Source organism: Pseudomonas sp. NPDC086251 (assembly GCF_044746405.1).
Lineage (GTDB): Bacteria > Pseudomonadota > Gammaproteobacteria > Pseudomonadales > Pseudomonadaceae > Aquipseudomonas.
The window spans coordinates 55,660-112,695 of record NZ_JBIVBY010000002.1 but is presented as its reverse complement, the minus strand read 5'-3'; the positions used below and the strand labels follow the sequence as shown (position 1 = coordinate 112,695).

The window sequence follows — 57,036 nt, the reverse complement described above, 5'->3', positions numbered from 1 at the left end:
CAGCAAGTCGACATACATGGCTTCGATTTTTGCCGCTTCACTCAAGGGCAGCGTGATGTACAGACGTCGGATGTCATGCGCCTTGATCAGTTCAAGCAGTTCCTCCTGCGGACCTACGACCGGTGGCGCACCCTTCTCCAGCAAGGGCGTCGTGTCGGAACTTACCAGGCCGACCAAGGGGAAGTGCTCGAGGGTCCGAAGCTTCCTGGCCAATCCCATCGCCAGTTCGCCAGTGCCTACGATTAGCGTTTTGCGCTCACTTTGAAGTGACCGTTGGTAGTACTTCGAAAAGCCATGCAGCGGGACGTACAGCAGCGCCTGGCCAATGTAGCCACAAGCAGCCCATACCAGGATGATTTGACGAGAAAACAGTTCATTGGCCTTACAGATAAAGGCGACTATTGCTAGCGCTGCCAATGTCATTAACCAGCCCATCAACAATCTTCCCAGCCCTACCAGGAAATTATCCTTCTTTGCATAGACGCCACACCATGAGTAGGCGGGAACCGATGCCAGTACCGTTAGAATTGCACACACTCGATAATAGAACTCTACCGTGCCTGTCTGGTAATAAACCAGCAGATATAACAGGGCGACGACAAAGCCCATTCCAAGTGCCCATTGTCCCCAGAAAGTCAGTCCTTTGAGGGGGGTATTTCGATTGATACGAAGATTGTTAACCATGCGATATCCCCAAAATACGTCCATTCGCGTGTTGGCAGACAACAGCCAAATTTGATCAAGCAAGTATTATTATTTTTATAAGATGGCGATGCGTGGATGAGCGAAACGCCAACGAGCGGCGCTCTCATCAGTGAATAGATTAATTTATTGGGGCGCGTGTTATCTGACGACTTTTAACGATCGATTAGTGTATCTGGCTGTTATGCAAGGGGTATGGGCGGCGTTATAAATGGTCGATAATTCTGTGGGTTTGTGAAGATCTGAAGGAGGGGAGGTAGCGATGAGGGAGAGGCAGAAGGATAAGAGGGTTGAGTGCATTTTTATTTTTGTTGTGCACTACTGGAGCGATTAACCCATTAAGTCAGGTAAGGCTTTTTGCTCGGACGATTTTTTGTATCAGGCAATAACCACGATTTCTGACCGCTCGGAAAAGACGCTCACCGTTGCTGGCACTCTTGAACTTTTCCTGCAAACGACTCAGGCACATTTCCAGACCCCGATAGTGCTCGGGTTCTCTGCCGATACTCCGGATAAGATCGTCTTTACTCACCACGCGATCATCATGGTGTAGCATTTTTTCAACCAGTGTGGCTTCCAGTCCCGTCAAGACAACCTCAATATCATCCTTGACCAAAGCGCCACTACCATTACTCAGCCGCCAGGCTTCGGTATAGGGGTAATGCGGTTTGGCGACCTTGTGAACGGAATCCCGGGTGTCATCTCTGGACTCATCTGCAAGTGTGCTGGAGTTAGCGGCTTGCCACTCTGATTCAAACGTCGAAAGTATGCGCTGTGTATCATGCTTGATAACAGGGGGGAGCATTCTGTCTACGTGCGGTGAAAAAAACTCCAACAGCTTAGGTGCGGAAGCGTGGGGGGCAACACCCTCGACAAACATTTTTGCTTGTGAGGTGCCAAACGAGTTGTAACGCTTGCTGGACAGTAACTCCTCGAGCTCGAGTTGTAATGCCGGACTGTGAGTAACAACAACAAAATATTTTCTGGGGAGGGTTGTGCTGCTTTCCATGTCTCTCTCCTTCAGTGCACGCCTGGTTAAAGTTTAAAGGTTGTCGGCAGGGGAGTAATGGCTCCCTTGGAAATAATCAAAAGGTAACGCGCGTGCCAGTATATGGCTAGCAGCATGCTCGACTCTGTCCGCTATAAAGGAGACTTTTGTGTTGTGAGTGAGCATGGTCATGCGTTCGTGAAGACGATTGAATAATTCTGGGTTGCCACTGAGCTTGAGGCTCAAGTCTAGAGAAGAAATGGAAATCTTTATATAGTCGAATAAATTCAGGGTTGTAAAGATTTCGATACTTTCATCGTCGATATTGTAATCGTCGAATGCGATTTCTATACCGTGATCTTTCAATAGATACACGTTGTGAAGGATTTTCTTTTTGTCAGCGAAACTGACTGCCGACAGCGGAAGTTCATTAAGCGCGACAACCAGTGTCTGGCCAAACTCACGCAGCGCAGCGCCGGCCTGTATCAGCTCTTCTGTGAGTGCAGAGTTGGCGAGATCAGACTGTCCTACACAAACAAATCGACGGCTTAAGTATTTGTTTGCATTAGGGGTGTTGCGTTCTTTTAGCGAGAAGGCAATCAGCCTGGTTTGCATCAGTACTTCACTGTAGATCTCACTCATCTGATACTCCGCCGGCGCGCAGGACGCGGAAGCAGAGTCGTCAAAATGTATTCTGATCTCGCTGCCAAACGGGCAGTCATCCCGAGTGAGAATCAATTGTCGAGACAGGTAATGCTCTGCGTGATCGTAGATTGGCACGCTCCCTGTTGCGTTCATAATACAGAAACTCCCTTCTACATTAAGAATCAGGTGGTCGAGATCAGACCCCTGATTAAACGATATCCATGCCCACGAATACTTTGAATGGCGTTGGTGCCATACATGCCTTTTATTTTGCCGCGAAGGCGACTAATCGATTTTTCCAAGGCTCTTGGGTCATAAAAATTAATGTTCAGCCCCATGATCCTGGCGATTTCATCATGGCTCAATATTTGGTTTTTCGTTTGCGAAAAAGCTTCAAGGATGTTCATTTCTGCAAACGATACATCCAGCTTTTTATAGTCGCCAATAAGGCACATGCGAGTAGGGTCCAAGAGCAAGTTGTGCTTCTTTTGCCATTCTGGACTATTAAAAAACTCGGACAGTGCGTCAGTATTGTCGTCAGCAAAAGTGTCGCAGTTAACACAGTAGTCGGCCCCGGCAAGATAGTATTTCATCTTGTTGTAGGTGCCTCTACCCGTGATGGCTACAAAAATTATTGACGCCAGATTATCGGCGCGAATGTTTTCTACCAGGGCAAGGCTTTCAGCAAACGCTTGTGGACTGTCAATAACGATAAAGATTGCACGGTATGAATTATGGCTCTTGCTTTTTTTGAATGAGTTGCTATAGCACATTGCATCAACGGCAATATCCTTGCCTACGTGGCTTGCGACTAATTCCCTGAAGCCCTCAGCTAGCGTATGGGTCCGACCGATGGTGAGAATACCTGTCTCCTCCTTGGCGTCGCTGTGGCCTGTAGTCGTTAATTTCCCTGTAAGCATCATGCTTTGACTCGGATGGGTGCTGGCATTTGAATGTTAAAGCACCAATTCTCATTTGTGACTGACAATTGGTAACATTTCACTGATTTTTCAAGCTGTCGTTACGTTTTTTTTAACATTGCTAGTGTTTCTGACGTGATCGTTTGCGCTCCTGTGGTTCGGGGTGCCGAATGATCTACGGCACTCTCCTGGGCTGACATGGCATAGCATTGTGCCATCTATTGCCCCGATGTCCCGCTTTTTCGGATCAATATGACCGTGCATGTCGCTAAAGTTTCCGCTGCTTGATTTTTTTGATTGGGGTGCATGAGGTTGTAGGACAATGCGGTATTAAGCGCGAGTTCTTGCTCTTGTTTGCCTCGGAACTTTCCAATGTTAACTGTTATATAACGTTCGTCTGGGTAGTTTCGGTCATGGACATTTCATAACAGGGAGTTTTATTAAGCGGCCTAATGCGCTTTACTTTCGTGTTGGCGTTTAGCTAGAGCGAAGCTGGCGTATTTGTATTTATCGATGAGGGGGATTAATGGATCTTTGGACGACCATAACAGTGTTGATTTTGGGGATGGTCGAGGGTCTGACTGAGTTTTTGCCGATATCAAGTACAGGGCACCAGATTATTGTCGCGGACTTGCTCAGTTTCGGCGGTGAGCGAGCCATGGCCTTTAACATCATCATTCAATTGGGCGCAATCCTGGCGGTGGTCTGGGAGTTCCGTCGCAAAATCCACGAGATCGTTACCGGCTTACCGACCCAGCGCAATGCACAACGTTTCACCTTGAATCTATTAATCGGTTTTCTTCCGGCAGTGGTCCTGGGGGTGTTGTTCGCCGATAAGATCCATGAGTATCTGTTTAATCCGATCACTGTAGCGGTGGCATTAGTGGTGGGTGGCATCATCATGTTGTGGGCAGAGCAGCGGGAGCATGTGGTGTACGTCGACCATGTTGACGACATGCGCTGGACCGACGCCCTTAAGGTCGGTTTCGCACAATGCCTGGCGATGATTCCGGGTACTTCGCGCTCTGGATCGACGATTATCGGCGGGTTGCTGTTTGGACTGTCGCGTAAGGCTGCCACGGAGTTTTCGTTCTTTCTGGCAATGCCGACCATGGTCGGTGCCGCCGTGTATTCAGGCTATAAGTATCGGGATCTGTTCCAGGCCGGCGACCTGCCAGTGTTCGCACTGGGTTTCGTAACGGCGTTCTTTTTCGCCATGATTGCCGTGCGCGGTTTGCTCAAGTTTATCGCCAGCCACAGTTACGCCGTGTTCGCCTGGTACCGGATCGGCTTCGGCTTGTTGATTCTGGCAACGTGGGTGTTTGGTTGGGTTAACTGGACCGAGGCTGCAGCGCTCTGACACGTGCACCAGGCTGCGGGACAAGCAGCCTGGTCGCAGAGGAGCGGTTAAACATTAACGCCCTTCAAGCAACTCGGCCGCTTGATCGAGCAATGCCAAAGGCTCTTTAGCCTTGTGAATGTCCACCGACAGCAACTGCCGAAACTTGCGTGCCCCCGGAAACCCGGTGCCCAATCCAAGCACATGACGGGTGATGTGGTGCATCGAGCCGCCCGCAGCGATATGCGCCGCTATATAAGGACGCAACTGCGCCAACGCCTCGGCTCGGCTGATCACCGGCGCCGAGCTGCCGAATAGTTGCTGATCCACCTCGGCCATTACATAAGGGTTGTGATACGCCTCACGGCCGAGCATCACGCCATCAAACGTTTGCAGATGCTCGTGACAAGCCTCAAGCGTCTTGATCCCGCCGTTGAGAATAATCTCCAGCTCCGGAAAGTCCGTCTTCAGCTGTGCGGCAACGTCATAACGCAGAGGTGGAATGTCCCGGTTCTCCTTCGGCGACAACCCCTCCAGAATCGCGATCCGCGCATGCACCGTAAAACTGGTGCACCCGGCATCCCGTACCGTGCCGACGAAATCGCACAACGCCTCGTAACTGTCCCGCCCATTGATCCCGATCCGATGTTTCACCGTCACCGGAATCGACACCGCATCGCGCATCGCCTTCACACAATCGGCCACCAGTTGCGGATGCCCCATCAGGCACGCGCCGATCATATTGTTCTGCACCCGATCACTCGGGCAGCCGACATTCAGATTCACCTCATCGTAGCCGTGCTCCTGAGCCATGCGCGCACAGGCGGCCAGGTCCAGCGGCACACTGCCGCCGAGTTGAAGGGCGAGCGGGTGTTCGGCTTCGTTGTGACGCAGGAAACGCTCATGGTCGCCGTTGAGAAGCGCGCCAGTGGTGACCATTTCGGTGTAGAGCAGGGCGTTTTTCGACAGCAGGCGTAGGAAAAAACGGCAATGTCTGTCAGTCCAATCCATCATCGGGGCCACACTAAAGCGGCGAGACAGTTCAGGACGGGAGTAGTTAGTGTTTACGGGTGGTTCAGCTTTCTCGAAGTTCATTGATACTGATCTTTTATACAGCGGTTTTTCCCATTTTTCCTTGTTTTCCGAAGGCGTTTGCTTATCTAGCAAGCAAATTCGGCAATGAAGCAGCTGGAAATGGGTACGATCACATCACGCAAGCGTATGGCCAACTCGAAAGCCGATACGGCGTAGATACGGTTCACTTTGGACGGCAAGACAGTTTATCAGGAAAGCCAGACCTTCAACCGCAAGCAGTTCGCCCAAGCCTGGGGCAAACGCTGCGATTCGGATCTGGTAGCTGGAAGCCGGGCGATATTGATTGCGCGAGCCGCAAGGGTGTGAGGATCTGAGAGATAGTTGGGAAATTTCTGGACGAGTACGAAAAGTTCCGTCCACCGGACGAGGCCAGGAGCACGCCCAAGGAGACCTGCCCGGGTGAGGTGGCCGAGTCGGAGTTGACCAGCAGAAGCTGTAGGAATTTACGAAGTTCCAATGTGCCAGTAGCTAGCGACATACCGGTCAAAGGCGCTGCCTGCTGGCAGCGCTGATAGCTAGCAAATCTATCAATTGCCGCTGATCCTGGCGATGCAAGTTGTGGATTTTTAAAAAGGGGCAGGTGCTATTCCTTGTCAGGCACACTCAAAACTTCGGGAGGTCTTGAGTGTGGATGATTACGAGGTTTTATCGGTATTTCCCAAGAAAAACAAATGACTTCGGGGCTTGGTACAAAATTTCGTCCAAAGGCGAAACGTTCGACTTGGTAACGTATCGGTGTGATTACTTTCTGGGTGGGGAAACCCACTTATCCAAGCTTACGAATATCTAGAAAAGCTTCTCGAGGCCTTGGTTGTACTGATTGTTAATTCTGTAGACCGCTAAGAGGCCGTCTTCTATACGGTCTATCGTATGACTTAAAACTTAGTGGTTGACGACCGGCCGTGCCGGATGAACGCGGACGAATTCTAACGGATGTGCATAATTTTCTCACTGTGTTTATAAAATCGTAACTCGAGCGATGAGCACTGAATAGTAATCCTTGTGGATCAGTGATTTTTAGTCAGTGATCTTTTAGTTGTCGGTCGGCTTATACTTCGCCCGGGATGATGAAATTGTGCCATCATGCCTTTCGGGTACAACTTTGGTAGGGATGGACAGAGCCCGCGGGTAAAGCAATCATAAGTTTTGCTCTCTCGGATAGGGTATTGGCAGGCTAACAGCCGTTATCCAATCTGAATTTCTCAACGCGCTGATGAGGACTGCATAACGCTTACTTCACCAGTTCCGGAATACTCATCTATCTCCTGACAATCCGAATAATCAAAGGTTTTCTGGATCGGCTTGTAATTATCATGTATTGGGGTTTAAATGGGAAATCTTGATGTCTCAATTATCAGCCAAAATCGCTCTTCGTTTGGCTATCCGGTCGAAATACCTGAGGGATTGAATTGGAATAAAACAAGTTTTCCGCTATCTATCTCTTTAACGCAATCGTTCGGGATGACACCACAATACGGATCCGTGGGATACACTCCAGAACAGCTCTTCGCATTGAAATCGACTGCACTTTCCGCGCCTTTCGCAACATTTTATGTCAATAATAGCACTGGAAATGACACTAACGCCGGGACAGAGGGGGCGCCAGTACGGTCTATCGGCAAGGCCCAAGCACTAGCGAATGCCACTGGGCAACCGTGCAAGGTAATTGTTGCAACGGGAACTTACGCGCGTACTAACAACCCACGATTTAATTCGGGGGTTGCAGTGATACCCTCTGTCGATACCGCATTCGTCGCCTCAGGCGGACGAGTGACAACCGGTACGTTCGATAACTATGCTGCGCCGTCCCGTGACGTGATATACACCAACTGCTTTAAATTGACCTCGCATGGCGCGTGCGATCGGGTAGTCAATCGACTGGCTTTCGATGAGTGGGGCGATTATGTGGCTTTGCGCAACGTTGCGACTCCAGATCTGTGTAATTCGACGCCAGATAGCTGGGCACTTGTGGGGACCGACGTTTTTGTTAACCGATCTGATCGGATTAACGTGACCAACGCCAACACTCGCGCCTATCGCAGCGCAAGTGCCACTTACGTCGTAACCACCCACGTAAACATTTTCTTCGGTGGTATTGATGGCGAGTCTGGATGGGATTTGGAGGGGGCTAACACCAATGCCGTTGTAGATTTCTTGGTTTCCAGCCCCTCTACGATTCCGGGATGCAGTGTTTTTAGTAATGTCCGATTGGTACAAGGCGGAGGTGTGGTCAACACCAGCGCTCGATCCATTTCGTGCAATGGATTTAATGGGTTGATTGCTTTGTTCAATTGTCACGGTAGCGCAGCTCAGACAGACTGCTACAACGTACATAATAACTACGGTGCAGAAAAAGTTATGTTTTTAACCGTCAACTGCTCAAGCTATAACACCGGTCGTTCAGGTGGGCAATCATGTAATGCTTATACGTTGCATGAAGACTGTATCGGTATTGACGTGTGCGGTAAGTACCAGGAATCCCATGGGGGGACAATTCGAAATATTGGTACTTCACGATGCCTTTTGGCCGGCACGTTTGTCAAGAACGATAGAGGTGACGCAGTTTTGGGTGGTGGTGGAACTTATCAGCCCGCCGCGGTGGTAGTAAACGACACAGCCCAGATATGGGGTGATGTGGTTAACATCGACATGCCTGCCGGCACGCGAGCATGGACGACTAGCCTCGCTGCTGGTGCAACTATCCGACGTCGTAATTGCTTTCCAGTAGGTCAGCCTGACGCTGGGGGCGGATCGTTTGAATCATATTGATTCTTGAGTCAGATTAATACCCGCGCAGGTTCCAGATAGGAACACATGTGAGGGAGGGCCCGCCTAGTCGCGGGCTTTTTTTGTATGGAGAAAACAATGCCCGTCACCCGGAACCGTGTCGGGAGAGCTTGGCGGGTGTGGCGGTGATTGGGGGCATTGGCGTTTCAAAAGAGGGTGTGAGGCTGGGAAGTTGGGGGTTTATCAGGATTGAGCCGGTGGGGTTGGGCGAGTCCTGCAGCGCGGCGGTTGGGATTCCATGGGCAGGATTGCGTGGCGATTGATTTTGATGGCTCTTGAAGAAACCGCCATACCTGAACCAATGCTGTCGATCAGCAAGGTTTCATATTGTTTGGCGACCCCACGGCATACGATCACAGAACTTAAGGTCGTCTCACCACGCTCCCGCCCCCAGGAATCTGAAAAATGATCTCGAACCTCATCAAAGTCGCGCTGATCACCGGTGCTGTACTGTTGAGCGCCTGTTCGGGCGTGAGCACCAGCACTTGCTATTCAGAAGACTGCCAATCGTTTGATGGCCGCACTTCTAACAACGCTAATAAGCTGAACGTTGGCGGGAGTGCGATCGGGAACAGTTTTAGTGAGTACAGCTCGGGATTGCTGCACGACTAAGGTGTGAGGCAACGGCGGAGGTATGTCCGCCGTTGTGCAGTGAGTACTGCTTTGCAGCCGAACGCAGGTTTCGCCAGCGGCTACATGGGGGTGTTATTTGGACGCAGGCGTTGCTACCCACTGACCCAGAACTTTTTGGTAATTGCCCGTCACTTTGGCCAAGTGCAACCACTGATCCACGTACAACTTCCAGGTGATGTCGTCTCGGGGCAGCAGGTATGCCTTTTCGCCGTACTGCATGTACTGAGTCGGATTGACCGCGCACAAACCCGGTTTGAGTTTCTGTTGGTAGAGCGCTTCCGACGCATCGGTAATCATCACGTCAGCCTTCTTGTCCAGCAGCTCCTGAAAGATGGTCACGTTGTCATGCAGCTGCAATTGCGCCTTGGGTAGAAAGGCGTGAACAAACGCTTCGTTAGTTCCACCGGCCGGTTCAACCAGCCGAACCGAAGGCTGGTTGATCTGTTCGACGGTCTGGTACAGCGCTTGATCTTCACAGCGCACCAGCGGGATCTTGCCGTCGACATCCAGCGTGGTGCTGAAGAAGGCTTTTTTCTGACGCTCCAGCGTGACCGAGATCCCGCCCATACCGATGTCGCATTTGCCCGCCAGCATATCGGGCATCAGGGTTTTCCAGGTCGTCTGCACCCACTCAACCTTGACGCCCAGGCTGTCGGCCAGTGATCGGGCCATGGCGATGTCGATCCCCGAATATTCGCCGTCCTCGGCTTTGGAGGTATAGGGTTTGTAGTCGCCGGTCGTACAAACGCGCAGTTGGCCTTGTTGCATGACGGTGTCGAGATGCGAAGGTCCGTCCTGGGCCTGAACGCCAAACGATAGTGCGAGCAAGCCACCGAGCAGCATCGTGCTGTTTATGTTTTTCATTATTGTGGTCGGGCTTTTGTAATGGATGTGTAGCGGGGGATGTTAGACGCAGGTGCGGGCACTGGGAAGTAAGAGGAGGGCGACCACGGATGGGTCGCCTTTTTCAGTATCAGCTTTTGTTCGATCCAGCGTCAGCCACGGTGGCCCCGCCACAATTAACAAACGAAGAAGATTTCAACCAGCGTTGATCCGGATAGTACGAAAACAGCAACTGCCCATCTTTCATCGAATCGATCAACTTATGGGCGATCGCAGGGCGTACAGCCGGGCAACCCAGGCTTCTGCCGATCCGGCCGTTCGCCCGCGCCAGCACTGGGCTGACATACGGCGCGCCGTGAATAACGATGGCGCGCTCGAAGGCGTTGTCATTGAAACCCGGCTCCAATCCTTCCATGCGCAAGGAGTAGCCGTTCTGCCCGACATAGCTCGACTGGGTACGGTACAAACCGAGGCTGGTGGCAAAACTTTCGTTCTGATTGGAGAACTTGACCGCCATGTTCTCGCCACTGTTGCGACCGTGGGCGACCAGTTCGTGGAACAACAATTTGCGCTTTTTAAGGTCGAATACCCAGAGGCGTTGTTCGGTCGAAGGCAGCGAATAATCGATCACTGCTAGTCTTTGAGCAGGGGTTGCGCCTTGAGTCCTTGTGCATTGGAAGGCGCGGACGGCCAGGGCGATGACCTTGGCGTTGGCATCGGGAGCCGCTTTGACCAGCGCGGCTTCGAGCGAATCAGCGTAGGCTGCCGGTACTGAAACACAGGTCAGTAGCAGGGCCGTGATCAAAAAGCGAAAGCGGACTGGCGCCATACGTAAGTCTCACATTAATGTTTCGAGTCTAGCAGTGGGGCAGGATGCTAGCCGTTGAATGCGGGGATTAAGGATTATTCATGGGGCAATTCACAAGGTTATTCGTCATAAGCCGCGCGTTTTTTATGGGCTTTCTGATCAGCGGTGCGGCGATAGCGGAAACTTCGCCGATTGAGCCGGTATCTCCGGTTATTCGCCTGGCGGGTGCTACAGCCGACGATATCGTCGGCCAAGAGATTCAGGCAACGCTTGCGCCATTGAGTACGGCGTTTCCACCGCTGCTCACTTCCCCGCGCCACCAACGGGTCGATCCGAACCGTGTGGTCATGGATTTCTATATGCATCGCGGTTATCGCGCGGCGTGGGAGAACGACAGCGATGTCATTCAGTTATTGAAAAGCCTGAGTGACACCCAAGCCGATGGCCTGGACCCTGCGGATTTTCATATAGATCAGTTGGCGGCGACCAGGGCTTCGATGCAGGCCACGACACCCACCGCGGCGCAACGGGCAAACTTCGATATAGCGGCAACCCGGACTTTCATCACGGCGCTGCTTCAATTACGGCGTGGCAAGGTCGACCCTTCGCGGCTGGACATCCATTGGAACTTCGACCCCGTCGGCATGGATCCGCGTGCAGACATGAACACCTTCTTCGCCGCCCTCGATGCCCACGACGTCGCGCGGGCCTTCGCTCAAGCGCCGCCACAAGAGGCGGTCTATGGCAGCCTGCGACAAGGCCTGGCGCAACTGCGCAGGGTTCGGGACATGGGCGGCTGGCCGAAAATTGCCGAAGGCGAGTCGCTCAAGCCAGGCATGGACAGCGCCGCGGTGGCGCAGTTGCGGGCCCGCTTGACGGTGGGCGGTTACCTGGCCCCGCAGGCGAAGCGACGCACGGACTACGATGCCACCGTCACCGCCGCGGTGAAGAAATATCAAGCCGAGCAATACCTGGGCGCCGATGGCGTGGCGGGGGCGACGACGCTGGCTGCCTTGAATGTGCCGGTCGAGGCGCGCATCGATCAGGTCCGGGTGAACATGGAGCGCGCCCGTTGGTTGTTGTACAAACTTCAGGGCACGTTCGTCATTGTCGACATCGCCGGCTACAAAGTGGCGCTGTATCGCGACGGTAAAGCGATCTGGCGGTCTCGGGTGCAGGTCGGTAAACCGTTTCGCAGTACCCCGGTGTTTCAATCCGAGATTACTTACGTGACGTTCAACCCGACCTGGACCGTCCCCCCGACGATTCTCGTCAAGGATATGTTGCCGAAGATCCAAAGCAATCCTGGCTACCTGGCTGCCAACCGTATTCGAGTGATCGACCGAGAAGGCAACGTGCTCGACCCGTCGACCGTTGATTGGAGCAACGCGCGCGGCCTCACCTTGCGACAGGATGCCGGGCCAGACAACTCGCTGGGCCAAGTGGTGATTCGGTTTCCCAATGAGTACGCGATTTATCTGCATGACACACCGCATCGCGAGTTGTTCGCCAAGTCAGTCCGCGCCACGAGTTCCGGCTGCATCCGGGTGGAGAATCCGCTGCAGTTGGTCGAGTTGTTGTTCAACGACCCGGTGCGCTGGAACAGTGCAGGAATTCAGGCGCAGTTGGCCAACGGCAAGACTGAAAACATCCGGCTCCCGGTCAAAGTGCCGGTGCTGTTGGCTTACTGGACGGTGGACTTGAGCAACGATGGTCGAGTGGTGTTCAAGCCCGATGTGTATGGGTACGACTCGGCTGTACTGCGAGGTTTGAACCTGCCTTCGGAGTTGCCTGTTCTGGATGTGCGGCGGTCAGAATTCCCCGCTGTGGCCGCCGGAAAAAACCAGTAGAAGCCAAGGGCAAGTAACGGTACGAAACGTGCAGCGTATCCTGGGCTCGAGGGTGCAAACGCTCTGTATCAACCTTTGCGCTTCGTCGCAGATTTCGCGGCTGAGGAAGTTAAGCGGTTGGCTCACCCGTTGAAAACTATCACAATGTGAAAAGTTTGTTGGATCTGCACAATGGGATAGGGAATTCAAAAGATGGATGTTGCGCAAATACACTCGCCGCTCTCCAAAGGTCCGCTTCATGCGCGGAGCCTCGATGAGTGCCGCAACATTCGAAAGGGGCCGGTATTTATCATTGCCTCGGGGGCGTCCGCTAAAGATTTTCCGCTGGAGAAATTTGCAGACATTCCGATGATCACCATGAACGGGGCGATCTCGATGTTTATCGGGACAGGTGTCAAACCGTTCTTTTATGCCTGTACTGATCAAGGTTTTTCTCGAGAGCAACCTGAGCTGTTTTCAGACGCCATGCGCATCAGTGAGCGGGTTGCGCTATCGGCTGGCCATATCTGGCATACGCCCGTTGCGCCTCAGGGCGAGTTGTTTTTTCTGAACCGGGCGCCCAGGTTCTCCTGGAGTGAGATGGTGTTCAGGAGCGATAAAGAACTCGTCAGTAGTCGCAAACTTGGAAATGGCCGCAACAGAACCCTCGGTTTCAGCAAGAACCTCAAACGCGGTTTTTTCGATTCCCGCACCGTGGCCTACCTGGCTCTGCAGATCGCCTATCACGTGGGGTTCACTAAAGTGTTCCTGGTCGGGGTCGACTTGAATCAGTCAGTGAGCCGCTTCTACGAAGAACCCGGTCAATATGTTTCACCCTGCCTGCTCGATGAGCATTTCTATACGAGAATCCTGCCGTCGTTCGAGATCTTGTCGAAGTACGTCGTGAATGAAGATTTTCAGGTTTACAACTTGTCCGGTTCCTCAAGGATTCCCGGTGAGCTCATTCCCCGGGCAACGTTTGCCGATGTCGACAACTTGATCTGAAGGCCGCCCTGGCAATCATCTCGATCTGTAGGAGCGAGTTTGCTCGCGATGGTCGTTAACGATAACTCGGACAAGCTGAATTAACGCACCGTTCTCAGGTTCTTCGCGAGCAAGCTCGCTCCTACAAAGGGCGGCGATAAGCAAGCAATCGTCAACCGTTCGGCACTTGCCTCGGGCCCTGCATCAGCGTCGCCTACGCTTTGATTTAACCGGACATTCTTCCGGCGCTAACAAGGAAGGTGTGGCATGACTTCATTAAAGTTCGGCGCGTCGCTCCTGATGATCTGTTTGGCAGGCTGTGTCTCCAACAGCAACACCTATGAACCGCCACCGGTGCCGGCATCCGCGGTGACGCTTGATGATGGGCAAATCAACGGCACGTTGGTGGGCAAGAAGTTCTATGGCACTACCCGAGAAGGCAGTCATCCGTACTCGATCAGTTTTTTACCCAATGGAATCGATGTGTTCGAGATGACGCCCAACGCGCCCGAGAAAGAACGATGGACCCTGGAAAATGGTGTCGTTTGCGTCATACCCAACAGGTACCCCGCCGAATGCAGCCAGGTGAAGGTCGCCAATAACGAGTATTGGTTCGTCGATCCTAAAAACGGGAGAGTTAACGCACATTTAAAACTCACACCTTAAGCGTGATCTTCGAGCAGGAATGGGCGTACGTAGTGCGCCCATTCTTTTTGTTCAAGCTTCGCTCAACTCCTCGCGCAAAAACTCCACTAGCGCCCGTTGCAATCCGGTCAGCGCGCCCTCCCGGCTGATCAGCGCCAATTCCGTCGGCGGCAATTCGGGCAGATCGGTACACACATTGTGCTCGGGCAGCACCGCCGAAGCGGGCAGTACCGACACGCCCAAACCGGACGCCACCGCTGCCTGAATGCCTGTCAGGCTATGGCTGCCGAACGCAACCCGCCATGGCCGCTGTGCCACGTCCAGCAGGCGAATCGCCCGCTGGCGGTAAATGCATCCCTGCGGAAACAGCGCCAATGGCAACACTCCGTTGGCGGAGTCGACACCGGCCCCTTTGACCCACACCAGCGCTTCCGGCCAGGCTGCCCAGCACGGGCCGCTGTCCGGCTCGCGCTTGACCAAGGCAATGTCGATGGCGCCCGTTGCGAGTTTCTGCTTGAGGTCGGTGCTCATGCCGCTGATGGTTTCCAGGCGAGCTTCTGGCCTGGCCCGATTGAACCCGGCGAGGATCACCGCCATGCGCCGGGCGTCGAAATCTTCCGGCACGCCGATGCGCAAAATTTCCAGGTCGAGGTCGCTGGCGAGGGCTTCGACCGCCTCCGAGGACAGCGCGAGCAAGCGCCGCGCATAGTGAATCAACAGTTCGCCATGCTCGGTGACGCTGATGTTTTGCCCGGTTCGATCACGCAACAGCAAAGGATTGCCGACCAGTTCTTCGAGCTTGCGCACCTGTTGGCTGACGGTCGATTGGGTTCGGTGCACGCGCTCGGCCGCGCGGGTGAAGCTGCCTTCATCGACCACGCAGACGAAGGTCTTGAGCAATTCGAGGTCGAGCATGGGGCGCTCCTTGATATTTGTTTTGCAACTGACGAGTCGATATTAATATAATTTCACACTATCACTAACGGCTCGTAATCTGAAGACCACCCTTCAGAGGATACGAACATGACACTCAAAAACACCCCGCGCCCCGAATGGCTGACCTTCGATTGCTACGGCACGCTGATTCAGTGGGATGAAGGTTTGAAGGCGGTGACTGGCGAGATTTTGCGCGACAAGGGCGATCATTCCGTCGATGTCGAGCGCCTGATCGAGGTGTACGACCGCCATGAACATCGCCTGGAGCAGATCCCGCCGCATCGCTCGTTTCGCCAATTGAGCACACTCGGCCTCCATCTCGCCCTGGAGGAATTGGGGCTGGCCAGCGCGCCCGAAGACAGTCAGCGCCTGGCGGCGGCAATCCCGCGGATGCCGCCGTTTCCCGAGGTCATCGAAACACTCGCGCGCCTCAAGGACATGGGATTCAAATTGTGCATCGTGTCCAACACCGATGACGACATCATCGCCGGCAATGTCGCGCAACTGGGCGGGCATATCGATCGGGTTATCACGGCTCAGCAGGCCGGTGCCTACAAACCGAATCCGCGGTTGTTTGACTACGCTCATGAACAGCTCGGTGTCAGTCGCGAGCAGGTGGTGCATATCTGCGCCAGCCCGACGCTGGACCATACCGCCGCCCGGGACATGCACTTTCGCTGTGTCTGGATCGACCGCGGCACCGGTCGGAAATTGCTGCCGGATTATCAACCCGACGCGATATTGAACACGCTGGATCAAGTCGTGCCCTTGTTCACATCCCTTGGCTGGTAACACACGGAGGCATCGCCATGGCACACACCCTTGTTGGTAGTACCCGGCCCACGCGTTACGCCGATCTCAATCTGGACTCGGCCGCCGCCGTCACCGCCCGCACGGAGTTGGCGGCCTGCTTCCAACTGGCGGCGCTGCACGGTTTGGAGGAGGGCATCTGCAACCACTTCTCCGCGATGGTGCCGGGCCGGGATGATCTGTTTTTTGTGAATCCTTACGGGTATGCGTTCTCGGAAGTGACGGCGCAGAACCTGCTGGTGTGCGATTTCCACGGCAATGTCGTGGACGGCGAAGGGCTGCCGGAAGCGACCGCGTTCTATATTCACGTGCGGCTGCACAAACAATTGCCGAGGGTGAAAGTCGCGTTTCACACGCATATGCCTCACGCCACGGCGTTGTGCCTGCTGCAAGGGCCGCCGCTGTTATGGCTGGGGCAAACGGCCTTGAAGTTTTATGGCCGAACGGCGGTGGACGAGGATTACAACGGCCTGGCCCTTGATGCGTCTGAAGGCGACCGGATTGCCAGTGTCATGGGCAATGCCGACATTTTGTTTTTGAAGAACCACGGAGTGATTGTCGCCGGGCCGACCATCGCCGAAGCCTGGGATGATCTGTATTATCTGGAGCGTGCGGCGCAGGTGCAGTTGTTGGCGATGGCGACGCAACGTGAGCTCAAGCCGATTCCCCATGAGATCGCCCAGCGGGCGTACGAGCAGATGCGGCTGGGAGATGCTGAAAGTGCGCGGGCGCATTTGCAGAGTGCGATGCGGCGGTTGCCACAATAGTTTGAGATTTCTGGTGACTGGCAGGGCCTAATCGCGAGCAGGCTCGCTCCCACAGGTGACCGAGTTCTTTCTGAGAAATGCGGTCGAATGTGGGAGCGAGCCTGCTCGCGAAGCGGTATCCCTCGATCTTACCTATTTGCCCCTGATCACCCCGTAGACTAAGCTCACAAAAAATAAGGGTTTAGGGCCTTTGCCCTTGCCTTACCCTTACAGGACGAGCTTTTGCCAATCCTCCTTCACGATCCGCATAACGCTTCCGGCGTCGCTTTGAAACGGTTACCCCTGCGCAAGGCAGCGGTGTTGTTTATCGCGCTCGTGTGCCTGTGCCTGTGCGGTTTGCTTTACCTGCAACTGGAGCAATCGCGCCGGCATGATCTGGCGGAAGCGCAAGTGGCGTCGTCTAACCTGACACGGGCCATGGCGCAGCAGGCCGAAGACACTTTCACCAACGCCGACCTGGTGCTGACCAGTCTGGCGGACTGGGTCCAGGCTGACGGTTTTGGGGCGGACCAGAAGCCACGCTTGCAGAAAACCTTCGCTCGGCGGGTGCAGGCACTGAATCAATTGCACGGGATCTTTCTGTTCGATCAGAAAGGGCAGTGGGTCGTGACTTCTTTCGACGAACTGCCACGTGGCCCGGGCGTGTCTGATCGGGAGTATTTCAAGTTCCACCAGCAGAACGTTTCCTCTGTCGCGCACATCGGACCGGCGATTCGCAGCCGTAAGAATGGCGAGTGGATCATTCCGATTTCCAAACGGGTGAACGATAAAAACGGCCATTTCCAGGGCGTCTTGCTGGCCGGGATCAAGATGTCGTACTTCGATCAATTCTTCAAAAGCTTCAGCATCGATGACAACGGTTCGATGTTTGTGGCGTTGACCGACGGAACCTTGCTGGCACGCCGGCCCTTTGTGGAAGCGCAGATTGGCACATCAATGGCCAAGGGCGAGATTTTTCAGAAGCACCTGCCTCGCGCGCCCTCTGGCAACGCAATGATCAGCTCTATCGTCGATGGCGTCGTCCGGTTGCATGGCTACCGTCAGCTCGACGCCTATCCATTGGTGGTGTCGGCGGCTTCTTCCAAGGAGGCCATTCTCAAGGATTGGTACGCCACAGCGTTTCAATCCAGCGTCATCGTTGCGCTGGTCGTGCTCGGTGTCGGGTTGTTCGGTTGGGTGTTCATCCATCAGGTGCGCGTCGGCGAGCGGGTCGAGGCGGATCTGCGCCAGGCAAAAGAAGCGCTGAAGCTGATCGCGACCCATGACAGCTTGACCGGCCTGGCCAATCGCCGATTGTTCGAGCAGGCGCTGGACATCGAATTTGGCCGTGGCGCCCGACAGGCGAGTTCGCTGAGCCTGATCATGCTCGATATCGATTACTTCAAGCGCTACAACGACGCTTACGGCCACGTTGCAGGGGATCATTGCCTGGCTGAAGTGGCGCGGGCGGTGAAAGGGTGTTGTCATCGAAAAGCCGATCTGGCGGTGCGTTATGGCGGTGAGGAGTTTGCCGTGTTGTTGCCCGACACCGACCTTCACGGCGCACTGGTGATTGCCGAGCAGATCCGCCGTAGCGTCATGGACAAGAACATCACCCACAGCGGTTCGCCCACCGGTTACGTGACGGTCAGCCTCGGTTGTTATTCGTTTGTGCCGACGGGGCAGGACAGCATCGAAGTGTTCATCGAGCGTGCGGATGCCGCGTTGTACCAGGCCAAGCATTCCGGGCGAAATCGTTCGGCGGTGTTATCGATGGAGGGGGGCGTCGAGGCACTGATGCGTTCGGATCGTTGAGGTGTCTGCGCACTGGACCTGGAAAGCAGCCGACGATTTGACATCATCGGCCGCCTTTACGCGTTCAGCTGCCCGTCCCGCCACCGGCACCGCCTGTGCCACCGCCAGCGGCCCCGGTGCCGCCACCCGCGCCAGAACCGCTGCTACCGGCATTCCCGCCATTACCGCTGCTGGAAGAACCCGATCCACTACTGCCACCGCTGGAGCTGTTCCCACCGGAGGGTTCGGCCGGGGTGTTGTGATCGGGGGCCGTGGTCGAGCCGCTTTTCGCGCCCGATTGAGTGCCGGTTGCATCAGGGCTCTCACTGGATGCCGCAAAAGTGGCCAGCGACGCGGCGGACAGCAACCCTGCCAACAACAGCGAGGTGATTTTGATGTTCATCATGGTGTGTCTCCAAAGATGAGTCGTTACCTGATGTTGGTGTGAAGGACCGGGCGGTTGGTGCCGGTTGGATGACGAGTGGTTGGGGTCGACTGTCCTGGTTTATCCACAAGCTCCGGTTGCCGCCTTCGCGAGCAAATCGAATCGTCGCACCGCCGCTCCCACAGGTGACTGAGTTCCTTCAGTAAAATGCGGTCGATGTGGGAGCGGGCTTGCTCGCGAAGAGGGCCGCCCAGGCACCCCATTCATCCCGGCGAAACAATAAACGTTCGCTTACACGCTGCACATGAGGGCGCCAACGCAACCACCGAAACGCGCAGCTGTCACACCTGAATACCTCGCCATCAGGAGCGCCGGCCCATGAAGAATTTGCGAATCGCGACGTTCAACATCAACGGCATGCGCGCCCGGTTACCCAACCTGCTGGCGTGGCTGGAGCGAGAAAAACCGGACATCGCCTGTTTGCAGGAACTCAAATCAATCGACAGCGCATTCCCGGTCGCTGAGCTTGAAGCGGCGGGCTACGGCGCGATCTGGCAAGGGCAGACCTCGTGGAACGGCGTAGCCATTTTGGCCCGGGATGCGCAACCGCTGGAGAGTCGGCGCGGGCTGCCGGGGGATGACAGCGACACCCATAGCCGTTACCTCGAAGCGGCCGTGCATGGCATCGTGGTCGGCTGCCTGTACCTGCCCAATGGCAATCCACAGCCGGGGCCGAAATTCGATTACAAACTGGCCTGGTTCGAACGGTTGATCACCTATGCACAGACGCTTCAGGGCAGCGAGCATCCAGTCGTGCTGGCCGGGGACTACAACGTGGTGCCCACCGACCTGGACATCTACAACCCGCGCTCCTGGCTCAAGGATGCGTTGCTGCAACCCGAGAGCCGCGAGTGTTATCAACGGCTGCTGAACCAGGGCTGGACCGACTCCTTGCGCCATCTGTATCCGGAAGATCGGCTCTACACTTTCTGGGATTATTTTCGCCAGCACTGGCAGAAAAACTCCGGGCTGCGCATTGATCATCTGTTGCTCAACCCTGTGTTGAGTCCTTATCTGCATGAGGCCGGCGTCGATGCCTGGGTCCGTAACGAGCCGCATGCCAGCGATCACGCGCCGACCTGGATTCGGCTTGGCTCGCGAAAGCGGCGTTGATGTATCCGAAGCGTCCGATTGGCTAAATCAATTATCAGTCAGGCCGCTTTTTCCCTTATACATGGCGCCCATTGGCGGAGCGATCCGCGGCCCCATGCACAAGGACCCAGCAATGAGTGAGCCACGCCTGACAAACCGTGCGTTGTACCTGCAGCGCCTGGGCTTCGATGCGCCCCCGGCGCCGACCCTGGAAAATCTGTGCGCACTTCAGTTGCGCCACACCGGTGCGTTCCCGTTCGAAAACCTCACCACGTTGTCGGGCGAGCCGGTACACATCGACCTGCCGTCCATCGAGCAAAAAGTACTGCACGAGGGGCGCGGCGGTTACTGCTACGAACTGAACAACCTGTTCCTCGCATTGCTCCAGGAACTGGGCTACGACGCTCGCGGCATCAGTGGCCGGGTGGTCATGGGCCAACCCGAAGGTGCATGGACCGCTCGTACGCATCGCTTGAGCCTGGTCATCCTGGACGGCGTGCGCTACATCACCGACGTCGGCTTCGGCGGCATGGTGCCGACCGCGCCGCTGTTGCTCGACACCGCGGCGGAACAGCTCACACCGCATGAACCCTACCGCATCGAACAGCACGAGGATGGCTACACCCTGCGCGCCAAAGTCGCCGACGAATGGAAGGCGATGTACATCTTCGATCTGCAACGCCAGGAAGACATCGATTATGCCGTCGGCAACTGGTACGTCTCGACCTGGCCCGAGTCGTCCTTCACCCGGCAGTTAATGGTCGCGCGCACCGGCGAGGGCTGGCGGCGCACGCTGAACAACGGCAGTTTCGCGATTCATCACATCGGCAGCGAAAGCGAGCGACGGCAGGTGGCGAATGTGGATGAGTTGATTGGATTGCTGCAAAGCGAATTCGGCATTCGGGTGCCGGAGCATGCGCAGTTGAAGTGGGTGCTTGAGCGGCTGATCGAGCCCGCGTAGGAAGCCATGAGGCGCCACGAAAAAGGGGCTCGATGCGCAACGATGCGGCCTCGCTCAAACTGCCTGGATTGTTGCCTAGGGCCGGGCATCGGGTTCCATCACGCGATGGATTTCATTGAGCGCCTCTGACAATTTCTTCTCCAGGCTTTTCAGCTCGGACGTCGACAGTCCTTTTTTGAGATGCCCGGTAGTGGCGGCAGGCTCCCCGGTTTTGCCCTTGCTGCTGAGCAAGACCTGACGCAACGTGTTGTTGATCACCGTCTGGTAGCCAAACCCTTCGCTCTCGGCCCGAGCCCGGGCCGCCTCAATGACGGCATCATCGAGCATGATGGTGATGCGGGTTTTGCCTTTGGTTGGGGCAACCGCTCCACGCTTGGCATTGCTGAAGTCGTATTCGTCTTTCATCGGTCAACCCTCCATGTAGTGGCGACGCTCGTTTCGGGTAGCGATGCGCGCGGAAATGATTCGAACGAAATTCGGATCGCGATAGGTGTACGCAACGACCAATAAACGACCTTTGGCATCCAGCCCCATGATGAGCCATCGCTGCTCGTCATGATGATCGTCCTGCAATGTCAGGGCTCGTTCGTCATAAAACACCGACTCAGTCTCTGCGAGGCTCACACCCTGATGCTTTAATTTGTTGGCTGCGTTTTTTGCCTTGTGATACTGAATTTCGAATGGCTTCATTATGCATACTTTATATGTATAAAAAAGAGGGCGTCCGTACCGGTGGTCGCCAGGAACTCAAAGGCTAGTCGCTGCAGGGCAAAGACTGACGGGGGATGTATTGCGAGAATTTTTCTTGAGGGGAAGGCGCGTGGACAGCGGGGCGCGTGGCCATGTGTCCATAATGTGACCGACAAGTTGTATACAACTCTATAGACATTTGTCCTGAGTCTTGCATACAGTGTGCGCATAACAAAAACCAGGGAACCCCCTAACATGAAAACGCCCCATGTTTCACACCAACGGCCTGAGGATGAAAATCTCGGGGTCGGCGCGAATATGGCTTACGGCCTGCAACATGTTCTGACCATGTACGGCGGCATCGTCGCGGTGCCTTTGATCATTGGTCAGGCTGCCGGGCTGTCGCCGGCGGACATCGGTTTGTTGATTGCTGCTTCATTGTTTGCAGGGGGATTGGCCACGTTGCTGCAAACCCTGGGTTTACCGTTTTTCGGTTGTCAGTTGCCGCTGGTGCAGGGGGTGTCGTTCTCCGGCGTCGCGACCATGGTGGCGATTGTCAGCAGTGGCGGTGAGGGTGGGTTCCAGTCGATTCTGGGGGCGGTGATTGCCGCGTCCCTGATTGGTTTGCTGATCACGCCGGTGTTCTCGCGAATCACCAAGTTCTTCCCGCCGCTGGTCACGGGCATCGTGATCACCACCATCGGCCTGACGCTGATGCCGGTGGCCGCGCGCTGGGCCATGGGCGGCAACAGTCACGCGCCGGACTTCGGCAGCATGGCCAACATTGGTCTGGCAGCGGTGACGCTGGTGCTGGTGTTGCTGCTGAGCAAAATCGGCAGCGCGACCATCTCGCGTTTGTCGATCCTGCTGGCAATGGTCATCGGTACGGTGATCGCGGTGTTCCTCGGCATGGCGGACTTTTCGTCTGTCACCCAAGGCCCGATGTTCGGCTTCCCGACACCGTTCCACTTCGGCATGCCGACCTTCCACTTCGCCGCGATCCTGTCGATGTGCATCGTGGTCATGGTGACCCTGGTGGAAACCTCGGCAGACATCCTGGCGGTCGGTGAAATCATCGGCACCAAGGTGGACTCCAAGCGCCTGGGCAACGGCCTGCGTGCCGACATGCTGTCGAGCATGATCGCGCCGATCTTCGGCTCCTTCACCCAAAGCGCCTTCGCCCAGAACGTCGGGCTGGTGGCGGTGACGGGTATCAAGAGTCGTTTCGTGGTGGCGACTGGCGGTTTGTTTCTGGTGATCCTCGGCCTGCTGCCGTTCATGGGCCGGGTCATCGCTGCTGTGCCAACGTCGGTACTCGGCGGCGCCGGGATCGTGCTGTTCGGCACCGTGGCGGCCAGCGGTATTCGTACGCTGTCCAAGGTCGACTATCGCAACAACGTCAACCTGATCATTGTCGCCACCTCCATTGGTTTCGGCATGATCCCGATCGCCGCGCCGAACTTCTACGACCACTTCCCAAGCTGGTTCGCGACGATCTTCCACTCGGGCATCAGTTCGTCGGCGATCATGGCCATCGTGCTCAACCTGACCTTCAACCACCTCACCGCCGGTAACTCCGATCAGCAGTCGGTGTTCGCAGCGGGTACTGAGCGGGTCCTGCGTTACCAGGACCTGGCCGCGTTGCGCGAAGGCGATTACTTCAGCGACGGCAAACTGCATGACTGCGACGGCAAGGAGATTCCGGTGGTGGAAGTAGCTCATGCATCGGACGAGCACCACCCCAGCCATGCAAAAAGCAGTGAGCATGTCTGACGGCGGTGCCCGTCAAGTAAGCCAATAACAGAACCGCCGTCTTTTCAGACGGCGGTTTTTTCTTGGCCCTGACGCAAGCGAGTGCTGACCAGTGCGGCAAAGATCAGCAATCCGGCGATCACCAGCAAGCCATTGCGCGTGCTGCCGGTGGCCTGTTCGATCAAACCCATCACCGACGGGCCGACGAAACCACCCAATAAACCGCAGGTGGTGACGAACGCCAGGCCACCCGCCAAGGCAGTTCCGCTCAAGCGGCTGGAGGGGAAGACAAAGATGATCGACTGCACGACGAACAGCATCAGCGCCGTCAGCGAAAAGCCGATCAGGCCGATGTATGAATTGGAAAACGAGGCCAGCAGCAAACCGGCAGACATGGTCAGCAGGCCGAAGAATAGAATCCGTCGGCAGCGCTGCGGTGAGGTGGCCAGGCGCGGAAAAGTCGCGGCACCGATCGCGGCGGCAATCCACGGCACGGACGTCAACAGGCCGATTTGCAGCGGTGACAACGCACCGTAAGTGCCGATGATGCCGGGCAGGAAGAAGATCACGGTGTAGATGGTGATCTGATGCACGAAGTAGACGACGATCGCCAGCCAGATTTGTTTATCGCGCAGCATCTGGCTGAGGCGGGTTTGTTGTGGGGCGTCTTCGCTCTCGGCGTTCAAGCGTTCTTCGATGTTCCGGGCGTCGGATGCGGAAAGCCAGGTCGCGGAGGAGGGGCCATCGGGCAGTTTCTTCCACACCACATAGGCCAGCGCCACGGCGGGCAGACCTTCCAGTACGAACAACCACTGCCAGCCATGCCAGCCGAGCCAGCCATCGAGCTGCAACAGTGCGCCGCCGAGCGGGCCGCTGAGAATATTGGCCACGCAGACACCGAGCAGAAAATACCCGGTGGCGCGGGCGCGTTGTTCGCGGTTGAACCAGTAGGTCAGGTACAGCATGACGCCCGGAAACAGGCCCGCTTCGGCGATGCCCAGCAACAGGCGCATGACATAGAACGAGGTTTCACCCTGGACGAACACCATGCCCGCCGAGAGCAGGCCCCAGGTGATCATGATGCGAGTGATCCAGAATCGCGCGCCGACCTTTTGCATGATCAGGTTGCTGGGCACTTCGAACAGCGCGTAGGTCAGGAAAAACAACCCGGCGCCCAGGCCATACGCCGCAGCGGACAGCCCGAGGTCAATGCCCATGCTGGCCTTGGCCAGGGCAATGTTGGTGCGGTCGAGAAAGCTCATGACATAGACCACGACCAGCAGCGGCATCAATTTGCGCAACAGCAGGTTGGTCAGGCGTTGTTCGTTGCAGGCAGCCGGGGCCTGGGCAGCCGCGAGGGTGCTTAGGATTGTCATTTTTATAGTCCTGATGTGGGCAGGTGCGCATGTCGTGGCGCCCGGTACAAAGGGGCGCCACTGTGCCGTTGCGCGAACGGAAGGTGCTGCTTAGCGGTCAGGATTGGGCAAGATCAATCCACACCGGGCCGTTGGGATACTGGTAGCGTTCCAGGGTTTCGGCGGTCATTTCGATGCTGTAGCCGGGGCGTTGCGGCGGCATGTAGCGGCCGTTGCGAATCACCACCGGTTCGAGGAAGTGTTCGTGCAGGTGATCGACGTATTCCAGCACGCGGTTCTGCAGCGAGCCGGACACGGCGATGTAATCGAACAGCGAGATGTTCTGCACGTATTCGCACAAACCGACACCGCCGCCATGCGGGCACACCGGCACGTCAAATTTAGCGGCCATCAGCAACACGATCAGCACTTCGTTGAGACCGCCCAGGCGTGCGGCGTCCAGTTGGCAGAAGTCGAGCGCCTGGGCCTGGAACATCTGCTTGAACATCACCCGGTTATGGCAATGCTCGCCGGTGGCGACGCCAATCGGTGCGATGCGCTGGCGGATGGTCGCGTGGCCGAGGATGTCGTCCGGGCTGGTCGGCTCTTCGATCCACCAGGGATCGAACGCGGCCAGTCGACGCATGTTTGCTACCGATTCATCGACGCTCCAGACCTGGTTGGCGTCCATCATCAGGGTGCGTTCCCAGCCGATTTCTTCGCGCAGGATCGCGGCGCGACGCATGTCTTCTTCCAGGTTGGCGCCGATTTTCTGTTTGAAGTGGGTCCAGCCATCGGCCACTGCCTCGCGGGCCAGTCGGCGCATTTTCTCTTCCGAGTAACCCAGCCAGCCCGGCGCAGTGGTGTAGCCGGGATAGCCTTCGCGCAGCATCTGCGCTTCACGCTTGGCTTTGCCGGGGGCCTGACGACGGAGCAGGGCGATGGCTTCCTCGGGGGTGATGGCGTCGGTCACATAGCTGAAGTCGAGGCAGGCGACCAGTTGTTCGGGTGTCATGTCCGCTAGCAGTTTCCACACCGGTTTTGCTTCGGTCTTGGCCCACAGGTCCCACACGGCGTTGACGATGGCGGCGGTGGCCAGGTGAATCACGCCCTTTTCCGGACCCAGCCAGCGCAGTTGGCTGTCACCCACGGTGATGGTGTGCCAGAAGCGGCCCATGTCGGCGGTGATCTCTTCCAGGGTCAAGCCGACGATCAATGGCGCCAGCGATTGCACGGCGGCGACGCAGATTTCATTGCCGCGGCCGATGGTGAAGGTCAGACCGTGACCCTCCAAACCCTCTGCCGAATCGGTGTGCAAGACCACGTAGGACGCCGAATAGTCGGGCGCGCTGTTCATCGCGTCAGAGCCGTCGAGTGACCGGGAAGTAGGGAAACGAATGTCGCGAACGCTCAGGTGGGTGATTCGAATACTCATGGTGAACTCTTTTTATAGGTGACCACTTGGGAGCTCGACTGTAGGGTGGTCGGCGATATAGGCATAATCGTTGATTCGTATAGATGGATACTGAAATTGATATGTCAGAGCAGTCGAAAGTCCCCATGCTCGCCAGCCCGGCGCCGGCGAAAACCTTCAGCCCGCTGAAGATTTCCAGTCGCCAGATTGCCCTGCTCAATGCCTTGGGCGAGTTCCGCAATCTGCGCCGCGCAGCGGCGGCGATGCACACCACGCAGCCGGCCGCGAGCCTGTTACTGCAGCAGTTGGAAGAACGCCTCGGCGCCAAGCTGTTCGAGCGCCTGCCGCGAGGCATGGAGCCGACGCTGTATGGCGAAGTGATGATTCATTACGCCCACGGCGCGATTCATGAGTTCGAGCACGCCGAAGCGCAGTTGGCGGAACTGGCGCGCGGTGCTTCGGGGTTGGTGCGCATCGGCACGGTGATGGGCCCGGTGCCGACCTTGTTGACCCGGGGCGTGCTGGCATTCAAGGCGGATAACCCCAAGGTGCGCATCTGCATCGAAGTCGGGACCAGCGACACGCTGCTGCCGGCGCTGATTCGCGGCGATTTTGATGTGGTGCTGGGGCGGCTCCCGGACCAGATCGACGGTCAGGGACTGGATATTCAACTGTTCGAAAAGGGCGAGCAGATGCGCGTCATTGCGCGGCCCGGACACGCACTGGCCACGGCCGCAAAACTGAGCCTGGCCGACCTGGTGACACAGACCTGGATTCTGCACCCGATCGGCAGCCCGATGCGTCGTCACGTCGAAAGCGCACTGAAAGCCGGGGGCATGGTGCAGACCCTGGACATCGTCGAAACGGCGTCGATTCTGGCCACCACTTCGATGATTGAAGCGTCGGACATGATCGCCGTGGTACCCAATGACGTCGCCGAGCACTACCTGCGGTACGGCATGGTGGCGATCCTGGCGGTCGAGTTGCCCATCTCTATGGTCAACATCGGCTTGCTGACGCGCCAGTCGCGGCCACTGTCGCCGGCCGTCAGCAAACTGCTGGGTTATCTCAATGAGTATGGGAAGGGCTAACCCGGAACGCCAAAACGAAAAAACCCGCCAGAAGGCGGGTTTTTCGAGTGGTTCAGAGAGATTTCTCTGGACCCTTGTATGGCTCCACGACCTGGACTCGAACCAGGGACCCAGTGATTAACAGTCACTTGCTCTACCAACTGAGCTATCGCGGAATGGCGTGTATGTTACTGATTCAAAAAGAGAAGTCAAGCATCTGTTAGCAAACTGGCGGATTCATCGGGACAGACGGTGGTTTATCGGCGATTGGCGGTTACCAGAATCGCCCCAGAGGTCTACCATAGCCGCCCGGAAGTGGTTACACGCGCTGCCGGCCATTCGCCGAAAAGGTACGCGTCATGAATCATCCAACTCTCTCACCTCGTCACGAGGTGTTCGCATGAGCATCGCTCAGATCAGTCTGCCCAAAGGTGTCGGCCCGCATGCCGAGAAGCTGTTCGATGCCATCACTCAAGCCAGCACCGCTGACGACTTGAACCGCGCCGGTGGCAAGGCCGAAGGTTTTGTCCTGGGCCTGGAAAGCGCCAAGGCGATCAAAAGCCAGGTCGCCGAATCGCTTTACGTCGCCTATGACGACGCGGCCAGCCAGCGCGCAACCGAACTGGCTTAACCGCCGAAAGTAAACGTGCCGAGCATCAGTTTGGCGTACAGCATCGTCGCGGCCAGCTGCACCAGCCACAGGGCCAGGCCGCCGAGAAAGACGCCAGCCGCCACTTGCATCACCAGGTTATTACCGCGTTTGGCCGGGGTGCGTGGCACGAAGTCATTCAGGTCGTCCAGGTCATCGCGCTCAGCGCGCAGGTCATCGTTTTTCATGTCAGCTCTCGTAAGAAATCTCGGGTGTACACAAAACCTGTGGGAGCGGGCTTGCTCGCGAAGACGGCGGCACATCCAGCATTAAACGTGACCGACAGACCGCATTCGCGAGCAAGCCCGCTCCCACATTTGTTATGTGTGCAGTCTAGAGCCCTCGGTCGTTGCTTTGAGAATTATCTGTGACAAATAAGAAACGGGAAGCCCAAGGGCTTCCCGTTTTTCGTATCAAGCGACGACTCAGATCACCGCAACGATGGCCTTGGTCACGACGTCGATGTTGCTCTGGTTCAGCGCGGCCACGCAGATGCGGCCGGTGTCCAGGGCGTAGATGCCGAACTCGCTGCGCAGACGGGTCACTTGCTCAACCGTCAGGCCGGAGTAGGAGAACATGCCGCGCTGGCGACCGACGAAGCTGAAGTCGCGCTGTGGCGCTTGCTTCGCCAGTTGCTCAACCATCTGGATACGCATGCCACGAATCCGCAGGCGCATTTCTGCCAGTTCTTCTTCCCACTGAGCGCGCAGTTCCGGGCTGTTCAGCACGGCAGCGACGATGCTTGCACCGTGGGTCGGCGGGTTGGAGTAGTTGGTGCGGATCACGCGTTTGACTTGCGACAGCACTCGCGCGCTTTCTTCTTTCGACTCGCTGACGATCGACAGGGCGCCAACGCGCTCGCCGTACAACGAGAAGGATTTGGAGAACGAGCTGGACACGAAGAACGTCAGGCCCGATTCAGCGAACAGGCGCACGGCGGCGGCGTCTTCGTCGATGCCATCGCCAAAGCCCTGGTAGGCCATGTCGAGGAACGGCACGTGACCTTTGGCTTTGACCACGTCCAGCACGTTGTTCCAGTCTGCCGGGCTCAAGTCCACGCCGGTTGGGTTGTGGCAGCACGCGTGCAGCACAACGATCGAGCCGGACGGCAGGGCGTTGAGGTCTTCGAGCAGGCCGGTACGGTTAACGTCGTGGGTCGCGGCGTCGTAGTAGCGATAGTTCTGCACCGGGAAACCGGCGGTTTCGAACAGCGCACGGTGGTTTTCCCAGCTTGGGTCGCTGATCGCGACGACGGCGTTCGGCAGCAGTTGCTTGAGGAAGTCGGCACCGATTTTCAGTGCGCCAGTGCCGCCCACGGCCTGGGTTGTGATCACCCGGCCAGCAGCGATCAATGGCGAGTCATTGCCGAACAGCAGTTTCTGCACAGCCTGGTCGTAGGCAGCGATGCCGTCGATGGGCAAGTAGCCACGGGACGCGTGTTGAGCGACGCGAATCGTCTCGGCTTCGACAACGGCGCGCAGGAGTGGAATTCGCCCCTCCTCGTTGCAGTAAACACCGACCCCCAGGTTGACCTTGTTGGTACGGGTATCGGCGTTGAATGCTTCGTTGAGGCCCAGGATTGGATCGCGTGGTGCCATTTCGACAGCGGAGAACAGGCTCATTTTTGCGGCGGCTCTGAATGGGGAGTGGAGGGACGTGTCGCGCTCCAGCCGAATGCACTAGAGCGGTGCACAAACGGGGAGCTAGTATAGAGGCCATCTGCGATTGATGGCGACAGAGGATTCGGCTTTTACGGTAAGTTTTTTCGATTATTTTTCGACCGTTAGTCGAATGGCTGCGTCAAAGACTGCAAGGGATGTAGGACGTTTGCCTTGAAAGCGCGGGCAATCGGCTCCACATTGAGCACAATCCAGTTTTTTCCTCGGGCGACGTGAGTCGTTTGCGGCCTATCTCGTTGCTGCCGGTTTGACCGCGCTGGCGCGATACCAGAGGTATACATGTCTGAATTCCAGCTAGTCACCCGCTTCGAGCCCGCCGGCGATCAGCCGGAAGCCATCCGCCTGATGGTCGAGGGCATCGAAGCCGGGCTGGCGCACCAGACGTTGCTGGGTGTCACCGGCTCGGGCAAGACCTTCAGCATCGCCAACGTGATCGCCCAGGTGCAGCGTCCGACCCTGGTGCTGGCGCCGAACAAAACCCTGGCCGCGCAGTTGTACGGCGAATTCAAGGCGTTCTTTCCGAACAACGCCGTCGAATACTTCGTGTCCTACTACGACTACTACCAGCCCGAAGCGTATGTGCCGTCCTCGGACACCTTCATCGAGAAAGATGCCTCGATCAACGACCACATCGAGCAGATGCGACTGTCGGCGACCAAGGCGTTGCTGGAGCGCAAGGACGCGATCATCGTCACCACGGTGTCGTGCATCTACGGCTTGGGCAGCCCGGAAACCTATCTGAAGATGGTCTTGCACGTGGATCGCGGCGACAAGCTCGATCAGCGCGCATTGCTGCGTCGCCTGGCGGACCTGCAATACACCCGCAACGACATGGAATTCGCCCGTGCGACGTTCCGGGTGCGCGGCGATGTGATTGATATCCACCCGGCGGAATCCGATTTCGAAGCGATCCGCATCGAGCTGTTTGATGACGAGGTCGAGAGCCTGTCCGCCTTCGATCCGCTGACCGGCGAAGTGATTCGCAAGCTGCCGCGCTTCACCTTCTATCCGAAAAGCCACTACGTGACGCCACGGGAAACCCTGCTGGGCGCCGTCGAAGGGATCAAGGTCGAGTTGCAGGAGCGCCTGGATTACTTGCGCACCAACAACAAACTGGTTGAGGCCCAACGGCTGGAGCAACGCACCCGTTTTGACCTGGAGATGATCCTCGAACTGGGTTACTGCAACGGCATCGAAAACTACTCGCGCTACCTCTCGGGCCGTGAATCTGGCCAGGCGCCACCGACGTTGTTCGATTACCTGCCGGCCGACGCCTTGTTGGTGATCGACGAATCCCACGTCAGCGTGCCGCAGGTCGGCGCCATGTATAAGGGCGACCGCTCGCGTAAAGAGACGCTGGTGGAATACGGTTTCCGCCTGCCGTCGGCGCTGGATAACCGGCCGATGCGTTTCGACGAGTTCGAAAACATCAGCCCGCAGACGATTTTTGTCTCGGCCACGCCGGGCAATTACGAAGCGGAACACGCCGGTCGCGTGGTCGAGCAACTGGTGCGTCCGACCGGCCTGGTGGATCCGCAAATCGAAATCCGTCCGGCGCTGACCCAGGTCGACGATCTGCTCTCGGAAATCGGCAAGCGTGTCGCGCTGGAAGAGCGGGTGCTGGTGACCACGCTGACCAAACGCATGTCCGAAGACTTGACCGATTACCTGGCCGACCACGGCGTGCGCGTGCGCTATTTGCACTCGGACATCGACACCGTCGAGCGGGTCGAAATCATCCGCGATTTGCGCCTCGGCACCTTCGATGTGCTGGTGGGGATCAACCTGCTGCGTGAAGGCCTGGACATGCCGGAAGTGTCGCTGGTGGCGATTCTCGATGCGGACAAGGAAGGCTTCTTGCGTTCCGAACGCTCGCTGATCCAGACCATCGGCCGTGCAGCACGTAACCTCAACGGCCGGGCGATTCTGTATGCGGATCGCATCACCGGTTCGATGGAGCGGGCGATTGGTGAAACCGAGCGTCGGCGCGACAAGCAGATCGCCTTTAACCTGGCCAATGGCATCACACCGAAGGGCGTGTTCAAGGATGTGGCCGACATCATGGAAGGCGCGACTGTGCCGGGTTCGCGCAGCAAGAAGCGCAAAGGCATGGCCAAGGCCGCCGAGGAAAGCGCCAAGTACGAAGCCGAATTGCGCTCGCCGGGAGAAGTCGCCAAGCGCATTAAAGCCCTGGAAGAGAAGATGTACGCGTTGGCGCGGGATCTGGAATTTGAGGCGGCGGCGCAGATGCGTGATGAGATTACTAAGTTGCGGGATCGGTTGATCACTGTCTAAGGTTTGCGGCGCCTGTTATGGCCTCTTCGCGAGCAAGCCCGCTCCCACATTCGATCGAGTTGTCCGGCCGGACGCGGTCAAATGTGGGAGCGGGCTTGCTCGCGAAGGCGCCCGAAAGAGCACCGCTGCAGGTTGCTAGTGCGCTTCCCCAGCCTTGAGCCCCGCCGGCAATTTCTTGGTCAGCAACACCGCCACCATGCTGATCCCCAGCGCAATCCCGACAAAGTGAAACGCATCGTTGTACGCCATGATCGACGCCTGCTGATGCGCGATCTCACTGAGCTTGCCCAGCGCCGCCGTCTCACTGCCAAACCGATCCGTCAACGACGCCATCCGCTCCGCGACCTGCGGGTTGGTCGGCACAATCGCTTCGCGCAAATAATCGAAATAGGTCTTGGTCCGCGCATCCAGTAACGTGGCGAGGAGGGCGATGCCAATCGCGCCGCCGAGGTTGCGCAGGATGTTGAACAGGCTCGACGCCGACCCCGCATCCTGCGGCAGGATGTACGCGGTGGCGATCAGCGAAATGGTCACCATGATCAACGGTTGGCCCAGCGCCCGGATGATCTGGATCTGATTGAACTGCGGCCCGGCAAAGTCCGGATTCAGCACCCCCGATGAAAAACTCGCCAACCCGAACAGCCCGAAACCCAGGGTGCACAGCCATTTTGGCGAGATGACTTTCATCAGTTTCGGCACCAGCGGAATCAGGAACAGCTGCGGCACGCCCATCCACATGATCACTTCGCCGATCTGCAGGGCGTTGTAGTTCTGGATCTGCGCCAGGTACAGCGGCAACAGGTAGATCGAACCGTACAGCCCGACCCCCATGCCGACACTGGAAATACTCGATAAACCGAAGTTGCGATTACGCAGGATCCCGAGGTTGATCAGTGGATTGGGCTTGGAGGTCTGCACGATGACAAAGGTGATCAGGCTCACCAGCGCGATGCTGCCCAGGGTCACGATCAGGTTCGATTCCAGCCAGTCCTTGCGATGACCTTCTTCCAGAAACACCTGCAAGCAACCGAGCCCGACGCCCAGGGTGAGAATCCCCATGTAGTCGGTGCTTTTGAGCAATTCCCAGTGCGCTTCTTTCTTTTCCAGGCCGTACATCAGGCCGGCGATCATGATCAGGCCGGGCGGTACGTTGATGTAGAAGATGTATTCCCAGCCCCAGTTTTCCGTCAGCCAGCCGCCGAGGGTCGGGCCGATGGAGGGCGCGAACGTCGCAGTCATCGCGAACATGGCCATGCCTTTGGCACGGTGATGTTCAGGGAGTTTGATCAGCGTGAGGGTGAATGCCAGTGGAATCAGCGCGCCGCCGGTGAAGCCTTGCAAGGCGCGGAAGACGATCATGCTCTCCAGGCTCCACGCCATGGAGCAGAGCAGGGACGCGGCGAGAAAGCCGAGCGAGACCCACACGGCTAAACGGCGCGCCGAGAGCAGCTGCACCAGCCACGCAGTCAGCGGGATCATGATGATTTCCGCCACCAGGTACGAGGTGGAAATCCACGAGCCTTCTTCCAGGGTGGCCGACAGCGCGCCCTGAATGTCCTTGAGTGAGGAGTTGGTGATCTGGATGTCGAGCACCGCCATGAAGGCGCCCAGCATGACACTCATTACCGCAATCCAGTCCCGCCGGGTCGGTTCGCCGACCGGACGGAGCAGTTGATCACCGGCCATCGTCAGGGGCGTCTTTGATGTTCACTTTGGCGGTGACCGACATGCCCGGACGGATCTTGCCGTGCAGCGGATTGTCCGCGGCGAAGGTCAGTTTGACCGGGATCCGTTGCACGACTTTGGTGAAGTTGCCGGTGGCGTTGTCTGGCGGCAACAGACTGAACTGCGCGCCCGAGGCGGCGAACAGGCTGTCGACTCGCGCGTTGATCGGCGTGTCGCTGTAGGCGTCGAAGGTCAGCTCGGCTTTCTGGCCGGGCTGCATGTGGCCGATCTGGGTTTCCTTGAAATTGGCCTGAATCCAGATGTCCTGGTCCGGGACGATCGACATCAGGTAAGCGCCGGCCTGCACGTATTGGCCTTCGCGGGCGGCGCGCTGGCCGATCAGGCCGCTGATCGGCGCGTGGATTTCGCTGCGAGTCAGGTTCAGTTCGGCCTGGGCCAGGTCGGTTTTGGCGTTGGCGATCATGGCGTCGAGGCGCTTGATTTCAGCGCTCAGCGAGTTGACTTGCTGGCGCTGACTTTGCGCATCCGCCTGGGCCTTGGTCACTTGCGAACGGGCGATGTGGTTATCGGCGGAGAGGGTGGTGACGCGCTCTTCCGAGACGTAACCGGGCTTGCGCAGGGTTTGCGCGCGGGACAAGTCGATCTGCGAGCGGCCGAGGCTGGCCTGGCTGGACGCAACTTGCGCGTCGCTGGCGGCGATCAGGCTGGCTTGCTGGGTGAGTTTGCTCTGGGCTTGCAGGCGTTCGGCCTGGCGGGTGGCAAGGGTGGCGTTGGCGCGGTCGACGGCGAGGTGGAAATCATCGCCTTCAAGCTTGATCAGCAACTGGCCTTTCTCGACGTGCTGGTTGTCCTGCACCAACACCTGCTCAATGCGTGCGCCTAATTGGCTGGAGACGCGGGTGATCTCGCCCTGGACATAAGCGTTGTCGGTGCTTTCGTAAAACCGTCCCTTGAAGAACCACTGGGCAAAAAAGGCCCCGGCAATCAGCAGGACGATCAACAGGAAAATGAACAGGCGACGCTTGAGTTGGGCAGGCATGGGGCAGACTGTAGTCGAGAAATTGTAAGGGAAGTTATCAGCAGCCAAATCTGGCATACAGCCGATAAACGGTAAATGCCATCGGCTGATATTCGGCCATTCACCGCGCCATACGCGCGTTGTAGACGCAACCTTGGCTTAAATGCCCTGCTCACTGGAGCCGGGCGGGCAACGCCTGTTACCATTCGCCCTTTGTTTTATCTTCATTTCGAGACTTGCCATGACCACCGTCCGCACGCGCATCGCGCCATCGCCTACCGGGGACCCCCACGTAGGTACCGCTTACATCGCTTTGTTCAACTACTGCTTTGCCAAGCAGCATGGCGGTGAGTTCATCCTGCGGATTGAAGACACCGACCAATTGCGTTCGACCCGCGAGTCCGAACAACAGATTTTCGACGCCCTGCGCTGGTTGGGTATCGACTGGAGCGAAGGCCCTGATGTGGGCGGCCCCCACGGTCCGTACCGTCAAAGCGAGCGCGGCGACATCTACCAGAAGTACTGCCAGCAGCTGGTCGAGATGGGCCACGCTTTCCCGTGCTTCTGCACCGCCGAAGAACTGGACCAGATGCGCGCCGAGCAAATGGCGCGCGGCGAAACCCCGCGTTACGACGGCCGTGCGCTGTTGCTGTCCAAGGAAGAAGTGGCGCGCCGCCTGGCCGCTGGCGAACCTCACGTGATCCGCATGAAAGTGCCGAGCGAAGGTGTTTGCGTAGTGCCGGACATGCTGCGTGGCGACGTCGAGATCCCGTGGGATCGCATGGACATGCAAGTCCTGATGAAGACCGACGGCCTGCCGACGTACTTCCTGGCCAACGTGGTCGATGACCACTTGATGGGCATTACCCACGTCTTGCGCGGTGAAGAATGGCTGCCATCGGCGCCGAAACTGATCCTGCTTTACGAGTACTTCGGCTGGGAACAACCTGAGCTGTGCTACATGCCGCTGCTGCGTAACCCGGACAAGAGCAAGTTGTCCAAGCGCAAGAACCCGACCTCGGTGACGTTCTACGAGCGCATGGGTTTCATGCCGGAAGCGATGCTCAACTACCTGGGCCGCATGGGCTGGTCGATGCCGGACGAGCGCGAGAAGTTCTCGTTGCAGGAAATGGTCGACCACTTCGACCTGAGCCGTGTGTCTCTCGGCGGGCCGATTTTCGACATCGAGAAACTCTCGTGGCTCAACGGCCAGTGGCTGCGTGACCTGCCGGTGGAAGAGTTCGCTTCGCGCCTGCAAACGTGGGCGCTGAACCCTGAGTACATGATGAAGATCGCCCCGCACGTGCAGGGCCGGGTTGAAACGTTCAGCCAGGTCGCACCGTTGGCCGGCTTCTTCTTCGCCGGTGGCGTGAACCCGGACGCCAAGCTGTTCGAATCCAAGAAGCTTTCGGGCGATCAGGTTCGCCAGTTGATGCAGCTGATTCTGTGGAAGCTCGAAAGCCTGCGCCAGTGGGAGAAGGACAGCATCACGGCGACGATTCAGGCGGTGGTCGAATCCCTCGAGCTGAAACTGCGTGACGCCATGCCACTGATGTTCGCGGCGATCACGGGGCAGGCCAGTTCGGTGTCGGTGCTCGATGCAATGGAGATCCTCGGTCCGGATCTGACGCGTTTCCGTCTGCGCCAGGCCATCGACCTGCTGGGCGGCGTGTCGAAGAAGGAAAACAAGGAGTGGGAAAAACTCCTGGGCAACATCGCCTGACTCTGTAGCAGCTGCCGAAGGCTGCGTTGGGCTGCGAAGCGGCCCCTGATGGCCGTTACGCAATCCGCCTGAAAGGGCGAAGGCGAGCGTTACGCACGCGAACGCCGCCTGCGGCAGCTGCTACAAGGTCGGATATCCCCCGGATTTACGGGGGGAGGGCGGTAAGTGATTGTTATGTCGGCAAAAAATTTTGAAATATTTTAAAAATAAGTTTGACAGCTTTCCGATGCGCCATTAAGATTCGCCCCGTCCTCAGCGATGAGGGGCTATAGCTCAGCTGGGAGAGCGCTTGCATGGCATGCAAGAGGTCGACGGTTCGATCCCGTCTAGCTCCACCAATTTACACTTCAAGGTCTGGCCACGCCGGCCTTGAAGCGATCAACACTCAGCGTTGATCTGTTGTATAGAAGGGTTTGCGTCCCCTTCGTCTAGTGGCCTAGGACACCGCCCTTTCACGGCGGTAACAGGGGTTCGAGTCCCCTAGGGGACGCCAGTTTTACAGAAGCGATGTTGCAAGATGTCGCTCCGCCGCGAGGCGAAAAATCCGGGGCTATAGCTCAGCTGGGAGAGCGCCTGCATGGCATGCAGGAGGTCAGCGGTTCGATCCCGCTTAGCTCCACCAATTTTACAGTTCAAGGTCTGGCCACACCGGCCTTGAATCGATCAGCTCTCAGCACTGATCAGTTGTATAGAAGGTTTTGCGTCCCCTTCGTCTAGTGGCCTAGGACACCGCCCTTTCACGGCGGTAACAGGGGTTCGAGTCCCCTAGGGGACGCCACGATTACCCGATCTGCGGGATTTTATAAGGGTCATTCAATTATTGAATGGCCCTTTTGTTTGTCTGGCGTTTGGCCAAATCCCCTCATTCTTCCAAACTGATCTTCAGACCAGCGGTCATATCCACGACTTGCGGAATATTATTATGAGAATAATATTCTAGTCGTAATATTCGGAGGCAACGATGAACGATAAAAAAGCTCAAACCCGCGAACGCATCCTCAAGGCCGCCAGCGCAGCGCTGATTCAGCGCGGCCCGGCCGAACCGAGCGTGGGCGAAGTGATGGGCGCAGCCGGCCTGACGGTCGGTGGCTTCTATGCGCACTTCGAAAGCAAGGACGCCATGATGCTGGAAGCGTTCAAGCAGCTGCTCGGTCACCGCCGTGGCTTGATCGCCGACATGGACGCCGAACTGACCGGTGAAGAGCGTCGCGCGTTGGTTGCCGCGTTTTATCTGTCGCGCAAACACCGTGATTCCTCTGAGTCTGCCTGTCCGATCCCGGCGTCTGTCGGTGAGCTGGGGCGGCTGCCGGACGCGTTTCGTGTGGCACTGAATGAGCACGTGGAAATGATGGTCGCGCAGTTGGCGGCCAGCCCGGAAGACACCGACAAAGCCTTGGCCGACATGGCCTTGATGGTCGGTGGGTTGGCCCTGGCGCGGGCGCTGGGGCCAGGAGAGTTGTCCGATCGATTGCTGCGCGCCGCCAAGTCTGCGGTGCTGTGACCTAAAGGCGTTAGCCTGGGGAGTGAGAGCGATGAGCACGTTGAAGTGGGTTCGTGGCGTTAATGGCACCTTAGGCTGGTTTGCACCGAAACTGGTCGCGAGCAAAATGCGACTGGCGTTCATGACGCCGCGGGAACTGCCGCCGCGTGATTGGGAATTGCCGCTGCTGGCGAAATCCGAGCGGATCACCTTGCGCTTCGGCCTCTCGGCGCTGCGCTGGGGGCAAGGCCCGGCGGTGTTGCTGATGCACGGTTGGGAAGGGCGGCCAACCCAGTTTGCCAGCCTGATCACCGCGCTGGTGGACGCCGGTTACACCGTGGTGGCGCTGGACGGCCCGGCTCACGGTCGCTCACCTGGCCGCGAAGCGAATGTGGTGCTGTTTGCCCGGGCCATGCTTGAAGCCGCTGCCGAGTTGCCGCCGCTGCAAGCCGTCATCGGTCACTCCATGGGCGGCGCCAGCGCCATGCTCGCGGTTCAGTTGGGCCTGCGCACCGAAACTCTGGTCACGATCGCCGCTCCGGCGCGAATTCTTGGGGTGCTGCGCGGTTTCGCACGCTATGTGCGGCTGCCACCGAAAGCCCGTTCGGCGTTCATTCGTCAGGTCGAAAGAGACGTCGGCATGCGCGCTGCGGCGCTGGATGTCGCGCACTATCAGCTCGACATGCCGGGCCTGATCGTGCATGCCGAAGATGACAACTTCGTATCGGTCAAGGATTCCCAGCTGATCAACGAAGCCTGGTTCGACAGCCGCCTGTTGCGCCTGGAAGAGGGCGGTCATCAACGGGTGCTGGCAGACCCTCGGGTGATTGATGGCGTGCTATCACTGCTCTCCGGCCGCAGCCTTCACAAGCGCCAATCGGCCTGAGCATCCGTTACACTGCCCCGGTCGAATAATCTGACCGGGAGTGAGGCATGGGCTGGGATCGGGCAACGCCGTTTGTGATTGATCTGGAAGTGGGCGCCGAGGACATCGATGGGCTGGGGCACGCGAATAACGCGGTGTACGTGACCTGGCTCGAGCGCTGTGCCTGGCGCCACTCGCAGCGGCTGGGTCTGGACCTGGTCGAGTACCGTCGGCTGGACCGGGCAATGGCGGTGGTGCGGCACGAGATCGATTACCTGGCGGCCGCCTATGAGGGCGATGAGTTGCAATTGGCGACGTGGATCGTCGATTGGGACCAGCGCCTGAAAATGACCCGACACTTCCAGCTGAAACGCCCCAGCGACAACACCACGCTGCTGCGCGCCCAGACCACCTTCGTCTGCATCGAACTGTCGACCGGCAAACCCAAGCGCATGCCGGCAGAGTTCATCGAAGGCTACGGCCCTGCATTGCAAATATTGACCTGATTGAAGCATTCGCGGGCAAGCCTCGCTCCTACAGGACGGTGATGACCGTAGGAGCGAGGCTTGCCCGCGAAGGCGTCCTATCTGACGAAATACCTTCTGCGCGCCGAAACCAGTAAACTGCCGCACGTTTTTCGTCGAGTGTGTTTTTCATGCAAATTGCTTTGGCGCCCATGGAGGGGCTGGTCGACAACATCCTGCGGGACGTGCTGACCCGCGTCGGCGGTATCGATTGGTGCGTGACCGAGTTCATTCGGATCAACGATCAGCTGCTCACGCCTGCCTATTACCACAAGTTCGGCCCTGAACTGCTGACCGGCGCGCGCACCGCATCCGGTGTGCCGTTGCGCGTGCAGTTGTTGGGTTCCGATCCGGTGTGCCTGGCGGAAAACGCCGCGCTGGCCTGCGAGCTGGGTTCCGAGGTCATCGACCTGAACTTCGGCTGCCCGGCCAAAACCGTGAACAAGTCACGGGGCGGGGCGGTGCTGCTCAAAGAGCCCGAGCTGCTGAACCAGATCGTCGAGCATGTCCGTCGCGCCGTACCGGCGCACATTCCGGTGACCGCGAAAATGCGTCTGGGCTTTGACAGCCCGGACGGCGCGCTGGTCTGCGCCACGGCCCTGGCCGAAGGTGGCGCGGCGCACATCGTCGTCCACGCGCGGACCAAGACCGACGGCTACAAGCCGCCAGCCCATTGGGAATGGATCCCGCGAGTACAGGACGTGGTCAATGTGCCGGTATTCGCCAATGGCGACATCTGGAGCGTTGAAGACTGGCGTCGTTGCCGCGAAATCAGCGGTGTGGAAGACATCATGCTCGGTCGCGGCCTGGTCTCGCGTCCGGACCTGGCCCGGCAAATCGCCGCTGCACGTGCCGGTGAAGAAGTGGTCGAGATGACCTGGGCCGAGCTGCTGCCATTGATTCAGGACTTCTGGCTGCAAGCCAAGGCGCAGATGACCGCACGTCAATCGCCGGGTCGCTTGAAGCAGTGGCTGGCGATGCTGACCCGCAATTATCCCGAAGCCGTGGAGCTGTTCACGGTCTTGCGCCGTGAGACCGAACTGGACCAGGTCTCGCGTTTGCTGGGCCTGCAGGTCTCGGAAGCGGCCTGAAAAAAATCTCGAAAAAAGCTCTTGAAAAGCAATCAGCGGTCCCTATTTAGGGATTACGCGATGCCGAATTCGGGTCGCGGAGACAAAAAAACTTGCTGATTGTTTTCAGGAGATTTGAATCATGAGCACTGCATTTTCCATGGCACCACTGTTCCGTTCCTCGGTAGGTTTCGACCGTTTCAACGACTTGTTCGAGACCGCCCTGCGCAACGAGCCAGGCAGCACTTACCCACCTTACAACGTGGAAAAACACGGTGACGATCAATACCGCATCGTCGTGGCGGCGGCCGGATTCCAGGAAGAAGACCTGGACCTGCAAGTCGAAAAGGGTGTGCTGACCATCAGTGGCGGCAAACGTGACGCGACCGAAGACGTCACTTATCTGTACCAGGGCATCGCGCAGCGGGCCTTTAAACTGTCCTTCCGTCTGGCGGACCATATCGAAATCAAGGCCGCCGGCCTGAGCAACGGTCTGTTGAGCATCGACCTGTTGCGGGTTATTCCGGAAGAGGCGAAAGCCAAACGCATCCCGATCAACGGGACGCAAAAACCCGCTCTGCAGCACTAACTCAGAGCAACAAAAAGGGCGCCAATCGGCGCCCTTTTTTTGTACCCGCAACGCAGGCCTGTAGCAGCTGTCGAGCTTGCGAGGCTGCGTTCGGCTGCGAAGCAGTCGTAAACCCGGCGAACGCGGTTCCCCTGACAGACCGCAGAGTCTGATTTCACGACTGCTTCGCAGCCGAACGCAGCCTCGCAAGCTCGACAGCTGCTACAGAGCCGAGCGCAGCGCAGGGGCCCTGTCATCTCAGGAGTTTTTGGAATTCTTCCACCGGCAACGGCGGGCTGTGCAAATACCCTTGGTAAAAATGGCAGCCCAGCCCCTGCAAAAATTCCAGTTGCTCCGCCGTCTCCACCCCTTCGGCAATCACCTTCAATTCCAGGCTGCGGGCCATAGCGACGATGGCGCGGATGATCTCGGCGTCGTTGGGGTCAGTGGTGGCGTCGCGGATGAACGACTGATCGATTTTCAAGGTGTCGACCGGCAGGCGCTTGAGGTAGGTCAGCGAGGAATAGCCGGTGCCGAAGTCGTCCATGGCAAAGCTCACACCGAGCTTTTTCAGGCGACGCATTTTGCTGATGGTGTCTTCCAGGTTCTGGATCACGATGCCTTCGGTGATTTCCAGTTTCAGCAGCGAGCAGGGCAGGCCATGGCTGGCCAGGCTGTGTTCGATGCGTTCGACGAAGTCGTTCTGGCGGAATTGCCGGGGGCTGATGTTCACGCACAGGCTGAAATTGAGCGGGTCGATCAGGCCCTTGGCGATCAATTGTTTGAAGGCTTCGCAAGCGTCATCGATGATCCATGTGCCGACTTCCAGAATCAGCCCACTGTCCTCCAGCACCTTGATGAACTCGGTGGGCGATTGCGCGCCGAGTTGCGGGTGGTGCCAGCGCACCAGTGCCTCGGCGCCGACGATACGGCGATCCCGGGCATCGATCTGGGGTTGGTAATGCACGCGAAATTCACCCCGGGAAAGGGCCAGGCGCAGGTCGGTTTCCATGCGCAGGCGCTCGCTCGCGGCCTTCTGCATGGTGTTGTGGTACATCTGCGTGGTATTGCGGCCCGAATCCTTGGCCCGGTAAAGCGCAATGTCGGCGCGTTTGAGCAGGTCGGTCGGTGTCGAGCCGTGATCGGGAATCAGCGCGATGCCGATACTCGGCGTCACTTGCAGGCGCTGGCCATCGAGGAACATCGGCTCCGAGAGCAATTCACGCAAGGTATCCGCCAGCAACTGAACCTGGTCGGTGACCTCGTTGCGCGAGCCTTCGAGGCCACTCAGCAGCACCACGAATTCGTCACCGCCCAGGCGCGCAACGGTGTCTTCCATGCGCACGCTGGCCTCAAGGCGCGCGGTGATGATTTTCAACACCGTATCGCCCACCGGATGGCCGAGTGAATCGTTGATGTGCTTGAAGTGGTCGAGATCGAGGAACATCAACGCGCCGCGTAAATTATGGCGTTTGAGCAGGGCGATCTGCTGGCTCAGGCGATCCATCAACAGTGCGCGATTGGGCAGGTTGGTCAGCGGGTCGTGGTAGGCCAGGTGACGGATCTGCGCTTCGGCGTTTTTCAGCAGGCTGACGTCCCGCGCGGTCAGCAGCAGGCACGCGGTTTCGTTGAGGGTGATCGGTTCCACCGAGACTTCCACGGTCAGCAACTCGCCGCGTTTGTTACGCCCAAGCATTTCCTGATGGTGCACCCGGCCCTTGATTTGCAGCTCAGCCAGCAGCGCCGAGCGTTGTTTCTCTTCCGCCCAGATCCCCACCTGATACACCGTGCGGCCGACCACTTCGTCGGCGCGGTAGCCGGTGAGGCGGCAGAAACCGTCGTTGACCTCCAGGTAGCGCCCGGTATCGCGCTCGGTGATGGTGATGGCGTCAGGGCTTGAGTGGAACGCCTTGGCAAACTTCTCTTCGCTGGCCTTGAGCGCCGCTTCCGAGCGCTGCTGCTGGGTAATGTCGCGCAGGGTGGTGACGATGCACGGCTGTTCACCGACGCTGATCTGTCGGCTGGAGATCACGCAGGTCAGGGCTTGCCCGTCTTTGTGCTGAACCAGGATGGCCACGTTGTTCAGCGCTTGTTCGCGAATGACTTGTTCGATCCGCTGCAGGCTTTTCGCCGACGCGTCCCACAGGCCGATTTCGTCGGCGCTGCGGCCAATCACGTCGCCGGTGCTCCAGCCGAAGGTCTGGGTAAAACTGGAGTTGATCTCGATGAACTGGCCGGTGTCCTGGCGGGTCACGCAGATCGGGTCCGGGCTGACCTGGAACAGCGTGGCGAATTTCTCTTCGGACGCCACCAGTCGCTGCTCGCGCTCCACCTGGTCAGTGATGTCGAGCAAGGTGCCGGCCATGCGCAGCGGCGCGCCGTTTTCGTCGCGGTAGAGGCGGGCGCGACTTTCCAGATAGCGCGAACTGCCGTCCGGCAGTTGCACGCGGTAAGTCAGCTGATAGTTGCCGGCCGGGCCTTCACGCAAGCTGCGGTAGGCGTCGCGCATGGTGCCGCGTTCTTCGTCGGGCACGCCTTCGAAAAACTCGTCGAAGGATTCATGGAAGGGGATCGCCTCCATCCCGTGCAATTGGGCGGCGCGGGCCGAGCCGTACAGCATGCCGCTGGGAATATGCCAGTCCCAGGTGCCCAGTTGCGCCGAGTCCAGCGCCAGGTCGAGGCGTTCCTGGCTGTCTTTCAAGGCAAGCTCGGCGGCTTTGCGGTCGGTGGTGTCGAGAAACGTACTGAGCAGGTACGGCTGACCTTCGAGCTCAACCTTTTGTGCGCTGAGGATGCCGTCATGGACCTGGCCATTACTGGCGCGAAACTGCACCTCCATGCTGACCAGTTCGCCCTTGGCCTTGGTGGCCTTGACCAGTTGCGCCCGTTGCTCCGGGTGCACCCAAAGGCCCAGTTCCACGGTGGTACGGCCAATGGCGTCCTGCACCGGCCAGCCGAACAGGCTTTCGAAATACTGGTTGGCTTCGGTGATCAGGCCGTCTTCCTGGCGCGTCAGCAGCACCATGTTCGGGCACAGGTGAAACAGCGTGGCGAAGCGTTTTTCCGAGCTGCTCAGCGCCTGTTCGCGCTGGCGTTGATGGGTGATCTCACGGATCACCCCGATCATGCGTGGCCGACCATGTTTGTCCGGCAGCAGGCTGCCGTTGATCTCCAGCCAGTGCAGGCTGCCGTCGGGCCAGCGAATGCGGTGATGCATCGCCTGTTCCAGCGGCGCACCGGCGATCACCGCGTCGAAGGCGCGAATGGTTTTCGCCCGATCCTCCGGGGGCAGCAGGTCGAGGTATTCCAGGTCGGCCGGCAACGGTTGCCGCGGATCGAAACCGAACAACGCCTGGGTGCCCCGCGACCAGCTGATCTGCCCGCGCTCGATGTCCCAATACCAGGCACCCAGACGCGCGCCGTTGAGGGCGGCCAGCAATTGCGGCGCGCTTTCCCAGCTCTGCTCCGACCGTTTTGGGTCAAGCGCCTGAATACGCGGCATCGGCGGGATACGGTCAACAGATTTCGGCATGGGCAAGCCTTGGGCTGAGTTAGGCGTTAGGCACAGGGTTTCGCGGCTCTATAGAAGTAGCACAACTTAGCCTTGTTTCCCTGGCAGATCGATTTGTGCATCCAGCAGGGCCATGAAGGCCCGTGCTGCGTTCGACAACGTCCGTTCTGTGTGCAGGATATAGCCTAGCTGGCGAGTGAGTTGTATGCCCGGCAAAGGTATTCGTGCAACTTGTTCGTCAAGCATGGTGCGCGGCAACACGCTCCAGGCCAGGCCGATCGAGACCATCATCTTGATGGTTTCCAGGTAATTGGTGCTCATGGCGATGTTCGGCGTCAGGCCCTGGGCTTCGAACAGGCGCCGGACGATGTGGTGGGTAAAGGTATTGCCGCCGGGGAAAACCGCCGGGTGCAGGGCGATGTCCGCCAGGTTGACCGGGCCGTTGCTGAGCAACGAATGCTCCGGGGCGACCACGAAATCCAGCGGGTCGTCCCACACCGGCGTGGCTTTGACCAGCGCGTGAGGCTCCGGCGCCAGGGTGATGACCGCCAGTTCGGCGCGGCCATGGAGGATTTCTTCATAGGCCACTTCCGAATCGAGGAACTGAATATCCAGCGCCACTTGCGGGTAACGTCGGGTGAATTCCCTCAATAACGGCGGCAAGCGGTGCAGGCCGATGTGGTGACTGGTGGCCAGGGTCAGGCGCCCGGACACTTCGCCGGTGAGGTTGGTTAGCGCGCGGCGGGTGTCGTCCAGCACGTTGAGAATCTGATAGGCCCGTGGCAGCAGGGCGCGGCCGGCCTCGGTCAGGCCGACTTCACGGCCCAGGCGATCGAACAGCCGCACCTTTAATTGCTGCTCCAGCCCGGCAATGCGTTTGCTGATCGCCGGTTGCGTCAGGTGCAGCCGTTCACCGGCGCCGGAGAAGCTGCCGGTCTCGGCAATCGCGATAAAAGCGTTGAGGTTGGCCAGATCCATTGCAGTATTCCAGTTGGTTATCCAAAGCATAAAAAATATGAATTTGAGTTATTTAATGTAACCCCCTAGGATCGACCTCACAAGCCAAGGGTTTATTGAACCGTCAAAACCCAGGGCATAGAAACAAGCTGATGAGGAACCGTCTGATGGCCGGCAAAACGCTTTACGACAAGCTCTGGGATTCGCATGAAGTGAAACGGCGCGACGATGGGTCGTCGCTGATCTATATCGACCGCCACATCATCCATGAAGTGACTTCGCCCCAAGCTTTCGAAGGCCTGCGTCTGGCCGGGCGCAAGCCTTGGCGCGTCGATTCGATCATCGCCACCCCTGACCACAACGTGCCCACCACGCCGGATCGCAAGGGCGGCATCGAAGCGATTACCGACCAGGTTTCGCGTTTGCAGGTGCAGACCCTCGATGACTATTGCGATGAATACGGCATCACCGAATTCAAAATGAACGACGTGCGCCAAGGCATCGTTCACGTGATCGGCCCGGAGCAGGGCGCCACCTTGCCAGGCATGACCGTGGTCTGCGGCGACTCGCACACCTCGACGCACGGCGCATTTGGCGCCTTGGCTCACGGTATCGGCACTTCCGAGGTCGAGCATGTGTTCGCCACGCAGTGCCTGGTCGCCAAAAAGATGAAGAATATGTTGGTGTCGGTCGAAGGCAAACTGCCGTTCGGCGTGACCGCCAAGGACATCGTGCTGGCCGTCATCGGCAAAATCGGCACCGCCGGCGGTAACGGCCATGCCATCGAGTTCGCCGGCAGTGCGATTCGTGACTTGTCCGTCGAAGGCCGCATGACCATCTGCAACATGTCCATCGAAGCCGGCGCCCGTGTGGGCCTGGTGGCTGCCGACGAAAAAACCGTGGAATACGTCAAGGGCCGTCCATTCGCCCCGAAAGGCGCGGAATGGGACATGGCAGTCGAAGCCTGGAAAGACCTGGTCTCCGATGCTGATGCCGTGTTCGACACCGTGGTTGAACTCGACGCCACTCAGATCAAGCCACAAGTCAGCTGGGGTACGTCGCCCGAGATGGTTTTGGCGGTTGATCAGAACGTGCCGGACCCAGCGAAGGAAATGGACCTGGTCAAGCGCGGTTCCATCGAACGCGCCTTGAAATACATGGGTTTGAGCGCCAATCAGGCGATCACCGATATTCAGCTGGACCGCGTGTTCATCGGCTCCTGCACCAACTCGCGGATCGAAGACCTGCGCGCTGCGGCGGTCATCGCCAAGGGCCGCAAAGTGGCTTCGACCATCAAGCAAGCCATCGTGGTGCCGGGCTCGGGCCTGGTGAAGGCGCAAGCCGAGGCCGAAGGCCTGGACAAGATTTTCCTCGAAGCCGGTTTCGAGTGGCGTGAACCGGGTTGCTCGATGTGCCTGGCGATGAACCCGGACCGTTTGGAGTCGGGCGAGCATTGCGCCTCGACCTCCAACCGCAACTTCGAAGGGCGTCAGGGCGCCGGTGGCCGTACGCACCTGGTGAGCCCGGCCATGGCCGCGGCAGCTGCCGTCAACGGTCGTTTCATCGACGTTCGCGAACTGATCTGAGGAACCGCACATGAGAGCTTTTACCCAACACACCGGTTTGGTCGCGCCATTGGACCGTGCCAACGTCGACACCGACCAGATCATTCCGAAGCAGTTCTTGAAGTCGATCAAGCGCACCGGTTTTGGTCCGAACCTGTTCGATGAATGGCGTTACCTGGACGTGGGCTATGCCTACCAGGACAACTCCAAGCGTCCACTGAACAAGGATTTCGTGCTCAACGCCGAGCGTTATCAAGGCGCCAGCGTGCTGCTGGCCCGCGAGAACTTCGGTTGCGGCTCCAGCCGCGAGCACGCGCCGTGGGCCCTGGAAGAGTACGGTTTCCGCAGCATCATCGCGCCGAGCTATGCCGACATTTTCTACAACAACAGCTTCAAGAACGGCTTGCTGCCGATCATCTTGACCGACGCTGAAGTGGACGAACTGTTCCAGCAAGTCGAGGCGAATCCGGGCTACCAGTTGACGGTCGACCTGCAAGCCCAGACCGTGACCCGGCCTGATGGCAAGGTCTACCACTTCGAGCTGGACGAGTTCCGCAAGCATTGCCTGGTCAACGGCCTGGATGACATCGGCCTGACATTGCAGGACCACGAGGCGATTGCAACGTTTGAAGCCAAACACCGGGCGAGCCAGCCTTGGTTGTTTCGCGACGTTTGATTGATCCGGGATTGATGTAGACAGGGCCGGCCTCTTCACGAGCAAGCCCGCTCCCACATTTGATCTCCAGTGTTCACACGGACCATGTGGGAGCGGGCTTGCTCGCGAAGACGGCAGCCCAAACACCACAAGACTCACCCCAAAAAGGAAATCCCCATGAGCAGCACCGCCCAGCACAGCCAAGTCGTACAAAAGCAATTCGGTGAACAGGCCTCGGCCTACCTGAGCAGCGCTGTCCACGCTCAAGGCACCGAATTCGCGCTGCTACAGGCTGAACTGGCCGGGCGGGGCGATGCCCGCGTTCTGGACTTGGGCTGCGGCGCCGGTCACGTGAGTTTCCACGTGGCGTCGCTGGTGAAAGAAGTGGTGGCGTATGACCTGTCGCAACAGATGCTCGATGTAGTCACCGCCGCGGCCAATGACCGTGGCTTGAACAACGTGACCACGGTCAACGGCGCCGCCGAGCGCCTGCCGTTCGCCGATGGCGAGTTCGATTTCGTCTTCAGCCGTTATTCGGCGCACCACTGGAGCGATCTCGGCCAAGCCCTGCGCGAAGTTCGCCGGGTGCTGAAACCGGGTGGCGTGGCGGCGTTCGTCGATGTGTTGTCACCGGGCAGCCCGTTGTTCGACACTTACTTGCAAAGCGTCGAAGTGCTGCGCGACACCAGCCATGTGCGCGATTATTCTGCCGGCGAGTGGTTGCGCCAGGTCAGCGAAGCGGGGTTGCATACGCGCAGCACCACCCGTCAGCGGCTGCGCCTGGAGTACACCAGCTGGGTCGAACGCATGCGCACGCCAGACGTGATGCGCGCCGCGATCCGCGAGTTGCAGCAGTCGATGGGCAATGAAGTGCGCGACTATTTTGAGATTGAAGCCGACGGTTCGTTCAGTACCGACGTGCTGGTACTGATGGCTGAAAAATAAGCGTCAAACGACTTTTTCCGGGCGTGCCCCAAGGGCGCACCGACTGATGACATGAGGAAAGCATGAGCAAGCAGATTCTGATTCTCCCAGGTGACGGTATTGGCCCGGAAATCATGGCCGAAGCGGTCAAGGTGCTGGAGCTGGCCAACGACAAGTACAGCCTGGGCTTCGAGCTGAGCCACGACGTGATCGGCGGTGCCGCCATCGACAAGCACGGCGTGCCGCTGGCCGATGAAACCCTGGAACGTGCCCGCGCGGCCGATGCTGTGCTGCTGGGCGCCGTGGGCGGCCCGAAATGGGACGCCATCGAGCGTGACATCCGCCCTGAGCGTGGTCTGCTGAAGATTCGTGCGCAACTGGGCCTGTTCGGCAACCTGCGTCCGGCGATCCTGTACCCGCAACTGGCCGAGGCTTCGAGCCTGAAGGCAGACATCGTTTCCGGTCTGGACATCCTGATCGTTCGCGAACTGACCGGCGGCATCTACTTTGGCGCCCCGCGTGGCACCCGCACCCTGGAAAACGGCGAGCGCCAGTCCTACGACACGCTGCCGTACAGCGAAAGCGAAATCCGCCGCATTGCCCGTGTCGGTTTCGACATGGCCATGGTCCGTGGCAAGAAGCTGTGCTCGGTGGACAAGGCCAACGTGCTGGCTTCGAGCCAACTGTGGCGTGAAATCGTCGAAGAAGTGGCCAAGGATTACCCGCAAGTCGAACTGAGCCACATGTACGTCGACAACGCCGCGATGCAACTGGTGCGTGCACCGAAGCAGTTCGACGTGATCGTCACCGACAACATGTTCGGCGATATCCTGTCTGACCAAGCGTCGATGCTCACCGGTTCCATCGGCATGCTGCCATCGGCGTCGCTGGATACCAACAACAAGGGCATGTACGAGCCTTGCCACGGTTCGGCGCCGGACATCGCCGGCAAAGGCATCGCCAACCCGTTGGCGACAATTTTGTCGGTGTCGATGATGCTGCGTTACAGCTTCAACCTGCAGGACGCGGCCGATGCGATCGAGCAGGCCGTTAGTCTGGTATTGGACCAAGGCCTGCGCACAGGCGACATCTGGTCGGCCGGTTGCACTAAAGTCGGTACGCAGGAAATGGGCGACGCAGTAGTCGCCGCGCTGCGGAATCTGTAATCTCTCGGGCCCGCTGCCACTTTCAACTTCGAAAGCAGCGGCCCACTTTTTAAAGAAGGTGTAGTTGCGATGAAACGTGTAGGTCTGATCGGTTGGCGCGGTATGGTCGGTTCCGTGCTCATGCAGCGGATGCTGGAAGAGCAGGATTTCGATCTTATTGAGCCGGTGTTTTTCACCACTTCCAATGTCGGTGGCCAAGGCCCGTCCGTGGGTAAGGACATTGCTCCGCTCAAGGACGCTTACAGCATTGAAGAGCTGAAAACCCTCGACGTGATTCTGACTTGCCAGGGTGGCGACTACACCAGCGAAGTGTTCCCCAAGCTGCGCGAAGCCGGCTGGCAGGGTTACTGGATCGACGCCGCTTCCAGCCTGCGCATGCAGGACGACGCGGTGATCGTGCTGGACCCGGTGAACCGCAAGGTCATCGACCAGCAGCTCGACGCGGGCACCAAGAACTACATCGGCGGCAACTGCACCGTCAGCCTGATGCTGATGGGCCTGGGCGGTCTGTTCGAAGCCGGTCTGGTGGAGTGGATGAGCGCCATGACCTATCAGGCGGCCTCCGGTGCCGGGGCGCAGAACATGCGTGAACTGATCAAGCAAATGGGCGCGACCCACGCCGCTGTCGCCGATCAACTGGCCGACCCGGCCAGCGCGATCCTCGACATCGACCGCCGTGTGGCCGAAGCCATGCGCAGCGACGCGTACCCGACCGAAAACTTCGGCGTACCGCTGGCCGGCAGCCTGATCCCATGGATCGACAAGGAACTGCCGAACGGTCAGAGCCGCGAAGAGTGGAAGGCCCAGGCCGAGACCAACAAGATCCTCGGTCGTTTCAAGAGCCCGATCCCGGTGGATGGCATCTGCGTGCGCATCGGCGCCATGCGTTGCCATAGCCAGGCGCTGACCATCAAGCTGAACAAAGACGTACCGATCGCCGACATCGAAGGGCTGATCAGCCAGCACAACCCTTGGGTCAAGCTGGTGCCGAACAACCGCGAAGCGAGCATTCAGGAACTGAGCCCGACGAAAGTCACCGGCACCCTGAACGTACCGGTAGGCCGTCTGCGCAAGCTGAACATGGGCACGCAGTACGTCGGCGCGTTCACCGTCGGCGACCAACTGCTGTGGGGCGCGGCCGAACCGCTGCGTCGCATGCTGCGGATCCTGCTTGAGCGTTGATCGATTGAAGCAATGAAAGAACCCGCGCCTTGCAAGAGGCGCGGGTTTTTTTATGGGGTTAGTGTCGCCGGTCAGGCCCTCTTCGCGGGCAAGCCTCGCTCCTACAAAGGCATCGCGATCGAATGTAGGAGCGAGGCTTGCCCGCGAAGAGGCCCGCCCGGCCACCACAAATCCCACTGTGAATTGCCTGCATGCCAACCACCCGGTAAAGTGCCGCTCCCCCCGTTTCGCCAGAGGTAGAACCATGAGCCAGTCCTTTGATATTGCCGTGATCGGCGCCACCGGTACTGTCGGCGAAACACTCGTCCAGATCCTCGAAGAGCGGGATTTCCCGGTCGGTAACCTGCACCTGCTGGCCAGCAGCGAATCGGCCGGGCATTCGGTGCCGTTTCGTGGCAAAAACGTGCGGGTGCGCGAGGTCGATGAGTTCGATTTCAGCAAAGTCCAACTGGTGTTCTTCGCGGCCGGCCCGGCAGTGACCTTGAGTTTCGCCTCGCGCGCGCACGCTGCCGGTTGCTCGCTGATCGACCTGTCCGGCGCCTTGCCGGCCAATCAGGCGCCGCAAGTGGTGCCCGAAGCCAATGCCCACGTGCTGGCCGGTCTGAAAAAGCCCTTTCAGGTCAGCAGCCCAAGCCCGTCGGCCACCACGCTGGCGGTAGTGCTGGCGCCGTTGCTCGGTTTGCTCGACCTGCAACGCATCAACCTGACCGCCAGCCTGGCCGTCTCCGCCCAGGGCCGTGAAGCCGTGACCGAACTGGCGCGACAAACCGCCGAACTGCTCAACGTGCGCCCGCTGGAACCGACCTTTTTCGATCGGCAGATGGCCTTCAACCTGTTGGCCCAGGTCGGCAAGCCTGATGAGCAGGGTCATACGCTGCTGGAAAAGCGCCTGGTGCGTGAATTGCGCCAGGTCATGGACCTGCCTTTATTAAAGATTTCCGTTACTTGCATTCAAGCCCCGGTGTTTTTTGGCGATAGCTTTAACGTGACCTTGCAGTGCGCGAGCGACATCGACCTGGCGAAAGTCAACGCCGCCCTGGAAGACGCGCCCGGCATTGAGCTGGTAGAAGCCGGCGATTACCCGACGCCGGTCGGTGACGCGGTAGGGCAGGACGTGGTGTACGTTGGTCGGGTTCGCCATGGGATCGACGACCTGTCGGAACTTAATGTGTGGCTGACGTCAGATAACGTACGCAAGGGCGCGGCCCTCAATGCTGTGCAGGTGGCTGAATTGTTGATAAAAGACCTGCTGTAAAAGATACTTGGCAACAAATTTTCGAATGAATCCAGCCGGGCGTTATGCTTGGCCGGATTGCTGAAGGCGAGTCACCCTGTGGGACTTTCCGGGGCATGAATGAAACGATCGCGCGCGACGACTCTTCGTTGCCGCGCGCAATGCCTTACGGCAGCGACTATCAACACCTTCTCGCTGGCCGAGGAATGTTCAAACAAAGGAAGAGGCTATGGTTCAAGTTCGCAAACTGGTGTTAGCAATAGCGGCCGCCTCGGCGCTGTCCTCCGGTATGGCGCATGCACTCGGGCTCGGGGAACTGACCCTGAAATCGACGCTGAACCAGCCGTTGGTGGCGGAAATCGAGTTGCTCGACGTCAAGGACCTCACCGCCGCCGAAGTGGTGCCGAGCCTGGCTTCGCCAGAAGATTTCGCCAAGGCCGGTGTCGACCGCCAGGCGTTTCTCAATGACCTGACCTTTACGCCGGTGCTCAACGCCAGCGGCAAAAGCATCCTGCGTGTGACTTCCAGCAAACCGCTCTCCGAACCGATGGTGAAATTCCTGGTTCAGGTGATGTGGCCCAACGGTCGCCTGCTGCGCGATTACAGCGTGCTGCTCGATCCGTCCAAATTCTCGCCGCAAACCGCTGAAGCGGCTGCGCAGCCTGCACCGACCCAGGACGTCACCGCGCCAGTGACCGGTGCCACCAAGCCAACCCAATACACCACGACGCCGCGCGATACCCTCTGGGAAATCGCGGCGAAGGCGCGTAATGGCGGCTCGGTTCAACAAACCATGCTGGCCATCCAGGCGCTGAATCCGGATGCCTTTATCGACGGCAACATCAACCGGCTCAAAACCGGTCAGGTGCTGCGTCTGCCGGACCAGGCCCAGAGCACCAGCCTGCCGCAAACAAAAGCCATTGCCATCGTGAAGGCGCAGAACACCGCGTGGCGCCAGGGCCGTCGCTATGTGGCCCAGCCTGGCACCGGGCAGCAGCAACTGGATGCCACCAACCGCGCTCGCGGTGAAGGCCCGTCGTCGCAAGCGGCCACCGACAAGCTGAGCCTGGTCTCTGCCCCGACGGGCAAGGCCGGTGGCAAAGGTGCTGCGGGCGATGCCAAGAACCTGAGCAACAAGCTGGCCGTGACCCAGGAAAGCCTCGACACGACCCGTCGTGACAACGCCGAACTGAAAAGCCGCATGACCGATCTGCAAAGTCAGCTGGACAAGCTGCAGCGCCTGATCGAGCTGAAGAACAATCAATTGGCCAAGTTGCAGGCTGAAGGTGCCGAGGGGGCTGCGGCGCCTGCTGCGACCGCGCCGGCGATCTCGGCCGAACTGGCGGCTAACCCTGCGGCCACACCGCCAGAGGCTACGCCTGCTCCGGCGGCGACTGCGCCCGAGGCCACTCCGGCTCCGGCCGAGAAGCCCATCGAGCCAACGCCGGCAGCGTCCGACGAGCAGAAGTTCAACGAGCTGCTGACCAATCCGTTGCTGCTCGGCCTGGTCGGCGGCGGTGCGGTGGTGCTGTTGCTCTTGTTGCTGTTGCTGGCCCGTCGCCGCAAAGCCCAGCAAGAAGCCGAGAAGCATCTGCGCATGGCGCGTGCGTTGGCTGAAGAACAAGCGTTTTACCCCGAGAACGACCTGCCGGAAAGCAGCTTCGAAGGTCTGGAAGTTCCGCCGCCGAGCGTGAAGCTCGCGACCGCGCCAGCGCCTGAGCCAGCTCCAACCCCGGCCCCGGCTCCTGCGCCGGTGATTGCTCCGGTTGTGGTCACACCGCCGATCGCCGCGCCACTGGTATCGCCGGCTGCCGATCGAGATGACAGCGTGCTGGGCAAGGCGCAGTCGCACATCAATGCGGGTCGTCTGAATCAGGCCGCCGCGCTGCTGGAAGATGGCATCAAGCAAGAACCACAACGCAGTGACCTGCGCCTCAAACTGATGGAAGTCTACGGCCAGCAAGGCGACCGCGATACGTTCGTCGTCCAGGAGCGTCAGTTGGTGGCCAACGGCGACAACTTCGCCCAGGTCGAGAAACTCAAAAGCCGTTTCCCGGCCATGGCCATCGCGGCGGCGGGTGGTATCGCCGCTGCTGCGATCGCTGCCGAGCTGGACGCGCAATACGTCAAGGACCTGCTGCTGGACGAGCCTGAAGCCCCGGCACCGGCACCGGCCGATGACGACTTCGACAGCGCCTTCGATCTGAGTCTGGATGATCTGGACACCGCACCTCCTGCGGTGACTGCGGCATCTGACACCGCGACTGAGCTGGAAGACTTCCCGCTGGACGACGATCTGAGCCTGGATGATCTCGACACCGCGGCTCCCGCGGTGGCCGCAGCACCTGAGCCAGAGGCCACGGCCGAGTTGGAAGACTTCCCGTTGGACGATGATCTGAGTCTGGATGATCTGGAGTTTGCTTCCCCGGCGGTGACTGCTGCACCTGAGTCTGCGACCGAGTTGGAAGACTTCCCGCTGGACGACGACCTGAGCTTCGAGTCGGTGTTGAAGCAGCAAACCGAGATCAAGGAAAACCTCGACGATCTGTCGGACTTCGACCTGGACATGGACCTCGGTGGCAATCCTTCGCCGGCGACCCTGGCCGAAGACGATTTCCTGTTGAGCCTGGACGACGACGTCAAGGACCTGCCTGGCGCTGATGCGCCGTCTGTTCCTGCAGCTACGCCGGACGATCTGGAGTTGCCCGCTGATTTCGACCTGTCGCTGGCTGACGAGATGGACGCCCCTGACGCGTTTGCCGTCGAACTGGATGACGTCAACGCCGAGCTGGATCGCCTGTCCCAGAGCATTGCCGAGCCGACCTTTACGGCGGAAGACGCGTTGGCCTCAGCGGCCGACGAGCCGGAGTTCGATTTCCTCTCCGGCACCGACGAAGTCGCCACCAAGCTCGATCTGGCCCAGGCCTACATCGACATGGGCGACGCCGATGGTGCACGGGACATCCTCAATGAGGTGGTGACCGAAGGCGACGACGGCCAGAAGAACGAAGCCAAGGAAATGCTTTCACGCCTGGCTTGAGTGATGGGTTCGATGTAACAAAACGGCAGCCGGTGAGGCTGCCGTTTTTGTTTCTGTCGGTGGTGCAGATGGTGTTTGTCAGGCCGCCTTCGCGAGCAAGCCCGCTCCCACATTGTCCGTGTGAACACTGGAGATCGAATGTGGGAGCGGGCTTGCTCGCGAAGAGGCCGGCACATCCACTATAAATCCCGACCCGGTAGGCCCCAAAAAACACACGGCTCTGGCATCCCGGTCCCACGGCCTTATAATGCCCGCCTTTGCGTACATCAGCAGGCTGTCACCCCTTGGCAAATATAGATAACCCGGCCGCCGAAATGGCGGCCGACGGCTTTTTCCGGATCGCGTTGGGCGTTGAATACAAAGGCTCGCGTTATCGTGGCTGGCAGCGCCAGGCCTCCGGCGTGCTCACCGTGCAGGAAACCCTCGAAAAGGCCTTGTCCAAAGTCGCCGATGCGCCCGTGTCGCTGCTCTGCGCCGGGCGCACCGATGCCGGTGTGCATGCCTGCGGTCAGGTGGTGCATTTCGATACGCAGGTCGAGCGTTCGATGAAAGCCTGGGTCATGGGCGCCAATATCAACTTGCCGCATGACGTCAGTGTCAGTTGGGCCAAGGTCATGCCGGCGCATTTTCATGCACGGTTCAAGGCCATCGCCCGGCGCTATCGCTACGTGATCTACAACGATCAGATCCGCCCGGCGCACCTGAACGAAGAAATCACCTGGAACCACCGTCCGCTGGACGTCGAGCGCATGGCCGAGGCCGCGCAATATCTGGTCGGTACCCACGATTTCAGCGCTTTCCGCGCCGGCCAGTGCCAGGCCAAGTCGCCGATCAAGGAACTGCATCACCTGCGCGTCACGCGCCACGGCAAGATGATCGTGCTGGACATCCGCGCCAGCGCCTTCCTGCACCACATGGTGCGCAACATTGCTGGCGTGCTGATGACCATCGGCGCCGGCGAGCGCCCGGTGGAGTGGATGAAAGAAGTGCTGGAGAGCCGCATTCGCCGCTCCGGTGGGGTGACGGCGCACCCGTACGGCCTCTATCTGGTGCAGGTCGAGTATCGCGACGAGTTCGAATTGCCCGAGCGTTACATCGGGCCGCACTTCCTGACCGGCTTCGCTGAACTTGACGGCTGACGCCCTCGAACGCATTTGTTACCATCCGGGACTTTCTCGGATTTGCCCTGAGGTTCTATCGACATGTCAGCCGTTCGCAGCAAAATTTGTGGGATTACCCGCATAGAAGATGCGTTGGCGGCGGTCGAGGCCGGGGCCGATGCGATCGGGTTTGTGTTCTACGCCAAAAGCCCACGGGCCGTGACGTTTCAGCAGGCGCGCTCGATCATCCAGGCGCTGCCGCCGTTCGTGACCACCGTGGGGTTGTTCGTCAACGCCAGCCGCTGCGAATTGGAGGAAATCCTCGATGCCGTGCCGCTGGACCTGTTGCAGTTCCATGGCGACGAAACCGCGGCCGACTGCGAAGGCTGGCACCGTCCGTACATCAAGGCGCTGCGGGTCAAGACCGGTGACGACATTGCGGCGGCTTGCGACGCCTATCCGAGCGCCAGCGGTATTTTGCTCGACACCTACGTCGAAGGCGTTCCCGGCGGAACCGGTGAAGCATTCGACTGGTCACTGATACCGCAAGGCCTCAGCAAGCCGATCATCCTGGCGGGCGGTTTGACCGCAGATAACGTCGCCGAGGCGATTGCCCGGGTCAAGCCGTACGCGGTAGATGTCAGCGGCGGGGTAGAGGCGAGCAAGGGCATCAAGGATCACGCAAAGATTCAGGCATTCATCAAAGCAGTACGTAGAAGCTCGTAGGGAAGCTGTAGGAACCCGTAGGAGCCTGTAGGAGCCTGTAGGAGCTGTGGGGGGGTAAGGGGGGGGGGTGTTTTTTTTTTTTTTTTTTAAAAAAAAAAAAAAAAAAACCCCCCCCCGGGTGAGAGGTGAGCGACGA

Annotated in this window: 49 protein-coding genes and 5 tRNA genes (1 of these 54 only partly in view); 34 read left to right on the top strand and 20 right to left on the bottom strand. The window is 58.6% G+C overall.

Going from position 1 to position 57,036, the window contains the following annotated elements; all coding sequences use genetic code 11:
- The 4 genes from ACIPL2_RS04990 to ACIPL2_RS04975 all read right to left on the bottom strand — a co-directional run.
- Positions 1-684: the 5' portion of an undecaprenyl-phosphate glucose phosphotransferase gene (locus tag ACIPL2_RS04990; RefSeq protein ID WP_401353557.1), read on the bottom strand. It extends 711 nt beyond the left edge of the window; only the first 684 of its 1,395 coding nucleotides appear in the window; it begins with the start codon at positions 682-684; its stop codon lies off the left edge, out of view.
- A gap of 361 nt (positions 685-1,045) precedes the next feature.
- Positions 1,046-1,711 carry a transcriptional regulator gene (locus ACIPL2_RS04985; protein WP_401353555.1) on the bottom strand — a complete coding sequence of 222 codons (666 nt, stop codon included), beginning with the start codon at positions 1,709-1,711 and terminating at the stop codon, positions 1,046-1,048.
- 33 nt (positions 1,712-1,744) lie between these two features.
- Positions 1,745-2,332 (bottom strand): EAL domain-containing protein, encoded by a 588-nt coding sequence (locus ACIPL2_RS04980; protein WP_401353553.1) that lies wholly within the window; start codon positions 2,330-2,332, stop codon positions 1,745-1,747.
- 185 nt (positions 2,333-2,517) lie between these two features.
- Positions 2,518-3,258 (bottom strand): winged helix-turn-helix domain-containing protein, encoded by a 741-nt coding sequence (locus ACIPL2_RS04975; RefSeq protein WP_401353551.1) that lies wholly within the window; start codon positions 3,256-3,258, stop codon positions 2,518-2,520.
- A gap of 523 nt (positions 3,259-3,781) precedes the next feature.
- Between ACIPL2_RS04975 and ACIPL2_RS04970 the strand changes: the two genes are divergently transcribed.
- Positions 3,782-4,615 (top strand): undecaprenyl-diphosphate phosphatase, encoded by an 834-nt coding sequence (locus ACIPL2_RS04970; protein ID WP_401353549.1) that lies wholly within the window; start codon positions 3,782-3,784, stop codon positions 4,613-4,615.
- Between the two features lie 54 nt (positions 4,616-4,669).
- Here ACIPL2_RS04970 and dusA read toward each other — a convergent pair whose 3' ends face one another.
- Positions 4,670-5,689, bottom strand: coding sequence for a tRNA dihydrouridine(20/20a) synthase DusA (dusA, locus tag ACIPL2_RS04965; protein WP_401353547.1), 1,020 nt, complete (start codon positions 5,687-5,689; stop codon positions 4,670-4,672).
- 1,329 nt (positions 5,690-7,018) lie between these two features.
- On the opposite strand from dusA, the gene ACIPL2_RS04960 reads away from it, so the two are divergent.
- Both ACIPL2_RS04960 and ACIPL2_RS04955 read left to right on the top strand, forming a co-directional pair.
- Positions 7,019-8,458 carry a DUF1565 domain-containing protein gene (locus ACIPL2_RS04960; protein WP_401353546.1) on the top strand — a complete coding sequence of 480 codons (1,440 nt, stop codon included), beginning with the start codon at positions 7,019-7,021 and terminating at the stop codon, positions 8,456-8,458.
- A gap of 423 nt (positions 8,459-8,881) precedes the next feature.
- Positions 8,882-9,088, top strand: coding sequence for a hypothetical protein (locus ACIPL2_RS04955; RefSeq protein WP_401353544.1), 207 nt, complete (start codon positions 8,882-8,884; stop codon positions 9,086-9,088).
- Positions 9,089-9,181: 93 nt separating this feature from the next.
- Here the strand turns inward: ACIPL2_RS04955 and ACIPL2_RS04950 are convergent, their stop codons facing one another.
- Positions 9,182-9,973: a transporter substrate-binding domain-containing protein gene (locus ACIPL2_RS04950; RefSeq protein WP_401353542.1), complete on the bottom strand. Its 792-nt coding sequence runs from the start codon at positions 9,971-9,973 to the stop codon at positions 9,182-9,184.
- Positions 9,974-10,082: 109 nt separating this feature from the next.
- The gene (locus tag ACIPL2_RS04945) at positions 10,083-10,781 is read right to left on the bottom strand and encodes a murein L,D-transpeptidase catalytic domain family protein (protein ID WP_401353540.1); all 699 of its coding nucleotides are present in this window, start codon (positions 10,779-10,781) and stop codon (positions 10,083-10,085) included.
- Positions 10,782-10,861: 80 nt separating this feature from the next.
- On the opposite strand from ACIPL2_RS04945, the gene ACIPL2_RS04940 reads away from it, so the two are divergent.
- From ACIPL2_RS04940 to ACIPL2_RS04930, 3 genes are all read left to right on the top strand, one after another.
- The gene (locus ACIPL2_RS04940; RefSeq protein WP_401353538.1) at positions 10,862-12,610 is read left to right on the top strand and encodes a murein L,D-transpeptidase; all 1,749 of its coding nucleotides are present in this window, start codon (positions 10,862-10,864) and stop codon (positions 12,608-12,610) included.
- 192 nt (positions 12,611-12,802) lie between these two features.
- Positions 12,803-13,594 (top strand): lipopolysaccharide biosynthesis protein, encoded by a 792-nt coding sequence (locus ACIPL2_RS04935; protein ID WP_401353536.1) that lies wholly within the window; start codon positions 12,803-12,805, stop codon positions 13,592-13,594.
- Between the two features lie 246 nt (positions 13,595-13,840).
- Positions 13,841-14,239, top strand: coding sequence for a hypothetical protein (locus tag ACIPL2_RS04930; RefSeq protein ID WP_401353534.1), 399 nt, complete (start codon positions 13,841-13,843; stop codon positions 14,237-14,239).
- Between the two features lie 51 nt (positions 14,240-14,290).
- Here ACIPL2_RS04930 and ACIPL2_RS04925 read toward each other — a convergent pair whose 3' ends face one another.
- On the bottom strand, positions 14,291-15,133 hold the full coding sequence (locus tag ACIPL2_RS04925) for a LysR substrate-binding domain-containing protein (protein WP_401353532.1): 843 nt from the start codon (positions 15,131-15,133) through the stop codon (positions 14,291-14,293).
- Between the two features lie 108 nt (positions 15,134-15,241).
- On the opposite strand from ACIPL2_RS04925, the gene ACIPL2_RS04920 reads away from it, so the two are divergent.
- From ACIPL2_RS04920 to ACIPL2_RS04910, 3 genes are all read left to right on the top strand, one after another.
- Positions 15,242-15,946 (top strand): haloacid dehalogenase type II, encoded by a 705-nt coding sequence (locus ACIPL2_RS04920; protein ID WP_401353530.1) that lies wholly within the window; start codon positions 15,242-15,244, stop codon positions 15,944-15,946.
- Positions 15,947-15,963: 17 nt separating this feature from the next.
- A complete protein-coding gene (locus ACIPL2_RS04915; protein WP_401353528.1) occupies positions 15,964-16,731 on the top strand; it encodes an aldolase in 768 nt (255 codons plus the stop codon).
- A gap of 222 nt (positions 16,732-16,953) precedes the next feature.
- Entirely contained in the window at positions 16,954-18,525 is a 1,572-nt protein-coding gene (locus ACIPL2_RS04910; RefSeq protein ID WP_401353526.1) for a diguanylate cyclase, read from the top strand.
- Positions 18,526-18,589: 64 nt separating this feature from the next.
- Here the strand turns inward: ACIPL2_RS04910 and ACIPL2_RS04905 are convergent, their stop codons facing one another.
- Positions 18,590-18,910, bottom strand: coding sequence for a hypothetical protein (locus ACIPL2_RS04905; protein WP_401353524.1), 321 nt, complete (start codon positions 18,908-18,910; stop codon positions 18,590-18,592).
- A gap of 357 nt (positions 18,911-19,267) precedes the next feature.
- On the opposite strand from ACIPL2_RS04905, the gene ACIPL2_RS04900 reads away from it, so the two are divergent.
- Entirely contained in the window at positions 19,268-20,062 is a 795-nt protein-coding gene (locus tag ACIPL2_RS04900) for an exodeoxyribonuclease III (RefSeq protein ID WP_401353522.1), read from the top strand.
- Between the two features lie 112 nt (positions 20,063-20,174).
- Positions 20,175-21,002: an arylamine N-acetyltransferase gene (locus tag ACIPL2_RS04895; RefSeq protein WP_401353520.1), complete on the top strand. Its 828-nt coding sequence runs from the start codon at positions 20,175-20,177 to the stop codon at positions 21,000-21,002.
- Positions 21,003-21,077: 75 nt separating this feature from the next.
- Here ACIPL2_RS04895 and ACIPL2_RS04890 read toward each other — a convergent pair whose 3' ends face one another.
- Positions 21,078-21,407 carry a BrnA antitoxin family protein gene (locus ACIPL2_RS04890; RefSeq protein WP_401353518.1) on the bottom strand — a complete coding sequence of 110 codons (330 nt, stop codon included), beginning with the start codon at positions 21,405-21,407 and terminating at the stop codon, positions 21,078-21,080.
- A 3-nt stretch (positions 21,408-21,410) separates the two neighbouring features.
- The gene (locus ACIPL2_RS04885) at positions 21,411-21,692 is read right to left on the bottom strand and encodes a BrnT family toxin (RefSeq protein WP_401353516.1); all 282 of its coding nucleotides are present in this window, start codon (positions 21,690-21,692) and stop codon (positions 21,411-21,413) included.
- 255 nt (positions 21,693-21,947) lie between these two features.
- On the opposite strand from ACIPL2_RS04885, the gene ACIPL2_RS04880 reads away from it, so the two are divergent.
- Positions 21,948-23,465: a nucleobase:cation symporter-2 family protein gene (locus ACIPL2_RS04880; protein WP_401353514.1), complete on the top strand. Its 1,518-nt coding sequence runs from the start codon at positions 21,948-21,950 to the stop codon at positions 23,463-23,465.
- 44 nt (positions 23,466-23,509) lie between these two features.
- Here ACIPL2_RS04880 and ACIPL2_RS04875 read toward each other — a convergent pair whose 3' ends face one another.
- Together ACIPL2_RS04875 and ACIPL2_RS04870 are read right to left on the bottom strand one after the other, a co-directional pair.
- Positions 23,510-24,820: an MFS transporter gene (locus tag ACIPL2_RS04875; RefSeq protein ID WP_401353512.1), complete on the bottom strand. Its 1,311-nt coding sequence runs from the start codon at positions 24,818-24,820 to the stop codon at positions 23,510-23,512.
- A 97-nt stretch (positions 24,821-24,917) separates the two neighbouring features.
- On the bottom strand, positions 24,918-26,234 hold the full coding sequence (locus tag ACIPL2_RS04870) for an L-fuconate dehydratase (protein WP_401353510.1): 1,317 nt from the start codon (positions 26,232-26,234) through the stop codon (positions 24,918-24,920).
- A gap of 83 nt (positions 26,235-26,317) precedes the next feature.
- On the opposite strand from ACIPL2_RS04870, the gene ACIPL2_RS04865 reads away from it, so the two are divergent.
- Positions 26,318-27,304 carry a LysR family transcriptional regulator gene (locus tag ACIPL2_RS04865; RefSeq protein ID WP_401353508.1) on the top strand — a complete coding sequence of 329 codons (987 nt, stop codon included), beginning with the start codon at positions 26,318-26,320 and terminating at the stop codon, positions 27,302-27,304.
- 79 nt (positions 27,305-27,383) lie between these two features.
- Here ACIPL2_RS04865 and ACIPL2_RS04860 read toward each other — a convergent pair.
- A tRNA-Asn gene (locus ACIPL2_RS04860) sits at positions 27,384-27,459 on the bottom strand.
- Between the two features lie 224 nt (positions 27,460-27,683).
- Here ACIPL2_RS04860 and ACIPL2_RS04855 point away from each other — a divergent pair.
- Complete coding sequence (locus ACIPL2_RS04855) at positions 27,684-27,914, top strand: hypothetical protein (RefSeq protein ID WP_010456061.1); 231 nt, start codon at positions 27,684-27,686, stop codon at positions 27,912-27,914.
- Here the strand turns inward: ACIPL2_RS04855 and ACIPL2_RS04850 are convergent.
- Both ACIPL2_RS04850 and ACIPL2_RS04845 read right to left on the bottom strand, forming a co-directional pair.
- On the bottom strand, positions 27,911-28,120 hold the full coding sequence (locus ACIPL2_RS04850) for a hypothetical protein (protein ID WP_401353506.1): 210 nt from the start codon (positions 28,118-28,120) through the stop codon (positions 27,911-27,913). The genes ACIPL2_RS04855 and ACIPL2_RS04850 overlap by 4 nt on opposite strands.
- Before the next feature lie 237 nt (positions 28,121-28,357).
- Complete coding sequence (locus ACIPL2_RS04845; RefSeq protein WP_401353504.1) at positions 28,358-29,554, bottom strand: amino acid aminotransferase; 1,197 nt, start codon at positions 29,552-29,554, stop codon at positions 28,358-28,360.
- A gap of 336 nt (positions 29,555-29,890) precedes the next feature.
- On the opposite strand from ACIPL2_RS04845, the gene uvrB reads away from it, so the two are divergent.
- Entirely contained in the window at positions 29,891-31,906 is a 2,016-nt protein-coding gene (gene uvrB / locus ACIPL2_RS04840) for an excinuclease ABC subunit UvrB (RefSeq protein WP_401353502.1), read from the top strand.
- Between the two features lie 135 nt (positions 31,907-32,041).
- Here uvrB and ACIPL2_RS04835 read toward each other — a convergent pair whose 3' ends face one another.
- Positions 32,042-33,592 carry an MDR family MFS transporter gene (locus ACIPL2_RS04835; RefSeq protein ID WP_401353500.1) on the bottom strand — a complete coding sequence of 517 codons (1,551 nt, stop codon included), beginning with the start codon at positions 33,590-33,592 and terminating at the stop codon, positions 32,042-32,044.
- A complete protein-coding gene (locus ACIPL2_RS04830; RefSeq protein WP_401353498.1) occupies positions 33,582-34,631 on the bottom strand; it encodes an HlyD family secretion protein in 1,050 nt (349 codons plus the stop codon). Before ACIPL2_RS04830 ends, ACIPL2_RS04835 begins: the two co-directional genes overlap by 11 nt.
- A gap of 220 nt (positions 34,632-34,851) precedes the next feature.
- Between ACIPL2_RS04830 and gltX the strand changes: the two genes are divergently transcribed.
- From gltX to ACIPL2_RS04780, 10 genes are all read left to right on the top strand, one after another.
- Entirely contained in the window at positions 34,852-36,333 is a 1,482-nt protein-coding gene (gltX, locus tag ACIPL2_RS04825; RefSeq protein WP_109633228.1) for a glutamate--tRNA ligase, read from the top strand.
- Between the two features lie 262 nt (positions 36,334-36,595).
- A tRNA-Ala gene (locus ACIPL2_RS04820) sits at positions 36,596-36,671 on the top strand.
- 79 nt (positions 36,672-36,750) lie between these two features.
- Positions 36,751-36,826: transfer RNA gene (locus tag ACIPL2_RS04815), tRNA-Glu, on the top strand.
- A 53-nt stretch (positions 36,827-36,879) separates the two neighbouring features.
- A tRNA-Ala gene (locus ACIPL2_RS04810) sits at positions 36,880-36,955 on the top strand.
- An 80-nt stretch (positions 36,956-37,035) separates the two neighbouring features.
- A tRNA-Glu gene (locus tag ACIPL2_RS04805) sits at positions 37,036-37,111 on the top strand.
- A 183-nt stretch (positions 37,112-37,294) separates the two neighbouring features.
- A complete protein-coding gene (locus ACIPL2_RS04800) occupies positions 37,295-37,834 on the top strand; it encodes a TetR/AcrR family transcriptional regulator (RefSeq protein WP_008028313.1) in 540 nt (179 codons plus the stop codon).
- Positions 37,835-37,865: 31 nt separating this feature from the next.
- On the top strand, positions 37,866-38,699 hold the full coding sequence (locus tag ACIPL2_RS04795) for an alpha/beta fold hydrolase (protein ID WP_401353495.1): 834 nt from the start codon (positions 37,866-37,868) through the stop codon (positions 38,697-38,699).
- Positions 38,700-38,746: 47 nt separating this feature from the next.
- Complete coding sequence (locus ACIPL2_RS04790; protein WP_401353493.1) at positions 38,747-39,184, top strand: acyl-CoA thioesterase; 438 nt, start codon at positions 38,747-38,749, stop codon at positions 39,182-39,184.
- 149 nt (positions 39,185-39,333) lie between these two features.
- Positions 39,334-40,293, top strand: a complete 960-nt coding sequence (locus tag ACIPL2_RS04785; RefSeq protein WP_401353491.1) for a tRNA dihydrouridine synthase — start codon at positions 39,334-39,336, stop codon at positions 40,291-40,293.
- 121 nt (positions 40,294-40,414) lie between these two features.
- Positions 40,415-40,861 (top strand): Hsp20 family protein, encoded by a 447-nt coding sequence (locus ACIPL2_RS04780; protein WP_401353489.1) that lies wholly within the window; start codon positions 40,415-40,417, stop codon positions 40,859-40,861.
- A 232-nt stretch (positions 40,862-41,093) separates the two neighbouring features.
- On the opposite strand, the gene ACIPL2_RS04775 is transcribed toward ACIPL2_RS04780, so the two are convergent.
- Entirely contained in the window at positions 41,094-44,372 is a 3,279-nt protein-coding gene (locus ACIPL2_RS04775) for a PAS domain S-box protein (RefSeq protein ID WP_401353487.1), read from the bottom strand.
- A gap of 66 nt (positions 44,373-44,438) precedes the next feature.
- The gene (locus tag ACIPL2_RS04770; RefSeq protein ID WP_401353485.1) at positions 44,439-45,329 is read right to left on the bottom strand and encodes a LysR family transcriptional regulator; all 891 of its coding nucleotides are present in this window, start codon (positions 45,327-45,329) and stop codon (positions 44,439-44,441) included.
- Positions 45,330-45,475: 146 nt separating this feature from the next.
- Between ACIPL2_RS04770 and leuC the strand changes: the two genes are divergently transcribed.
- The 9 genes from leuC (at position 45,476) to ACIPL2_RS04725 (ending at position 56,900) form a co-directional block, all read left to right on the top strand.
- Positions 45,476-46,894 carry a 3-isopropylmalate dehydratase large subunit gene (gene leuC / locus ACIPL2_RS04765; protein WP_401353483.1) on the top strand — a complete coding sequence of 473 codons (1,419 nt, stop codon included), beginning with the start codon at positions 45,476-45,478 and terminating at the stop codon, positions 46,892-46,894.
- Positions 46,895-46,904: 10 nt separating this feature from the next.
- The gene (gene leuD, locus ACIPL2_RS04760; protein WP_401353481.1) at positions 46,905-47,549 is read left to right on the top strand and encodes a 3-isopropylmalate dehydratase small subunit; all 645 of its coding nucleotides are present in this window, start codon (positions 46,905-46,907) and stop codon (positions 47,547-47,549) included.
- 156 nt (positions 47,550-47,705) lie between these two features.
- On the top strand, positions 47,706-48,473 hold the full coding sequence (locus ACIPL2_RS04755; RefSeq protein WP_401353479.1) for a class I SAM-dependent methyltransferase: 768 nt from the start codon (positions 47,706-47,708) through the stop codon (positions 48,471-48,473).
- 62 nt (positions 48,474-48,535) lie between these two features.
- Complete coding sequence (leuB, locus tag ACIPL2_RS04750) at positions 48,536-49,618, top strand: 3-isopropylmalate dehydrogenase (RefSeq protein WP_401353477.1); 1,083 nt, start codon at positions 48,536-48,538, stop codon at positions 49,616-49,618.
- 69 nt (positions 49,619-49,687) lie between these two features.
- Positions 49,688-50,800, top strand: coding sequence for an aspartate-semialdehyde dehydrogenase (gene asd, locus ACIPL2_RS04745; RefSeq protein WP_054052925.1), 1,113 nt, complete (start codon positions 49,688-49,690; stop codon positions 50,798-50,800).
- Positions 50,801-51,044: 244 nt separating this feature from the next.
- Positions 51,045-52,055 carry an aspartate-semialdehyde dehydrogenase gene (locus ACIPL2_RS04740; RefSeq protein ID WP_401353474.1) on the top strand — a complete coding sequence of 337 codons (1,011 nt, stop codon included), beginning with the start codon at positions 51,045-51,047 and terminating at the stop codon, positions 52,053-52,055.
- Positions 52,056-52,263: 208 nt separating this feature from the next.
- A complete protein-coding gene (locus ACIPL2_RS04735; protein ID WP_401353472.1) occupies positions 52,264-55,074 on the top strand; it encodes a FimV/HubP family polar landmark protein in 2,811 nt (936 codons plus the stop codon).
- Between the two features lie 314 nt (positions 55,075-55,388).
- Complete coding sequence (gene truA, locus ACIPL2_RS04730) at positions 55,389-56,213, top strand: tRNA pseudouridine(38-40) synthase TruA (protein WP_401353820.1); 825 nt, start codon at positions 55,389-55,391, stop codon at positions 56,211-56,213.
- Between the two features lie 63 nt (positions 56,214-56,276).
- Positions 56,277-56,900, top strand: a complete 624-nt coding sequence (locus ACIPL2_RS04725) for a phosphoribosylanthranilate isomerase (RefSeq protein ID WP_401353470.1) — start codon at positions 56,277-56,279, stop codon at positions 56,898-56,900.
- Positions 56,901-57,036: the final 136 nt, after the last annotated feature.

Excerpts from the sequence above, each read along its gene's own strand:
- ACIPL2_RS04775 (WP_401353487.1), bottom strand. The coding sequence starts at position 44,372 with ATGCCGAAATCTGTTGACCGTATCCCGCCGATGCCGCGTATTCAGGCG.
- ACIPL2_RS04960 (WP_401353546.1), top strand. The coding sequence starts at position 7,019 with ATGGGAAATCTTGATGTCTCAATTATCAGCCAAAATCGCTCTTCGTTT.
- ACIPL2_RS04975 (WP_401353551.1), bottom strand. The coding sequence starts at position 3,258 with ATGATGCTTACAGGGAAATTAACGACTACAGGCCACAGCGACGCCAAG.
- ACIPL2_RS04755 (WP_401353479.1), top strand. The coding sequence starts at position 47,706 with ATGAGCAGCACCGCCCAGCACAGCCAAGTCGTACAAAAGCAATTCGGT.
- ACIPL2_RS04890 (WP_401353518.1), bottom strand. The coding sequence starts at position 21,407 with ATGAAAGACGAATACGACTTCAGCAATGCCAAGCGTGGAGCGGTTGCC.
- ACIPL2_RS04970 (WP_401353549.1), top strand. The coding sequence starts at position 3,782 with ATGGATCTTTGGACGACCATAACAGTGTTGATTTTGGGGATGGTCGAG.
- leuD (WP_401353481.1), top strand. The coding sequence starts at position 46,905 with ATGAGAGCTTTTACCCAACACACCGGTTTGGTCGCGCCATTGGACCGT.
- truA (WP_401353820.1), top strand. The coding sequence starts at position 55,389 with ATGGCGGCCGACGGCTTTTTCCGGATCGCGTTGGGCGTTGAATACAAA.
- leuC (WP_401353483.1), top strand. The coding sequence starts at position 45,476 with ATGGCCGGCAAAACGCTTTACGACAAGCTCTGGGATTCGCATGAAGTG.
- ACIPL2_RS04945 (WP_401353540.1), bottom strand. The coding sequence starts at position 10,781 with ATGGCGCCAGTCCGCTTTCGCTTTTTGATCACGGCCCTGCTACTGACC.
- ACIPL2_RS04880 (WP_401353514.1), top strand. The coding sequence starts at position 21,948 with ATGAAAACGCCCCATGTTTCACACCAACGGCCTGAGGATGAAAATCTC.
- ACIPL2_RS04770 (WP_401353485.1), bottom strand. The coding sequence starts at position 45,329 with ATGGATCTGGCCAACCTCAACGCTTTTATCGCGATTGCCGAGACCGGC.
- ACIPL2_RS04780 (WP_401353489.1), top strand. The coding sequence starts at position 40,415 with ATGAGCACTGCATTTTCCATGGCACCACTGTTCCGTTCCTCGGTAGGT.
- ACIPL2_RS04920 (WP_401353530.1), top strand. The coding sequence starts at position 15,242 with ATGACACTCAAAAACACCCCGCGCCCCGAATGGCTGACCTTCGATTGC.
- uvrB (WP_401353502.1), top strand. The coding sequence starts at position 29,891 with ATGTCTGAATTCCAGCTAGTCACCCGCTTCGAGCCCGCCGGCGATCAG.
- ACIPL2_RS04930 (WP_401353534.1), top strand. The coding sequence starts at position 13,841 with ATGACTTCATTAAAGTTCGGCGCGTCGCTCCTGATGATCTGTTTGGCA.
- ACIPL2_RS04830 (WP_401353498.1), bottom strand. The coding sequence starts at position 34,631 with ATGCCTGCCCAACTCAAGCGTCGCCTGTTCATTTTCCTGTTGATCGTC.
- leuB (WP_401353477.1), top strand. The coding sequence starts at position 48,536 with ATGAGCAAGCAGATTCTGATTCTCCCAGGTGACGGTATTGGCCCGGAA.
- ACIPL2_RS04850 (WP_401353506.1), bottom strand. The coding sequence starts at position 28,120 with ATGAAAAACGATGACCTGCGCGCTGAGCGCGATGACCTGGACGACCTG.
- ACIPL2_RS04735 (WP_401353472.1), top strand. The coding sequence starts at position 52,264 with ATGGTTCAAGTTCGCAAACTGGTGTTAGCAATAGCGGCCGCCTCGGCG.
- ACIPL2_RS04875 (WP_401353512.1), bottom strand. The coding sequence starts at position 24,820 with ATGACAATCCTAAGCACCCTCGCGGCTGCCCAGGCCCCGGCTGCCTGC.
- ACIPL2_RS04985 (WP_401353555.1), bottom strand. The coding sequence starts at position 1,711 with ATGGAAAGCAGCACAACCCTCCCCAGAAAATATTTTGTTGTTGTTACT.
- ACIPL2_RS04885 (WP_401353516.1), bottom strand. The coding sequence starts at position 21,692 with ATGAAGCCATTCGAAATTCAGTATCACAAGGCAAAAAACGCAGCCAAC.
- ACIPL2_RS04915 (WP_401353528.1), top strand. The coding sequence starts at position 15,964 with ATGGCACACACCCTTGTTGGTAGTACCCGGCCCACGCGTTACGCCGAT.
- ACIPL2_RS04935 (WP_401353536.1), top strand. The coding sequence starts at position 12,803 with ATGGATGTTGCGCAAATACACTCGCCGCTCTCCAAAGGTCCGCTTCAT.
- ACIPL2_RS04905 (WP_401353524.1), bottom strand. The coding sequence starts at position 18,910 with ATGATGAACATCAAAATCACCTCGCTGTTGTTGGCAGGGTTGCTGTCC.
- ACIPL2_RS04790 (WP_401353493.1), top strand. The coding sequence starts at position 38,747 with ATGGGCTGGGATCGGGCAACGCCGTTTGTGATTGATCTGGAAGTGGGC.
- ACIPL2_RS04900 (WP_401353522.1), top strand. The coding sequence starts at position 19,268 with ATGAAGAATTTGCGAATCGCGACGTTCAACATCAACGGCATGCGCGCC.
- ACIPL2_RS04855 (WP_010456061.1), top strand. The coding sequence starts at position 27,684 with ATGAGCATCGCTCAGATCAGTCTGCCCAAAGGTGTCGGCCCGCATGCC.
- ACIPL2_RS04725 (WP_401353470.1), top strand. The coding sequence starts at position 56,277 with ATGTCAGCCGTTCGCAGCAAAATTTGTGGGATTACCCGCATAGAAGAT.
- asd (WP_054052925.1), top strand. The coding sequence starts at position 49,688 with ATGAAACGTGTAGGTCTGATCGGTTGGCGCGGTATGGTCGGTTCCGTG.
- ACIPL2_RS04740 (WP_401353474.1), top strand. The coding sequence starts at position 51,045 with ATGAGCCAGTCCTTTGATATTGCCGTGATCGGCGCCACCGGTACTGTC.
- ACIPL2_RS04800 (WP_008028313.1), top strand. The coding sequence starts at position 37,295 with ATGAACGATAAAAAAGCTCAAACCCGCGAACGCATCCTCAAGGCCGCC.
- ACIPL2_RS04895 (WP_401353520.1), top strand. The coding sequence starts at position 20,175 with ATGAGTGAGCCACGCCTGACAAACCGTGCGTTGTACCTGCAGCGCCTG.
- ACIPL2_RS04835 (WP_401353500.1), bottom strand. The coding sequence starts at position 33,592 with ATGGCCGGTGATCAACTGCTCCGTCCGGTCGGCGAACCGACCCGGCGG.
- ACIPL2_RS04940 (WP_401353538.1), top strand. The coding sequence starts at position 10,862 with ATGGGGCAATTCACAAGGTTATTCGTCATAAGCCGCGCGTTTTTTATG.
- ACIPL2_RS04980 (WP_401353553.1), bottom strand. The coding sequence starts at position 2,332 with ATGAGTGAGATCTACAGTGAAGTACTGATGCAAACCAGGCTGATTGCC.
- ACIPL2_RS04870 (WP_401353510.1), bottom strand. The coding sequence starts at position 26,234 with ATGAGTATTCGAATCACCCACCTGAGCGTTCGCGACATTCGTTTCCCT.
- ACIPL2_RS04925 (WP_401353532.1), bottom strand. The coding sequence starts at position 15,133 with ATGCTCGACCTCGAATTGCTCAAGACCTTCGTCTGCGTGGTCGATGAA.
- ACIPL2_RS04785 (WP_401353491.1), top strand. The coding sequence starts at position 39,334 with ATGCAAATTGCTTTGGCGCCCATGGAGGGGCTGGTCGACAACATCCTG.
- gltX (WP_109633228.1), top strand. The coding sequence starts at position 34,852 with ATGACCACCGTCCGCACGCGCATCGCGCCATCGCCTACCGGGGACCCC.
- dusA (WP_401353547.1), bottom strand. The coding sequence starts at position 5,689 with ATGAACTTCGAGAAAGCTGAACCACCCGTAAACACTAACTACTCCCGT.
- ACIPL2_RS04950 (WP_401353542.1), bottom strand. The coding sequence starts at position 9,973 with ATGAAAAACATAAACAGCACGATGCTGCTCGGTGGCTTGCTCGCACTA.
- ACIPL2_RS04845 (WP_401353504.1), bottom strand. The coding sequence starts at position 29,554 with ATGAGCCTGTTCTCCGCTGTCGAAATGGCACCACGCGATCCAATCCTG.
- ACIPL2_RS04865 (WP_401353508.1), top strand. The coding sequence starts at position 26,318 with ATGGATACTGAAATTGATATGTCAGAGCAGTCGAAAGTCCCCATGCTC.
- ACIPL2_RS04955 (WP_401353544.1), top strand. The coding sequence starts at position 8,882 with ATGATCTCGAACCTCATCAAAGTCGCGCTGATCACCGGTGCTGTACTG.
- ACIPL2_RS04795 (WP_401353495.1), top strand. The coding sequence starts at position 37,866 with ATGAGCACGTTGAAGTGGGTTCGTGGCGTTAATGGCACCTTAGGCTGG.